General features: G+C 66.7%; 63 protein-coding genes and 4 tRNA genes (2 of these 67 cut by a window edge). 47 read left to right on the forward strand and 20 right to left on the reverse strand.

The window, feature by feature from the left end:
• A protein-coding gene (locus HARCEL1_RS03200; protein ID WP_108381161.1) for an SDR family oxidoreductase crosses the window boundary here: on the forward strand, positions 1 to 53 show its final stretch. 769 nt of this gene lie to the left of the window's left edge; only the last 53 of its 822 coding nucleotides appear in the window; the start codon falls outside the window, past its left edge; its stop codon occupies positions 51 to 53.
• A gap of 23 nt (positions 54 to 76) precedes the next feature.
• On the opposite strand, the gene HARCEL1_RS03205 is transcribed toward HARCEL1_RS03200, so the two are convergent.
• Positions 77 to 355 (reverse strand): thioredoxin family protein, encoded by a 279-nt coding sequence (locus tag HARCEL1_RS03205; RefSeq protein ID WP_108381162.1) that lies wholly within the window; start codon positions 353 to 355, stop codon positions 77 to 79.
• A 134-nt stretch (positions 356 to 489) separates the two neighbouring features.
• Here HARCEL1_RS03205 and HARCEL1_RS03210 point away from each other — a divergent pair.
• The 4 genes from HARCEL1_RS03210 to HARCEL1_RS03225 all read left to right on the forward strand — a co-directional run bounded on the left by HARCEL1_RS03210 (position 490) and on the right by HARCEL1_RS03225 (position 4,230).
• Positions 490 to 574: transfer RNA gene (locus tag HARCEL1_RS03210), tRNA-Ser, on the forward strand.
• 343 nt (positions 575 to 917) lie between these two features.
• Complete coding sequence (locus HARCEL1_RS03215) at positions 918 to 1,820, forward strand: DUF4129 domain-containing protein (RefSeq protein ID WP_159076998.1); 903 nt, start codon at positions 918 to 920, stop codon at positions 1,818 to 1,820.
• Positions 1,817 to 3,742, forward strand: coding sequence for a DUF58 domain-containing protein (locus HARCEL1_RS03220; protein ID WP_108381164.1), 1,926 nt, complete (start codon positions 1,817 to 1,819; stop codon positions 3,740 to 3,742). Before HARCEL1_RS03215 ends, HARCEL1_RS03220 begins: the two co-directional genes overlap by 4 nt.
• Positions 3,739 to 4,230 (forward strand): DUF7519 family protein, encoded by a 492-nt coding sequence (locus HARCEL1_RS03225; protein ID WP_159076999.1) that lies wholly within the window; start codon positions 3,739 to 3,741, stop codon positions 4,228 to 4,230. The genes HARCEL1_RS03220 and HARCEL1_RS03225 overlap by 4 nt, the downstream gene beginning before the upstream one ends.
• Positions 4,231 to 4,251: 21 nt before the next feature.
• Here the strand turns inward: HARCEL1_RS03225 and HARCEL1_RS03230 are convergent, their stop codons facing one another.
• Complete coding sequence (locus HARCEL1_RS03230) at positions 4,252 to 5,148, reverse strand: type IV secretory system conjugative DNA transfer family protein (RefSeq protein WP_233357392.1); 897 nt, start codon at positions 5,146 to 5,148, stop codon at positions 4,252 to 4,254.
• Here HARCEL1_RS03230 and HARCEL1_RS13615 point away from each other — a divergent pair.
• The 10 genes from HARCEL1_RS13615 (at position 5,141) to HARCEL1_RS03280 (ending at position 13,790) form a co-directional block, all read left to right on the forward strand.
• Entirely contained in the window at positions 5,141 to 5,581 is a 441-nt protein-coding gene (locus HARCEL1_RS13615) for a hypothetical protein (RefSeq protein WP_174182905.1), read from the forward strand. The two genes, HARCEL1_RS03230 and HARCEL1_RS13615, sit on opposite strands and share 8 nt — an antisense overlap.
• A 184-nt stretch (positions 5,582 to 5,765) precedes the next feature.
• On the forward strand, positions 5,766 to 6,362 hold the full coding sequence (locus HARCEL1_RS03240) for a hypothetical protein (RefSeq protein WP_159077000.1): 597 nt from the start codon (positions 5,766 to 5,768) through the stop codon (positions 6,360 to 6,362).
• Between the two features lie 61 nt (positions 6,363 to 6,423).
• The gene (locus tag HARCEL1_RS03245; protein WP_108381168.1) at positions 6,424 to 8,538 is read left to right on the forward strand and encodes a hypothetical protein; all 2,115 of its coding nucleotides are present in this window, start codon (positions 6,424 to 6,426) and stop codon (positions 8,536 to 8,538) included.
• Positions 8,539 to 8,739: 201 nt separating this feature from the next.
• Entirely contained in the window at positions 8,740 to 9,327 is a 588-nt protein-coding gene (locus HARCEL1_RS03250) for a hypothetical protein (RefSeq protein ID WP_108381169.1), read from the forward strand.
• 100 nt (positions 9,328 to 9,427) lie between these two features.
• Positions 9,428 to 9,808 (forward strand): hypothetical protein, encoded by a 381-nt coding sequence (locus HARCEL1_RS03255; RefSeq protein WP_159077001.1) that lies wholly within the window; start codon positions 9,428 to 9,430, stop codon positions 9,806 to 9,808.
• Positions 9,809 to 9,888: 80 nt separating this feature from the next.
• Positions 9,889 to 10,566: a hypothetical protein gene (locus HARCEL1_RS03260; protein ID WP_233357393.1), complete on the forward strand. Its 678-nt coding sequence runs from the start codon at positions 9,889 to 9,891 to the stop codon at positions 10,564 to 10,566.
• Positions 10,567 to 10,953: 387 nt separating this feature from the next.
• Positions 10,954 to 12,294, forward strand: coding sequence for an alkaline phosphatase family protein (locus tag HARCEL1_RS03265; protein ID WP_108381172.1), 1,341 nt, complete (start codon positions 10,954 to 10,956; stop codon positions 12,292 to 12,294).
• Between the two features lie 56 nt (positions 12,295 to 12,350).
• Positions 12,351 to 12,656, forward strand: coding sequence for a hypothetical protein (locus tag HARCEL1_RS03270; RefSeq protein ID WP_108381173.1), 306 nt, complete (start codon positions 12,351 to 12,353; stop codon positions 12,654 to 12,656).
• 51 nt (positions 12,657 to 12,707) lie between these two features.
• The gene (locus tag HARCEL1_RS03275) at positions 12,708 to 13,379 is read left to right on the forward strand and encodes a hypothetical protein (protein WP_108381174.1); all 672 of its coding nucleotides are present in this window, start codon (positions 12,708 to 12,710) and stop codon (positions 13,377 to 13,379) included.
• Between the two features lie 39 nt (positions 13,380 to 13,418).
• Positions 13,419 to 13,790 (forward strand): hypothetical protein, encoded by a 372-nt coding sequence (locus HARCEL1_RS03280; RefSeq protein ID WP_108381175.1) that lies wholly within the window; start codon positions 13,419 to 13,421, stop codon positions 13,788 to 13,790.
• A 152-nt stretch (positions 13,791 to 13,942) separates the two neighbouring features.
• Here HARCEL1_RS03280 and HARCEL1_RS03285 read toward each other — a convergent pair whose 3' ends face one another.
• Together HARCEL1_RS03285 and HARCEL1_RS03290 are read right to left on the reverse strand one after the other, a co-directional pair.
• The gene (locus tag HARCEL1_RS03285; RefSeq protein WP_108381176.1) at positions 13,943 to 14,287 is read right to left on the reverse strand and encodes a helix-turn-helix transcriptional regulator; all 345 of its coding nucleotides are present in this window, start codon (positions 14,285 to 14,287) and stop codon (positions 13,943 to 13,945) included.
• A 25-nt stretch (positions 14,288 to 14,312) separates the two neighbouring features.
• A complete protein-coding gene (locus tag HARCEL1_RS03290; protein ID WP_108381177.1) occupies positions 14,313 to 15,056 on the reverse strand; it encodes an NRDE family protein in 744 nt (247 codons plus the stop codon).
• 105 nt (positions 15,057 to 15,161) lie between these two features.
• Between HARCEL1_RS03290 and HARCEL1_RS03295 the strand changes: the two genes are divergently transcribed.
• The gene (locus HARCEL1_RS03295) at positions 15,162 to 16,556 is read left to right on the forward strand and encodes a sensor histidine kinase (protein ID WP_108381178.1); all 1,395 of its coding nucleotides are present in this window, start codon (positions 15,162 to 15,164) and stop codon (positions 16,554 to 16,556) included.
• On the opposite strand, the gene HARCEL1_RS03300 is transcribed toward HARCEL1_RS03295, so the two are convergent.
• Positions 16,553 to 16,915, reverse strand: coding sequence for a DUF5658 family protein (locus HARCEL1_RS03300; protein WP_108381179.1), 363 nt, complete (start codon positions 16,913 to 16,915; stop codon positions 16,553 to 16,555). The genes HARCEL1_RS03295 and HARCEL1_RS03300 overlap by 4 nt on opposite strands.
• 149 nt (positions 16,916 to 17,064) lie before the next feature.
• Between HARCEL1_RS03300 and HARCEL1_RS03305 the strand changes: the two genes are divergently transcribed.
• Genes HARCEL1_RS03305 through proB form a run of 3 tightly spaced genes read left to right on the forward strand, consistent with a single transcriptional unit; the run spans position 17,065 to position 18,897 of the window.
• A complete protein-coding gene (locus HARCEL1_RS03305; RefSeq protein ID WP_108381180.1) occupies positions 17,065 to 17,253 on the forward strand; it encodes a hypothetical protein in 189 nt (62 codons plus the stop codon).
• 47 nt (positions 17,254 to 17,300) lie between these two features.
• Entirely contained in the window at positions 17,301 to 18,071 is a 771-nt protein-coding gene (gene proC, locus HARCEL1_RS03310) for a pyrroline-5-carboxylate reductase (RefSeq protein ID WP_108381181.1), read from the forward strand.
• Positions 18,064 to 18,897, forward strand: a complete 834-nt coding sequence (proB, locus tag HARCEL1_RS03315) for a glutamate 5-kinase (protein ID WP_108381182.1) — start codon at positions 18,064 to 18,066, stop codon at positions 18,895 to 18,897. The genes proC and proB overlap by 8 nt, the downstream gene beginning before the upstream one ends.
• An 855-nt stretch (positions 18,898 to 19,752) precedes the next feature.
• On the opposite strand, the gene HARCEL1_RS13935 is transcribed toward proB, so the two are convergent.
• The 3 genes from HARCEL1_RS13935 to HARCEL1_RS03330 form a co-directional block, all read right to left on the reverse strand.
• Positions 19,753 to 19,995, reverse strand: coding sequence for a TGS domain-containing protein (locus HARCEL1_RS13935; RefSeq protein WP_394337425.1), 243 nt, complete (start codon positions 19,993 to 19,995; stop codon positions 19,753 to 19,755).
• Positions 19,913 to 20,644 (reverse strand): hypothetical protein, encoded by a 732-nt coding sequence (locus HARCEL1_RS13715; protein ID WP_233357394.1) that lies wholly within the window; start codon positions 20,642 to 20,644, stop codon positions 19,913 to 19,915. Before HARCEL1_RS13715 ends, HARCEL1_RS13935 begins: the two co-directional genes overlap by 83 nt.
• Positions 20,645 to 20,710: 66 nt before the next feature.
• Entirely contained in the window at positions 20,711 to 21,823 is a 1,113-nt protein-coding gene (locus HARCEL1_RS03330; RefSeq protein ID WP_108381185.1) for an OBG GTPase family GTP-binding protein, read from the reverse strand.
• Positions 21,824 to 22,245: 422 nt separating this feature from the next.
• On the opposite strand from HARCEL1_RS03330, the gene HARCEL1_RS03335 reads away from it, so the two are divergent.
• From HARCEL1_RS03335 to HARCEL1_RS03415, 17 genes are all read left to right on the forward strand, one after another.
• Positions 22,246 to 22,328, forward strand: a tRNA-Ser gene (locus HARCEL1_RS03335).
• A gap of 17 nt (positions 22,329 to 22,345) precedes the next feature.
• Positions 22,346 to 22,870, forward strand: coding sequence for a 30S ribosomal protein S13 (locus HARCEL1_RS03340; RefSeq protein ID WP_108381186.1), 525 nt, complete (start codon positions 22,346 to 22,348; stop codon positions 22,868 to 22,870).
• Positions 22,867 to 23,376 (forward strand): 30S ribosomal protein S4, encoded by a 510-nt coding sequence (locus HARCEL1_RS03345; protein ID WP_108381187.1) that lies wholly within the window; start codon positions 22,867 to 22,869, stop codon positions 23,374 to 23,376. The genes HARCEL1_RS03340 and HARCEL1_RS03345 overlap by 4 nt, the downstream gene beginning before the upstream one ends.
• Positions 23,377 to 23,378: 2 nt before the next feature.
• On the forward strand, positions 23,379 to 23,759 hold the full coding sequence (locus HARCEL1_RS03350; protein ID WP_108381188.1) for a 30S ribosomal protein S11: 381 nt from the start codon (positions 23,379 to 23,381) through the stop codon (positions 23,757 to 23,759).
• Position 23,760: 1 nt separating this feature from the next.
• Positions 23,761 to 24,504 (forward strand): DNA-directed RNA polymerase subunit D, encoded by a 744-nt coding sequence (locus HARCEL1_RS03355; RefSeq protein WP_108381189.1) that lies wholly within the window; start codon positions 23,761 to 23,763, stop codon positions 24,502 to 24,504.
• Positions 24,505 to 24,614: 110 nt separating this feature from the next.
• Positions 24,615 to 24,699: transfer RNA gene (locus tag HARCEL1_RS03360), tRNA-Leu, on the forward strand.
• A gap of 18 nt (positions 24,700 to 24,717) precedes the next feature.
• Positions 24,718 to 25,068 (forward strand): 50S ribosomal protein L18e, encoded by a 351-nt coding sequence (locus HARCEL1_RS03365; protein ID WP_108381190.1) that lies wholly within the window; start codon positions 24,718 to 24,720, stop codon positions 25,066 to 25,068.
• Positions 25,065 to 25,502 carry a 50S ribosomal protein L13 gene (locus HARCEL1_RS03370; protein ID WP_108381191.1) on the forward strand — a complete coding sequence of 146 codons (438 nt, stop codon included), beginning with the start codon at positions 25,065 to 25,067 and terminating at the stop codon, positions 25,500 to 25,502. The genes HARCEL1_RS03365 and HARCEL1_RS03370 overlap by 4 nt, the downstream gene beginning before the upstream one ends.
• Positions 25,496 to 25,894, forward strand: coding sequence for a 30S ribosomal protein S9 (locus HARCEL1_RS03375; RefSeq protein ID WP_108381192.1), 399 nt, complete (start codon positions 25,496 to 25,498; stop codon positions 25,892 to 25,894). The genes HARCEL1_RS03370 and HARCEL1_RS03375 overlap by 7 nt, the downstream gene beginning before the upstream one ends.
• 12 nt (positions 25,895 to 25,906) lie before the next feature.
• Positions 25,907 to 26,101, forward strand: coding sequence for a DNA-directed RNA polymerase subunit N (locus HARCEL1_RS03380; RefSeq protein WP_108381193.1), 195 nt, complete (start codon positions 25,907 to 25,909; stop codon positions 26,099 to 26,101).
• Positions 26,101 to 26,277 carry a DNA-directed RNA polymerase subunit K gene (locus HARCEL1_RS03385; RefSeq protein ID WP_108381194.1) on the forward strand — a complete coding sequence of 59 codons (177 nt, stop codon included), beginning with the start codon at positions 26,101 to 26,103 and terminating at the stop codon, positions 26,275 to 26,277. Before HARCEL1_RS03380 ends, HARCEL1_RS03385 begins: the two co-directional genes overlap by 1 nt.
• A 16-nt stretch (positions 26,278 to 26,293) precedes the next feature.
• Positions 26,294 to 27,499: a phosphopyruvate hydratase gene (eno, locus tag HARCEL1_RS03390; protein ID WP_108381195.1), complete on the forward strand. Its 1,206-nt coding sequence runs from the start codon at positions 26,294 to 26,296 to the stop codon at positions 27,497 to 27,499.
• Between the two features lies 1 nt (position 27,500).
• Positions 27,501 to 28,325 carry a 30S ribosomal protein S2 gene (rpsB, locus tag HARCEL1_RS03395; RefSeq protein WP_108381196.1) on the forward strand — a complete coding sequence of 275 codons (825 nt, stop codon included), beginning with the start codon at positions 27,501 to 27,503 and terminating at the stop codon, positions 28,323 to 28,325.
• Between the two features lie 68 nt (positions 28,326 to 28,393).
• On the forward strand, positions 28,394 to 29,020 hold the full coding sequence (locus HARCEL1_RS03400) for a hypothetical protein (protein WP_108381197.1): 627 nt from the start codon (positions 28,394 to 28,396) through the stop codon (positions 29,018 to 29,020).
• A gap of 84 nt (positions 29,021 to 29,104) precedes the next feature.
• Entirely contained in the window at positions 29,105 to 29,485 is a 381-nt protein-coding gene (locus HARCEL1_RS03405; protein ID WP_108381198.1) for a DUF4260 domain-containing protein, read from the forward strand.
• Between the two features lie 113 nt (positions 29,486 to 29,598).
• Complete coding sequence (locus HARCEL1_RS03410) at positions 29,599 to 29,883, forward strand: type II toxin-antitoxin system HicB family antitoxin (protein WP_108381199.1); 285 nt, start codon at positions 29,599 to 29,601, stop codon at positions 29,881 to 29,883.
• A 3-nt stretch (positions 29,884 to 29,886) separates the two neighbouring features.
• Positions 29,887 to 30,141, forward strand: coding sequence for a type II toxin-antitoxin system HicA family toxin (locus tag HARCEL1_RS03415; RefSeq protein WP_108381200.1), 255 nt, complete (start codon positions 29,887 to 29,889; stop codon positions 30,139 to 30,141).
• Positions 30,142 to 30,162: 21 nt separating this feature from the next.
• Here HARCEL1_RS03415 and HARCEL1_RS03420 read toward each other — a convergent pair whose 3' ends face one another.
• Positions 30,163 to 30,903, reverse strand: coding sequence for a hypothetical protein (locus HARCEL1_RS03420; protein ID WP_108381201.1), 741 nt, complete (start codon positions 30,901 to 30,903; stop codon positions 30,163 to 30,165).
• Positions 30,904 to 30,988: 85 nt separating this feature from the next.
• On the opposite strand from HARCEL1_RS03420, the gene HARCEL1_RS03425 reads away from it, so the two are divergent.
• A complete protein-coding gene (locus HARCEL1_RS03425) occupies positions 30,989 to 31,642 on the forward strand; it encodes a hypothetical protein (protein ID WP_108381202.1) in 654 nt (217 codons plus the stop codon).
• Here HARCEL1_RS03425 and HARCEL1_RS03430 read toward each other — a convergent pair.
• Positions 31,625 to 32,206, reverse strand: a complete 582-nt coding sequence (locus HARCEL1_RS03430) for an L-threonylcarbamoyladenylate synthase (RefSeq protein WP_108381203.1) — start codon at positions 32,204 to 32,206, stop codon at positions 31,625 to 31,627. The two genes, HARCEL1_RS03425 and HARCEL1_RS03430, sit on opposite strands and share 18 nt — an antisense overlap.
• A gap of 117 nt (positions 32,207 to 32,323) precedes the next feature.
• On the opposite strand from HARCEL1_RS03430, the gene HARCEL1_RS03435 reads away from it, so the two are divergent.
• Both HARCEL1_RS03435 and HARCEL1_RS03440 read left to right on the forward strand, forming a co-directional pair.
• Positions 32,324 to 33,628, forward strand: coding sequence for a hemolysin family protein (locus HARCEL1_RS03435; RefSeq protein WP_108381204.1), 1,305 nt, complete (start codon positions 32,324 to 32,326; stop codon positions 33,626 to 33,628).
• Positions 33,629 to 33,669: 41 nt separating this feature from the next.
• Positions 33,670 to 34,125, forward strand: a complete 456-nt coding sequence (locus HARCEL1_RS03440; RefSeq protein ID WP_159077002.1) for an SCP2 sterol-binding domain-containing protein — start codon at positions 33,670 to 33,672, stop codon at positions 34,123 to 34,125.
• On the opposite strand, the gene HARCEL1_RS03445 is transcribed toward HARCEL1_RS03440, so the two are convergent.
• From HARCEL1_RS03445 to rnz, 3 genes are all read right to left on the reverse strand, one after another.
• Entirely contained in the window at positions 34,091 to 36,055 is a 1,965-nt protein-coding gene (locus HARCEL1_RS03445; RefSeq protein ID WP_108384059.1) for a DUF460 domain-containing protein, read from the reverse strand. The two genes, HARCEL1_RS03440 and HARCEL1_RS03445, sit on opposite strands and share 35 nt — an antisense overlap.
• A 71-nt stretch (positions 36,056 to 36,126) precedes the next feature.
• The gene (locus HARCEL1_RS03450; RefSeq protein ID WP_108381206.1) at positions 36,127 to 37,299 is read right to left on the reverse strand and encodes a sensor histidine kinase; all 1,173 of its coding nucleotides are present in this window, start codon (positions 37,297 to 37,299) and stop codon (positions 36,127 to 36,129) included.
• A gap of 48 nt (positions 37,300 to 37,347) precedes the next feature.
• Positions 37,348 to 38,268: a ribonuclease Z gene (rnz, locus tag HARCEL1_RS03455; RefSeq protein ID WP_108381207.1), complete on the reverse strand. Its 921-nt coding sequence runs from the start codon at positions 38,266 to 38,268 to the stop codon at positions 37,348 to 37,350.
• Between the two features lie 117 nt (positions 38,269 to 38,385).
• On the opposite strand from rnz, the gene HARCEL1_RS03460 reads away from it, so the two are divergent.
• Together HARCEL1_RS03460 and HARCEL1_RS03465 are read left to right on the forward strand one after the other, a co-directional pair.
• On the forward strand, positions 38,386 to 39,759 hold the full coding sequence (locus tag HARCEL1_RS03460; RefSeq protein WP_108381208.1) for a phosphoglucomutase/phosphomannomutase family protein: 1,374 nt from the start codon (positions 38,386 to 38,388) through the stop codon (positions 39,757 to 39,759).
• 173 nt (positions 39,760 to 39,932) lie between these two features.
• A complete protein-coding gene (locus HARCEL1_RS03465; RefSeq protein WP_108381209.1) occupies positions 39,933 to 40,736 on the forward strand; it encodes a hypothetical protein in 804 nt (267 codons plus the stop codon).
• 3 nt (positions 40,737 to 40,739) lie between these two features.
• Here HARCEL1_RS03465 and HARCEL1_RS03470 read toward each other — a convergent pair whose 3' ends face one another.
• Entirely contained in the window at positions 40,740 to 41,294 is a 555-nt protein-coding gene (locus HARCEL1_RS03470) for a hypothetical protein (RefSeq protein ID WP_108381210.1), read from the reverse strand.
• A 139-nt stretch (positions 41,295 to 41,433) separates the two neighbouring features.
• On the opposite strand from HARCEL1_RS03470, the gene pth2 reads away from it, so the two are divergent.
• On the forward strand, positions 41,434 to 41,772 hold the full coding sequence (gene pth2 / locus HARCEL1_RS03475; protein ID WP_108381211.1) for a peptidyl-tRNA hydrolase Pth2: 339 nt from the start codon (positions 41,434 to 41,436) through the stop codon (positions 41,770 to 41,772).
• Here pth2 and HARCEL1_RS03480 read toward each other — a convergent pair.
• Entirely contained in the window at positions 41,766 to 42,449 is a 684-nt protein-coding gene (locus HARCEL1_RS03480; RefSeq protein ID WP_108381212.1) for a DUF2270 domain-containing protein, read from the reverse strand. The genes pth2 and HARCEL1_RS03480 overlap by 7 nt on opposite strands.
• 293 nt (positions 42,450 to 42,742) lie before the next feature.
• Between HARCEL1_RS03480 and HARCEL1_RS03485 the strand changes: the two genes are divergently transcribed.
• A complete protein-coding gene (locus HARCEL1_RS03485) occupies positions 42,743 to 43,840 on the forward strand; it encodes an MBL fold metallo-hydrolase (RefSeq protein ID WP_108381213.1) in 1,098 nt (365 codons plus the stop codon).
• On the opposite strand, the gene HARCEL1_RS03490 is transcribed toward HARCEL1_RS03485, so the two are convergent.
• Positions 43,837 to 44,757 (reverse strand): serine/threonine-protein kinase RIO2, encoded by a 921-nt coding sequence (locus HARCEL1_RS03490; RefSeq protein WP_108381214.1) that lies wholly within the window; start codon positions 44,755 to 44,757, stop codon positions 43,837 to 43,839. The two genes, HARCEL1_RS03485 and HARCEL1_RS03490, sit on opposite strands and share 4 nt — an antisense overlap.
• 90 nt (positions 44,758 to 44,847) lie before the next feature.
• Here HARCEL1_RS03490 and HARCEL1_RS03495 point away from each other — a divergent pair.
• Positions 44,848 to 44,922 (forward strand) — tRNA-Val (locus HARCEL1_RS03495).
• Positions 44,923 to 45,334: 412 nt separating this feature from the next.
• Here the strand turns inward: HARCEL1_RS03495 and HARCEL1_RS03500 are convergent.
• Together HARCEL1_RS03500 and HARCEL1_RS03505 are read right to left on the reverse strand one after the other, a co-directional pair.
• Positions 45,335 to 47,302: a serine hydrolase domain-containing protein gene (locus HARCEL1_RS03500; RefSeq protein WP_108381215.1), complete on the reverse strand. Its 1,968-nt coding sequence runs from the start codon at positions 47,300 to 47,302 to the stop codon at positions 45,335 to 45,337.
• A gap of 97 nt (positions 47,303 to 47,399) precedes the next feature.
• Entirely contained in the window at positions 47,400 to 48,050 is a 651-nt protein-coding gene (locus HARCEL1_RS03505; protein WP_174182917.1) for a DUF998 domain-containing protein, read from the reverse strand.
• 199 nt (positions 48,051 to 48,249) lie between these two features.
• On the opposite strand from HARCEL1_RS03505, the gene HARCEL1_RS03510 reads away from it, so the two are divergent.
• Positions 48,250 to 49,038 carry a YihY/virulence factor BrkB family protein gene (locus tag HARCEL1_RS03510; RefSeq protein ID WP_108381216.1) on the forward strand — a complete coding sequence of 263 codons (789 nt, stop codon included), beginning with the start codon at positions 48,250 to 48,252 and terminating at the stop codon, positions 49,036 to 49,038.
• 90 nt (positions 49,039 to 49,128) lie between these two features.
• A complete protein-coding gene (locus HARCEL1_RS03515) occupies positions 49,129 to 50,388 on the forward strand; it encodes an NAD(P)/FAD-dependent oxidoreductase (RefSeq protein WP_108381217.1) in 1,260 nt (419 codons plus the stop codon).
• A 19-nt stretch (positions 50,389 to 50,407) separates the two neighbouring features.
• Here the strand turns inward: HARCEL1_RS03515 and HARCEL1_RS03520 are convergent, their stop codons facing one another.
• Complete coding sequence (locus HARCEL1_RS03520; protein ID WP_108381218.1) at positions 50,408 to 52,237, reverse strand: SLC13 family permease; 1,830 nt, start codon at positions 52,235 to 52,237, stop codon at positions 50,408 to 50,410.
• Between the two features lie 133 nt (positions 52,238 to 52,370).
• On the opposite strand from HARCEL1_RS03520, the gene HARCEL1_RS03525 reads away from it, so the two are divergent.
• On the forward strand, positions 52,371 to 52,703 hold the full coding sequence (locus HARCEL1_RS03525) for an ArsR/SmtB family transcription factor (RefSeq protein WP_108381219.1): 333 nt from the start codon (positions 52,371 to 52,373) through the stop codon (positions 52,701 to 52,703).
• A 27-nt stretch (positions 52,704 to 52,730) separates the two neighbouring features.
• Here the strand turns inward: HARCEL1_RS03525 and HARCEL1_RS03530 are convergent, their stop codons facing one another.
• A protein-coding gene (locus HARCEL1_RS03530; RefSeq protein WP_108381220.1) for a hypothetical protein crosses the window boundary here: on the reverse strand, positions 52,731 to 52,889 show its 3' portion. Its footprint extends 48 nt past the window's final position; the window shows 159 of its 207 coding nt (coding positions 49-207); the start codon falls outside the window, past its right edge; its stop codon occupies positions 52,731 to 52,733.

Below are 52,889 nucleotides of genomic sequence, written 5' to 3' on the forward strand. Positions count from 1 at the left end.
ATCGGGCGTTCGATCTGGCGGTCGGCGGCCTCGATCGGATTCCGGGGACCTGAGCCACGGGGCCCGAACCGGCAGGTCAGGCCGTCGCGTTCTCGATGGCGTCCTCGATGGCGGACGCGAGGTCCTCGGCCTGCGTGACGCCGATGAACCGATCGACGATTTCCTCGTCAGTCTCGACGATCAGCGTCGGGAGCGACCGCACCTGATACTCGTTGGCACGGTCCTGTGCTTCGTCGACGTCGATCCGTTCGACCGCGAGGTCCGCGTATTCGGATTCGAGGTCCTCGACGATCGGTTCTTGGGTCTTACACGGCCCACACCAGTCGGCGTAGAAATCCAGGAGTCGAACCGTCATGTGCCGCCACGGTTCGCCCACTGTCTCAATAAGGGTTTCCACTCCGGCGGTGGCCCCGCCACCGCTCGATTCGACTCGTGTCCGGTCTCCCGAATCGAAACGGATAAACGGGCCGTCGGGTAATCTCGGACCAAGCCGAGGTAGCCTAGCCTGGCCAAGGCGCCTGCTTCGAGAGCAGGTCTCCTCACGGACTCGGGAGTTCAAATCTCCCCCTCGGCGTTTTGTCGAGATTTGAGCCCAGGAAGACACAGCCCGCGCAGCGAACGGAGTGAGCAGGACTGTCTTCCTCCGGTTCAAATCTCCCCCTCGGCGTTTCGTCGAGATTCGAACGAGGGAATCGAGCCCCGCGAGATTCGCGTGGTTCAAATCTCCTCCTCGGCGTTTTGTCGAGATTCGAACGAGGGAATCGAGCCCCGCGAGATTCGCGTGGTTCAAATCTCCCCCTCGGCGTGTCCCCGGGAGTTCGATGAGACCAGCAGGCAGAGCCATTCGGTCGGCAGAAATCGATCGCCGTCCAGGGGCATCGGAACGATGAAATGTGGGCTCTCCGAAGCGTATGTCGATGGAGATCGACCGCCGGACGGCGATCGTTCTCGTGGTGACCGTCGTCGGCATCGTCGGCCTCGTCCTGGCCGCGGGGACGCTGACCGATCCGGCGACGAGCGAAGGAACCAGCGGCGTAGGTGGGCTCGACGGTGAGCGCATCGGCTTCCCCTCGGAATCGGGCGAAAGTTCGAACACGGGCCGTTCGCTCGGTGACCCGCCCGCTGCGATCGTGCTCGCGATCGCGGTGCTCGCGACCCTGGTGCTAGTGTACGCCACGCTCGACGACCCGGACAATTCCATGCGCGCCGCAGTCCTGGTGACCGTCGGCATTATCAGTGCCATTCTCGTCGCCGCCGCGACATTTCGCGGGTGGGTGGGCCAGCGGCCCGCACCGAACCAGTCGCTCAACCTCTCGATGCTGCGCGGCTCTCTCCCGGGGGCTCCCGGACCGCCGAGCGGAACCGAGACGACGACGAGCCTGCCGGTCGAACTGTGGGCGATCGTTGGCGGCGTCGGTGTCGTCGCGGTGCTCGTGATCGTCGTCCTGAGCAGCGACGACTCGCCCGACGACCCCCAGACGGAACGGACACGACAGAGTGACGCCGACACTGCCGTCGCAGCGGTTCGCGAAGCGGCCGGTCGGGCGCATGACCGACTCGCGAGTGGGGCTGCGCTGGACAACGCCGTCTATCGGGCCTGGGCGGAGATGGTCGACGCCCTCGACGTGGGTGACCCCGAGACCACGACGCCACAGGAGTTCGCGACCCACGCCATCGAGGCCGGGATGGATCGGTCGGCCGTCGAGGATCTGACGCTGTTGTTCGACGAGGTCCGGTACGGCGACCGACCGGTGACCGACGAGCGCGAACGGCGGGCCCGGGAGACGCTGACCGCGATCGCTGTGGAGGACGACCGATGAGCACCCTGCGATCGGACCGGGCTGGCGATCGGTTGGGCGCGGCGACGATCGGAATCGCCGCCGCGATCGGTGTCGGAGCGATCGTCGCCGCTGTGGTCGTCGTCCGCTGGCCCGAGGCAGTGCCGAACACCCCGGAGACGTACATCTTCGTTTGGGTGGTCGGGATCGCCGCGATCGTCTGGGGAGCCAATCGGCTGCGATCGACGACGCGTGTGGACCGATCCGCGGCAGCCCTCCCGGAGGTCGAGGCGCGATCGATCGGAACGGTTCCCGGCGAGCCGGTCGACAGCGTCTTGGAAACGACGTCGCGCGACCCGTTCCGGCGGCATCGACAGCACTCGGCGGTCCGCAAACGGCTCCGTGACGCTGCCGAGAACGTCCTCGCGACGCGTCCCGACGTGGTCGACGACCCCGAGGCAGCGCTCGACCGTGGGGCCTGGACCGACGACGACCTCGCCGCCTCGGTGTTCACCGGCGAGGAGATCCCCGACCGACTCGTCGACCGGATCGACCTCCGGAGCGGCGAGATCGCCGTCCCGTTTGCCGAGCGGGTGGCCCGTGCGGTCGACGCCCTCGGTCGGCTGGCGGGCGTCACGCCGTCCGCCGGGGCAGACCCACCGGACGTGGACGACGAGGACCTGCCGGCGGCGGTCGTCAAATCGACGAACCGCTGGCGTGGCGTCGGCGCGTTCGCGCTGATCGCGCTCGGGGTCGGCGCCATCCTTTCGCGTCCGGGACTGATTCTCGCCGCGGCGGCGATGGCAGGAGTCGCGGGCTACGCCACGCTCTGGGGCGATCCGTCTGTCACCCTCGACGTCGAGCGGACCATCGAGCCCGAACGGCCCGCGCCCGGCGAGTCCGCGACCGTCACGCTGCGGGTGACCAACGTCGGTGAGTCCTGGCTGCCGGACCTCCGCATCGTCGACGGCGTTCGGACTGCGCTGGCCGTCACCGACGGACACGCCCGGCGATCGACGGCGCTCCGGCCCGGCGCGACGACGACACTCACCTACACCGTCGAGGGGCCACGCGGGCAGGTTCAGTTCGACGATCCAGTCGTCGTCGCCCGCTCGGCCAGCGGGGCGCGCGAGCGTGTCACCCGTCCGGCCGTCGAGGGACAGGCAACGATCACCTACGCGTTCGATCGAGATCCCGAGACGCCCGTCTCGCTGCGCGCACACGCCAGTCGGCAGGTCGGTCGACTCCTGACCGACGACGCAGGCCCCGGGGTCGAATTCCACTCGGTCCGGGAGTACCAGCCGGGCGATCCACTCCGGCGGATCGACTGGCGGCGGCTGGCTCGGGACGGCGACCTCGCGACCGTCCAACAGCACGCCGAACGGGCCGCGACGGCGGTCGTCCTGATCGACGCGCGCCAACCGGCGTACGTCACGGCCGACCCGTCGGGCCCTTCGGCGGTCGACCAGAGCGTCATCGCGGCGGCGGAGCTGATCGACAGCGTCCTCGGGGCCGACCACCGGGTCGGCCTGGCGGCACTCTCGCCCCGGGCGTGTTGGGTCGAGCCCGCCGGCGGATCGAGTCATCGAGCCCGGACGCTCGACACGCTGGCGAGCAGCGCGGCGTTCGGCCCGACGGCTCCCGAGGCCCCGTTCCTCCTGGACGCCGGAATCGCGGCGCTCGTCGAGCGCCTGCCCGCCGACGCTCAGGTGATCGCGTTCAGCCCACTCGCTGACGACGCGAGCGTCGAAATCTTTCGCTCGATCGAGGCGAGTGGCCATCCTGTGACCGTCGTCAGCCCGACCCCGACCGTCGGTGGGTCGCCGGGCCGTCAGCTCGCAGCGATCGAGCGTCACCAGCGGCTCGCGATCTGTCGACGGGCCGGACTGCGAACCGTCGACTGGGATGGTGACGAACCGCTGCGGATCGCGCTCGAACGGGCCCGTCGGCGGTGGTCGCGATGAGTCTCGACGAGCGCCCGCCACTCGCCGCCGTCGCGCTCGTCACCGCCATCGGAACGGTCGCGACAGTCGCGATGGTCCCATCGGGCACGCCGCTGCTGGCGGGCGCACTCGGAACGACGCTCGCAGCGGCCGGCGTCGCGCTGGGATCGCGCCGTCTCCTGGCGAGCGGGGCCGTCGCCGTCGGGGCTGGCACCCTCGCGGCTGGACTGTACGGCCTGGGTGGGATCGGGACCGCGACCGCAGGACTCGGGTGTCTGCTGGTGTGGGACGTGGGCGAGCAGGCGATTTCGGTGACGGCCCACGTCGGACGTGGTGGGCGACCGATGGCTGCGATCGGCGTTCACGCCGCCGCCTCGACGGTCGCCGCAGGGGGCGTCCTCGCCGTCGTCACGGGCCTCGCCAGCCGGACGACGGGGGGCCAGCCGATCGTCGCCCTGGTGCTCGCACTGGTCGGTGGACTGTTCGTCGTGGGATCGCTTCGCCTCTAGGTCAGGCCGACGCCACACCGGTCATCTGGCCGCCATCGGCTCTCCGCTCCGGTCGAGGTCGAGAATCCGACGGACGGCCTCGCGCTCGCCGTCGGGGATCTGACTCCACTCGACGGTGTCGGTGTCGTACAGGAAGGCCCAGACGTTGCAGTCGCCGTCGACGACGTGGTGTTCGAAGTCGTTCGAGAGCACGCGCATGCGCATCTTGCCCGCGTCGGAGACGTAGAGCAGCCCCTCGCTGTGGTCGGCGGAGTTGCCCGCCTGGGCCTGCAGGACGAAATCGCGCTCGCGTTCGGTCAGGCCCAGCGCCTCGACGGCGTCGTCACCGATGTCCTGGTGGCGCATCAGGACGCGAATGTCACACTGGTCGTAGATCTCCTTGGCCCGCGGATCGCCCATGAACTCGTCGACGGTCTGGCTGATGAGTGTCAGGCCACTGCCGTAGTGACGGCTGTGCCGGGCGAACAGGTTGAGCATCTCCAGGGCCTGGTCGTGGCCGAGCATGTAGTGCGCCTCGTCGATCATCACGACCATGTTCTCGGTCGAGCTTTTCGCGCGCTGGAACAGCCAGTCCAGCACGATGTGCATGATCAACCCCTCGTTCGACCCGTCCGCCACCGCCGAGAGGTCGAACTGCACGACGCGGTCGTCGAGTCCGACCGTCGTCTCGCCGTTGAGATTCGACCGCTGACCACCCTCCGTGAAGTCTTCGAGGCCGAGCAGGACGCTCCTGGCGTAATCAGCGATGCGTTCGGCGTGTTCGGTCTGGTCGAGCGTTTCGGTGTCGATCGTCGTGATCTCTGCCGCGACCGTCTCCGGCACGTCCAGAAATTCTGCGGGCGGTCGCCCACTGGCCATCTTGTCGAGCACGTCGAGGACGTTCCCGATCGTCGGACTCGGACGGTGATGTGTGCTCACGTCTTTCGTGATCCCCTGTTCGAGATACGCGAACCGGATCGCCCGTCTCGAAAGCAAGATTGACGGGCTAGCCGAGGGTGGCGGCAGTGGAACCTCCTACCTCGAAGCCGCCGCCAGCGATGGCGTCAAAAGCGCCATCGGTGGCGCTGCCATGGGGAGTATCCTCGGTCCCGGCGGCACACTCGCCGGGGCCGCCGGCGGGGCTATCTTCGGCGCTGCGAAAGGCGTCGCTGGCGAGTGGGGCGGAAACGTCGCCTCGCGACTCGGCGATGGCGACTCACTCGTCGGCGCTGCCAGAGGGGCGACCGGCGACCTCACGTCCGAAGTCAGCTCCGACTGGACCGACTTCGAGATGAGTGAGGGGCTCACCGGGAAGTTGAGTGAGTATGTCGGGATGGGTGGGGCGGATGACCACAGTAGCAATGATTACTAATCAAATTATGAAAACTGAAATACTTGGAACGAGAGACATTGACATAGGTGTTGAGGTCATTGACCAACAGGAAGTAAGGCATGTCGTTCAAGTGAGGTGGGATGGCGGGATCGAGAAACATACCGTAGATAAAAATACCTACCCCCACGCCGTCGAGGACCGCACCCTGGACGAGCAGAAGGTCATGACCCAAACCAGCCACCGCGCGAAACTCGCCGCCCAGCGCGAGTTCCCCGACGCCGACATTCTCGATCCCGAGTGGGTCCCCGAACAACTCGAACGTGCGATCGAGGCGATTCAGGCCATGCCCGTCGATCGCTTTGCCGCCGAGTTCGGCACCTACTACCGGTACGTCACCGCCACCTACGAGGACACTGACGTGCCGGAGGGCAGCGCCGAGGGCATCTACCAGCCCTTCCTCGTCACCGACGACAACGAGATCGAATACGTCCCCACGCCCGTCGTCCAGTACGAGGACCTCGCCACCGGCGAGTCCCAGATGACACACCGCGAGTCCCGCTTCGAGGAGTTGGTGGACGAACCGCGCTTCACCAAATTCACCGCCACGCTCCCACCGCTTGAGATCGACGACGGAGCCTATGAGTTCCCCGAGGGATTCCAGATCTTCCTCATCGAGCACTTCGGCGCGAAGATTCGCGATGTCTATCGCCACGTTGGCGAGGACCCACCCGAACCCTACGACGAGGCCGACGGCATCGGCAAGTTCCTCACCGCGGCTGACGACGAGTACTACCGCGACTTCATCGAGATGATTCAGTAGCGACGAGGCTGGCTGTGAGTTCTCCAGAGGAATTTTTGTCGCGGGGAGAGTTTCCTGAACCGTGAGCGTCGCCGTCAGCAGTCCCGCGCTCGCCCCATCCCTGAGCCGGGCGTCTTTCCCGTCCATTGATGACCCCTACCGACTGGGCCAGCGCGCGCTCGCCGCCCTGATCCTCCTCGTCGCCGTCAACCCCTCGCTCACCGGCGGCGGGACCGAATACGGCCTCATGGCCTACGTGCTCATGGCCCACAACGCCGCCATCGACTACATTCTCAATCCCGCCGACCTCTTCGATTTCACACTCGTCGATATCAGTGCCATCACCGGTCTCCTCGCCGCTGGGGGTGCCGCTGGCGGGGCCGCCATCGGCCTGGCCGCACTCTCCGGGGGCACGCTCGCCATCGCCATCATCGGCCTGTTCGTCCTCATCGGCGCCCTCGTCGGTCTCGGCCTCCTCTTCATGTACTTCCTTTTGATCTCCCGCCAGATCGTCGTCTACCTCACCATCGCCATTTTGCCGCTCTTGCTCACCTTCTGGGTGTTCGACGTCGGTCCCATGAAGTACGGCAAGAAGCTCTCCGATAAGCTCTTCAAGGCCACCGGGATGCTCATCCCGCTCGGCCTCATCATTGCCGCACTCTTCCGTCTCGGCGTCGAACTCATCAAGGTCAACAACATCGACTTTGGCGTCGCCAACGAGACGTCCGCCAGCGCCGCGGGCGGGGCCGCCCCCGTCGCCACCGACGCCGCCTTCAACTCCAGTTCCGCCTCGATGGTCACCACCATCCAGCAGATCACCTTCCCCTTCGGCGGGATGCTCGCCATCGCCATGATCGTCACCATGCTCATGCTCGGCGCGCTCTCCACGGCCGGCATGGGCGCTGCGGCGAATATGGCCGCCGGGCTGGCCAAGAAGGGCGCTCGTGGGGGCAAGCGGGTCGGCTCGAAGGCCACGAATCGCCTCGGTGGCTCCGATAGCGCGCTCATGGGCACGATGGGCGGGTTCGTCCCCGGCATTGGTGAGGGCGACGACGACAGCCAGTCGTTCTCCAGCAACACCGGCATGGACGACTCCATCGCAGACGCGCCAGAGCCGGTTGCCGCCGCTGGCGACACCGCCGGCCAGGAGTACGCCGACGTTCCCGACGACGGACAGACTAGCCAGATCGACTCGACCGGAACGTCCGACTCGACCGGCACGGCCGACGACGCGGCCGTCGTCGCTGGGACTGAGGCGACCCAGACTGGCGACAGCACCGACGAGCGTGCCAGCACTGGTGGGAGCCCAGGGAGTCCGCCACCTGACGACGGCGAGACTGGCGCGAGTGAGGGCACGAGCGACGACGGGCCTTCGACGCGCGACCTCGAACAGCGCATCGCAAAACTCGAATCCAAAATCGAGTCGCTGGCCGACGAGAGCACCGCCGCGGCGACCGCACCGGCTGGGCCCGACGAGACGAGCGAGGCCGACGCAGAGAGTGATGACGGTGAGCCCGACCCGCTGGATGTCGATCCCGAAGAGGCCGACGCCGACGGCCTCGTCCAGTCGGACGAGTACTATCTCGATGCCGCCGATGGCGATCGCAAGAAAGCACGCGATCTGAAACGCAAGGATCTCGTCGTCCAGCGCCTGGCCGACGACGGCGATATTCCGATCTCGAAGGAAGTCGCCGAAGAGAGCATCAAAGACAAGTTTGGTGACTGGTACAACGACGGCATCGAGAAGATAGAAGACGGGACCGTCGGCGATGCACTCTCCGATTCGCGAGTCCTCTCGACGCTCAGCGTCCCGGCGAGCGAAGTCGCCGGCCCAGTGGCTCGCGTGGGTGGCGAGGCCGTCGGGCAAGTCCTGGGCATTCCTGGAGTCGGTGATGCCGCCGAGGCCGCGGGTCGTGTCGCGCCGTTCGGCGCAGCCGCGTTGAAGCAAGGTGGCTGGGGCATGGCGGTAGCGGTCGGGCGACGGGGAGCCGCGAAGGCCCACGACACCGTCGCGTCCGGGTTCGGGACGGCCGTCGAAGTGGGCGGCAACCGGGTCAGGGGTGTCAAACAGCGCCTCAGTCGCGGTGGGTCCGATCCCGATGGGTCGGATGGGCCAGATGAGTCTGAGGCCAATACCTCAGAGAATCGATTCGAAGGAACCGAAGATGATGAAGACGACTCAACGGGCAGTGAGTAATTAGTGTTAATTATGGATGGCAGTGTAAATCTCAAAATCCTTGGGAAGGACGACAAGGCAATTGGCGTTGAAGTAATAGACGAACATGACATACGACATATTGTCAATGTGGAATGGAGCGGTGACATAGAAAAGCACAACCACGAAGAAGGGAGTTATCCGACAAAGCCCGCAGACCGATCCGAAGAAGAACAAGCCCTGATGGGGCAAGTTGAGGCGCTCGCGAAATACTACGCCCACCTGGAGTTCCCGGAGGAGGACATCCTCGATCCGATGTGGGACCCCCAGCACGTCGCTCGTGGCCTCGACGCACTGCTCGACTACCCGCTCGAGACGTTCAACGAGCAGTTCCGCGAGTACTACGAGGCGATTCGGGACCCACTGTCGCGGATCGACGCCCCTGCTGACGAGATCCTCGTGGATACGATCCGCGTCCGCAAGACGTTCACGCTGACCGAGGACGACCAGATCGGTGAGGTCGAACCGACGACGATCAACTACATCCACGACGACCGCGGCGAGATCGCGGAAGGGCCCGGGATTCGCGAGTTCGAGGACCGCATCCTGTTGAGTCTCCCCCAGATGGACTTTGCCGACGACTTCGCGTTCGAGTCGGAGTTCAACGAGGTCATCGTCGCGCATCTGATGGCCCAGATCCGGGATATCTACTGGAACATGGGGCTCGAACCACCCGAGGAGTACATGGTCGAAGGGGTCGGGAAGATGACGATCCACGGCGACGGCATCGACAAATCGCCCAGTGCGAGTGCCGACGAGGTCCTCGAGTAGTCGCGATCGACGCGGATTTTCGATTGGCGTGAGTCAGGCCATCGGCGGCAGACTCGCCGGAGCATCCGCAGTGTGGTCCGGGCCGAAGATTGGCGAGGCGGTGCTGAACTCGGAGGTCGCGACCGAAGTCGCCACCTCAGAGGCCGCCCAGACGGCTGTCGAACACGCCCCAGAGGCGATGGATGCGGCGGCGAACGATCCGGTGACAGCGGTGGCGAGCACGGGGGCCTTGCTGTCGTTCGCGGCAGTCTCGTCGTTCGCGGCCAATCGGACGATCGGTAACGTGCCGAACGCGGCGCGGAACTCCTACAACCGAGTGGCCGATATGAAGACGCGGGCGACCGAGACGATCACCGATACGCTCGGCCGCGGGAGTGACGAGAAACAGCGCACGGACGACTCGGATGTGGCGGATGACTCCGGTGATGGCCTCATCTTCACTGACAACGACGATGATGACGGTGACGATTCCAAACCATGAATGCAGAATTCAAGGGAGAAAAAAAGGGACGAATTGGTATTTTAGTAACCGATAAGAAAGGGTACGAGCACCAAATAGAATTGTCAAAGTCAGGGGAAGTAGAGTACCACGGAACCGACGACTATCCCCACCACCCCGAAGACCGAACGCAGGAAGAACACGCGCTGATGGGCCAGGTCGAGGCCGTCGCCAAGTTCTACGCCCACAACCAGTTCCCGGAGGCAGACATCCTCCATCCGATGTGGGACCCCGACCACGTCGACCGTGGCCTGGACGCCATCCTCAACTACCCGATGGACGAGTTTCTCCCCGCGTTCAGGGAGTATTACGAGGCGTTGCGAGAGCCATTCTCGGTGATCGACGTCGACCGCGAGAACATCGACGAGTCGACGATCCTCGTTCACAAGACGTTCACGATCACCGACGACAACCGCGTCGACGAGATCGAACCGCTCTGGATCAGCTATCGGGAGCCTGACGGCACCGAGAAGACGATCGGTGACCGGCCGACCGACTTCGAGGATCGCATCCACCTGTTCATGCCGCCGCTTGCGTTCGACGAACAATTCGATTACGAGGCCGAGTTTACCGACGTTATCGTCACCAATCTGATGGCCCAGATTCGAGATATCTATCTCAACATGGGGCTGAAACCGCCAGAGGCCTACGACGTTGTGGGGAACGGCAAGCTGAAAATCCATGGTGACGGCATCGACACCCGACCGAGCGCGAGTGTCGACGACGTTGTCGATCGGTGAGCGGACAATCGGGCAGTCTCCGATGCCGGCCTCGACAGTTCCATGGCCGACGTGTCGGACAATCTTTCATCGGTGACGACTCTTGTCAGGGGAATTCAGAGGGACAGACCGGCCCGACTGCCGTCGCCGGTGCCGTCTGCATGCGCCCTGGTTATCCCCGGCTGCACGGCCATGTGTTATAATTATGAGTAATTATATCCCGCTCTGGCTCTTATCTGGGGTCGATGACCCCCGACCGCCCGCCGTTCGGCATCGACCACCTCACCGTCGTCCCCGACAACGCCGACGAGTCCCGGTCCGACCGCCGGGAGCGCGGATCGACTGACGCCGATTAGTGACTGACGTCACGAAAAGAACTTTGATGTGGGCTTCTCCGGTAGACCCCGTATGGGACTCATCGATCGGTTGCGGTCGAGCGACGGACCACGGGTCGCCTTCTTCGGCATCGACGGGGTGCCCTACAGTCTGATCGAGGACAACCCGGACGTCTTCGAGAACCTCACGGCGATCGCAGAGGAGGGATCGGGCGGCGCTATCGACAGCATCGTGCCGCCCGAGTCGAGTGCGTGCTGGCCGGCCCTCACGACGGGCCTGAACCCCGGCGAGACGGGGGTCTACGGCTTTCAGGACCGCGAAGTCGATTCGTACGACACCTACGTGCCGATGGGGCGGGACGTCCAGGCCACCCGGCTGTGGGATCGCGTCGAGGACGCTGATCGTTCCGCGACGGTGATGAACGTGCCCGTGACCTTCCCGCCACAGCGTGACGTCCAGCGGATGGTCTCGGGCTTTCTCTCGCCGGGCATCGAGGAGGCGGCCTATCCGGACGAGTTGCGCGATACCCTCCTGGGGATGGACTACGAGATCGACGTCAACGCCAAACTCGGTCACCAGGCCGACAAGACCGAGTTCATCAAGGACGCCCACGCGACGCTCGACGGGCGCTACGAGGCCTTCGAACACTACATCGAGGCCGACGACTGGGATCTGTTCTTCGGCGTGTTCATGACGACCGATCGGGTGAACCACTTCCTGTTCGAGGACTACGAACACGACGGCGAGTACCGCGAGGAGTTCCTCGACTTCTATCGGCAAGTCGACGAGTACATCGGATCGCTCGTGGATCTCCTGCCCGACGACGTCACGACGGTCGTCGCGAGCGACCACGGGTTCACCACGCTGCACCACGAAGTGCATCTCAACGAGTGGCTCCGCCGGGAGGGGTGGCTGTCCTATCAGGACGACCACGAGGCACTCACCGACATCGCGGACGACACGACGGCGTACTCGCTGATTCCCGGGCGGTTCTATCTCAATCTCGACGGCCGTGAACCGCGTGGGTCCGTTCCCGACGAGGAGTACGACGACGTGCGAGACGACCTGAAAGACGCCCTCGCTGACCTCGAAGGCCCCGACGGCACACCGGTCGCTGACGAGATCTACACCAAAGAGGAGGTTTACCGCGGCGACCACAGCGACATCGCACCGGACCTCGTCGTCGTTCCCAACCACGGGTTCGATCTCAAGGCTGGGTTCAAAGGCGCCGATCAGGTGTTCGATACCGGGCCACGCAACGGGATGCACAGCTTCGACAACGCGACCCTCGTGACCGATGACCCCGACGCTCGGATCGCTGAGACCGATCTGTACGACATCGCGCCGACGCTGCTCTCGATGATGGACATCGAGTACGAGCGCGCGTCGATGGACGGATCGAGTCTGGTCTAGGCTGCCCTGCCAACGAGCCGCAAGGCCGATATGCGATGAGGGCGTAGCCTCTGGCGATGGCCGAAGTCGTCTTGGAGCTAGAGGCCGATCTTCTCGACGAACTCCAGTCAGCGGCTCTGGATCGAGGGTTCGATGGTCGGGGCGCGTACATTCGCTGGGTGCTCGAACACCACGCCGCGCTCGACCCGCCCGCTGGCGACCCGGCGGCGGATCTCGGACAGTCCTCGGAGCCGAGTCTCGACCCCGAGGCCGACGAATCGAACGTCGTGGTTCCCGAGGACACGACCGGTGCGGACGACGACGACGTCGCTCGCGCACTCGAAGAGATCGAAGACGAACTCGACGAGGACGACGAGGAGTGACCGTCGTCGACACGCGCGCGAATTAAGTGCCCATAGTGGCTAGGCTCGCCAATGACCGACGACGATGACTACGAGGACTACCGAAATTCGCTCGACGAGATCATCGACGGCGGCGGCTGTATGGAGGCTCTGGAGGCGACCGGCGAGATGCGATCCGAGCCGACTCGCAAGGACCTCCTGGGTGGGCCGACCGACGGTGTCGCGACCACGGACCCCGCCGACGACGCGCTCGCGGAGGTCGACGCCGACGAGGCGACCCGAACGTTGCGCGCTCGCTATGACTCCCTCGACGCGCTCCGCGAGACGCTCCGGGCGACCGTCTCGAACGACGTGCTCGACGCGCTGAAGGTCGGGGGACGGGTCGCTGATCTCGCCCTCGACCCGCCGGTCTGCCTGAAGACGTTCAACGCCGAGGCGCCGGTCGGAGCGATGACGCTCGTCCCTCACGTGACCGACGAGGGCGCGATCGATCGGCTGATGACGCGCGTCAGCGACGACGTCGTCGTCCACGCGGTGCCCGAGACCGGCTACAGCTACGCGGTCGTCGGTGGGCTCGACGGCCAGGTGATCGACGCCGACGGCGTCCGAGAGCTGAGCGGCGAGCCCCTCGACGAACGGGTCACCGGCGTCGACTGCGACGAGGAGGTCGCGCTCACCACGCGATACGTCCAGCGCGAGACTGCCGACGGTGTCGTCGTCGAGACGACCTGCGAAGCTGTCTAGGTCGGCACGTTTTAGGGCCCGGCCCTGTTCGGCCGAGACATGGCCGAGGACAACGCAGACGACCCCGCAGAGAGCGAAACCGAGACCGACGACGACGAGCAGTCCTTTCGCGAGCGCGTCGAGGAGATTCGCCAGGAGCGCGCCGAAGAGGGCGACGGCGAGGGCCCGCCCGGCATGGCCGACGCCCCCGGCGGCATGGGCGGTGGGCCCGGCATGGGTGGCGGCGGTGGCAACCCGTTCGCGCAGATGATGAGCGGGATGATGGGTGGCGGTCCTGGCGGCCCCGGCGGCCGACCCGGCGAAGAGAACGAGGGCTCCGAGGGCGTCGAACGCGAACTTCGCAAACTCCGTGACGAGGTCCACGACCTGCGCCGGTCTGTCGACCGGATCGCTGACGCACTCGACGACTGACCCGGGTCGCTGGTGGGCCGGTTCCACGAACATTTTTTCGGGGCCGACGACGCGGCCAGCGACGCGACTCGTGGTCACTCGACGCACGCGTCACGACGGTCAGTGAGCGTCGTGACTGCTCGCCGGCGGGGGAAGCCGTCGGTCGGGCCGGGCTACTCCTCGTAGGCCAGATTCATCAGCCACTGCGTGAACCGGTCGGTCCGCTCGTCGATGTTCTCCTCACCGACGAACGGCGAGAGCATGTCGCCGGCCATCAACAGCGAGAAGTCCAGATCGGCGGCCGTCGGCGCCAACAGGTACGTGTTGTGGCCGTCGTACACCGTCTCCTCGCGGTCGATGAGGTCCCGGTCGACGAGTGTCTGGGCGATCCGACTGCCGGTCCGCGAACTCACGTCCAGTTCCTTCCAGAACTCGCTTTGGTGGATACCGCCGCTCTCGCGGACGAGTTCGAGCCCACGGCGTTCGTCCTCCGAGAGGTCCTCGGGCGTCGCGCTCATGGCTGGCGGTGGGACACCGGCGCGGTTAAAGGTGACCCTCGGGCGCCGCGATGTCGCGAAATTGCGTCCGGCAGGGTGGGCCGTCGGCGTACCGAAACGTGGCGTCGGACCCCAGTGCGATCAGCGACGAGGACCGCGTTCCGAACCCGTCGCCGTGGACACACGCCCCGACGTGGTGGTCTGCGAGCCACTCGCTCGCCCGATCCAGCCACTCGCTGGCGCGCTCGGTGGGCCGGGCGGTCAACGCGTCCCGAAGCGTCTCTGCGACGCGCATCTGTCGTCGACTCGCCGCCGGCCGATCTCGTGAGGCGGCATAGGTGCCGTCCGCGCCGACGTTGACGACGACGTGGACGCCGCGCGCGAGCGACCGGACCCGGAGACGGCCGGTCCACTCGATCAGGACGGCTCGCTGCCGGTCGGCCATCAGCATGCTGAACGGGGCGAACGCGCGGCGATCGAGGTCGCGCTCGACGGTCCGCAGCGCCGCGGCGAGCGTCGGTTGGGCGAGGGCATCCGCGACGAGGCGGCCACGCGAGCGGTCGCCCGCAGGCCCATCGGTCCACCGGTTCGCGAGAGCGACGACCAGCCCCGCCGCGGAGGACCCGATCCAGGTGCCGCCCGCCTCGCGGTCGCGCGGGGCCACGACGACGGGATCGGACCCGCGCGCTCGCGGCGGCTCTGCGGGGCGGTCGAGCGCCTCGTCGCGGTTCGCGGCGACCGCGACCGCCGCGTCCGCCAGCACCCGGTGGGCGCAGACGATCGTACACACGTCCGGACGTGCGCGCGCCGGTGAGAAAAAACTCGCCCCGGTGATCGATCCCGCCGAGGATTCGTTGTCCCCAACGAATATTTTACTGCGTCTCCTGGTGGAACTGTGTCACGTGGTCGACGCCGGGCCGAACGGGTCCTCGAACACTCGCCAACGGCTCAGATCCGTCTGAACGACGGACAGATCGAGTACGCCAACCGGGCCGCTCGTGAGTTGTTCGAGCGGTCGGATCTGGTCGGTGAGCCACTGGGTGTCGCCGTCGACCCGCCCGACCGCGAACGCGTCCGGACCGCGCTCGACGACTGTGTCGATCGGGCGTCACTCTCTTTTCGAACGCCCGACGGCCGTCGGATCGACAGCGAATGGCGACGCACCGACAGGGGCGCACTCGTCGGGAGTCTCCGCGACGTGACCGACCGACACGAGCGACGGGCGGACCTGGAACGGGACAGTGCGATCCTCGATAGCCTGTTGGCGGGCCTGCCGATGTCGATCTACGTCAAAGATCGCCGGAGCCGACACGTCCGCGTCAGCGACGACATGCTCTGTACGAACCCCGAGTCGACGATCACCGGCCCGGCGGGCAAGGCCCACCACCACACTGCCGACATCGTCGGGAAGTCCGATTTCGATCTGTACGACCCCGCGTTCGCTGCCGCGGCGGTCGCTGAAGACCGCGTGGTGATGGCGACCGAGGAGTCGATGATCGACGAACTCGCGGAGTCGACGACGAACCTCGGTGAGACCATCATCACGCGCACGAGCAAGGTCCCCCGATACGACGCCGAGGGCAACGTCGTCGGCATCGTCGGCGTCACCCGGGACGTCACCGAGCGCGAACAGACCCGGCGTGACCTCGAACGGCAGAACGACCGCCTCGAAGCGTTCACCGAGGTGCTCGCTCACGACCTTCGGAACCCCCTCGAAGTCGCCCGGGGGAACGTCGATTTACTCGCTGAGTCGGTCGATCACGCTGCCGTCGGGGCCATCGGCCGGTCGCTCGACCGGATGTCCGAATTGATCGGTGAGATCCACTCGTTCGTCCTGGAGGGCCGGACCGTCGACGACCCCAACGCGGTGGCTCTCGCATCCGTCGCACACCGGGCCTGGGACTCCGTCGCGACCGACGGCGCGACACTCGACGTGCGGACGACCCGAACGATTCGGGCCGACCCCGACCGTCTCGTTCGACTGCTGGAGAACCTCTACCGGAACGCGATCGAACACGGGACGACCGACGGGTCGGTCACCGTCGCCGTCGCGGACCTGCCCGACGGGTTCGTGGTCGTCGACGACGGTCCGGGCATTCCGGCCGGCGAGCGCGACCGGGTGTTCGAGCGTGGCGTGAGTACCCGATCCGGGAACACCGGGTTCGGACTCGCCATCGTCGAGACCATCGCGTCCGCTCACGGCTGGTCGGTCGGTCTCACGGCCGATCCGCCGGTCGAACTCGGGGGTGCGGCGGTCACGATCACCGGCGTCGTCCGCGTGGAAGACTAGAACAGATGGACCATCGCGACGGCGACGTTGCTCAGGACGATCACGCCACCGAAGGCGTTGATGCCCAGAAACCACCCGCGCCAGGCCGGGACCGTCTCGACGACCGGACGCATCGCGAGCAAGACGAGGCCGACGATCAGGACGACGGCCGCTTTCGTCGCGATCATCAACATCGGGTCGTGGATCAACAGCGCCCGGATGAGCGGGTTCGCTTCGAGTGCGAAGGTGCCCGACGCCGCCGACGCGACGAGTGTCGAGACGACGTCACCGAAGCCCCAGATTATCACTATCGATACGACGAGTTCGCCGTAGTCGGGCCACTTCCACTCGATCGGGACTCGGTTGTTTGTTAAGCTCATCCTTCCTACCCTCTCTGTTCTCTCGCATCCCTCATTAAGTCGCTGTTCCTGTTATTGATACTAATTTTCCACGGTGGGGGGCCTGAATCCTCCGAGCGGATCGGTGGCGAACCGCGGCGTTTTTGACACCGACCGACCTACGTGACCACATGACATGTGCTCGGTGCGGGGGCCCACTGGAGACGTTCGAACTCGGGGGACGACGGGCGGTCGTCTGTGCGGACTGTGGGTACGTGGACACGGCCGTCGGGCACGAACCGGCGCGCAACGGCGACGAGGAGTCCTGGGATCGGGCCATCGAACGGTTCATCGAGAAGTTCGGAGACACTGTCGAGTGACGAATCGAAACCACAGTCGGTAAACCGAACTGACGCGTACGACCGCTATGAATTCGGTCAGTGTCATCGGCTGTGGAAACATGGGGAGTGCCCTGATCCGCGGCCTCGCGGACACCGAGTACACAGTGACGGCGTGTGACGTCGACGAGGCAGCACTGGAGGCCGTCGCCGGAGCTGCCGATCGAACGACCGCGGACATCGACGAGGCGGCGGCAGCCCCGCTGGTCGTGCTCGCGGTCAAACCCGACGTGATCACGACCGTCCTCGACGCGCTCGACCTCTCGGCCGACCAGACGCTGTGTTCGGTCGCCGCCGGCGTCGAGACCGACGTGCTCGCCGCGCGGACCGATGCGACGGTCTGTCGGTTGATGCCGAACCTCGCGGCGGAGTACGGTGAGATGGCCGCCGCGATGACGCCGCCGGGCGTCGACGACGCGCGCGCGGTGTTCGCGTCACTCGGCACGGTCGTCGAACTCGACGAGGAGTTGATGCATCTCGCGACGGCGATCAACGGCAGCGGGCCCGCGTTCGTCTTCTATCTCATCGACGCGATGCAGACGGCGGGCGTCGAGGGCGGGATGGACCCCGACGACGCGCGGGCGCTGGCCACCCAGACGTTCCGTGGCGCGGCCGAGACGATCCAGCGGTCCGATCGCCGCATCGAGGCGTCGATCGACGCGGTCTGCTCGCCCAACGGCACGACCATCGAGGGAATGCACGTGCTCTGGGACGGGGACTGTGCCGACCAACTCCAGTCCGCGATCACCGCCGCCGAGCACCGCTCGAAAGAACTCGCCGCGGAGGTCGACCATGAGTGAGTTCGACGCGAGCGTCGACCCCGAGGTCGTCGAACGGACACGCGAGCGGGCGGCGAGCGCCGATCGCGTCGTCGTCAAGGCGGGCACCAACTCCCTGACCGACGCCGATTCGAATCTCGACGACGACAAACTCGACAAACTGGTCGACGACATCGCGGACCTTCGAAATCGCGGCCGCGAGGTCCTGTTGGTCTCCTCGGGTGCGATCGGCGCAGGCCACGGGCGCGTCGAGGCCCCGACCGACACCGTCGAGGCCGCCCAGGCGCTGTCGACGGTCGGCCAGAGCCACCTGATGCGCCGCTACACCGAGAGTTTCGAGCGGTACGATATGACCGTCGCGCAGGTGTTGGTCACGCAGGCGGACATCGACGATCCAGAGCGGTTCACGAACTTCCGGAACACGATCGAGACGCTGTTCGAGTGGGGTGTCGTCCCGATCGTCAACGAGAACGACGCGATCGCGATCGAAGAGATTCAGATCGGTGACAACGACATGCTCTCGTCGGCGGTCGCGATGGGTGTCGACGCGGATCTGCTGGTGACGCTCACCGACGTCGACGGCGTCTATACGGGCCATCCCGATCGCGATCCCACCGCCCGGAAAATCGCAGCGGTCGGTGAAAATTACGCCGAGGTCCAGGATCTCGTCCAGGACAGCGCGACCGACGGGTTCGGGGGGATCATCACCAAAGTCGAGGGCGCGCGTCGCGTGAACGAACACGGGATCCCCGCGGTCGTCGCTGGCTCTGCGGAGCCCGACGTGCTGGATCGGATCGCCGACGGGGAGTCGGTCGGGACGATCTTCGTGCCCGTGAACGGGGAGTAGGTCTCGTTCTCGGGGGTTCGGTTTGAACAATGTTTCCCGTCCATTTGCCAGTGTACAGATAAACATGAGAGTAATATTTCGGTATAGACCATCTGTAGAGGTCATTTGAAGCCAATAGATCCGTTTTGGGAATCTCACGAGAATTGTGTAGCTGGGTCTGGATAGATCTATAGTTTCGGACGATCACAGAACTGAACGCGACGATTATGCGCCATCCGCCACTCTCAATACTCTCATCGAGTCTTACACTTGTCGGCATATTATCAAAATATTTAGGTTGTTGACAACATCTGTTGATGAGTATGTCCGGAACTACTGAATCTCGTGGTGAACGATGGTCGCTACGGATAGGGGCATTAGCTTTAATTATACAGTTGATGTTTTTTCAGAATAGTTTTGGCTTGATCCCCGAATTTGGACTCCCGAGTCCTCTCGCTGATTTCCTCGCAATCGGGCTATTGTCAATTGCAGTCGTTTGCTGCAGTTATTGGTTGTATCGACGCCTTCGGCGGATTTGAGCTTTTTCGAAAGGCATTCTGGGAGGCGTATATTGCATTAAAGTAATATATTTTTGAATATAATGGCTGATTGGGTGACCAAATACGGTCCGTCGACTGAAACTCGGACGGACGTGCAGGAAGTTCGCTTGATCGAGGTGGGGGCGCTGCTAGAGTTGCTCGAAACTCGCCTCAGAGAGCCAGCGTTCACGCTCGGACCGAGTGGGGCCGAGGAACCTGGTGTCCAGGACTTCTTCGCGGAAAGTGGAACCCTTTCGACGGCGGATGTTCAGGAACGACTTAGCCGATAAGCGCCCGCATCGGCTGCTGACTGAGTGATTGCACTGAGTCGGTTCCCTCACCGATCGGTGACGATTCGAAGCACGTCCTCGTCGCGGAGTTCGTGGTCGGGGCCGACCTGCTGGTCCTCGTGCTGGGCGCTCTCGCCCCGGACGCGGCCGAACTGGAACCCGTCCTCGAAGCGGCCGCTGAGTTTCGCACACGCGTCGCTCGTGCGGTCACAACGCCGCGAACACGATGCCGACGACGATCGACCCGAGTGCGAGGCCGAGATAGATTCCGGCTCGCGCGATTGGGCCACGGAGGAGCGACGGTCGACGGTCGAGAAACGTTTCCGGGGTCGCGTCGACGACGAACGCGTCCGGGCCGCCGACGACGAGGTCTCCGTCTCGCCGTTCGACGGTCCCGTGGACACAGCCGGTCGTGCCTGCCGGCACGTACCGCTGTTCGTATCTGACGACGCCTGAGCCCTCCGGTTCCGGGAGCCACTCCTCGGCCACGAACGCGCGTACGTCTGCCGGGAGGTCCTCGGGGGTGTCGTCGAACAGCAGGGAACTCCGATACCGGTCGGTGTGATCGCTCGTCGTGAGGACGTCGATCGCCTCCGGATCGACCGCGACCGACGTCGATTCGCCCTCGACGGTAAAGGGGGTCACGAGGGTCTCGTTCGAGTACGGGACCGCGTTGTCGCTCGGGCCGAGATAGACGTCCAGGAAGACGGCGACGCAGTCGCCGATCCCGATCGGGATGTCCAGCGGGTCTGGGGCGTCGAGCGTCCCGACGACGGTCGCTTCCTCGCCGGGCGAGACCGCCGACGGCGGCACCGGGGTCGTTGCCTCGATCCGGCGGCGGCGCCGATACTCGCGGTGCCCACGGCGCAGCTCTCGCCCTGCGAGATAGACCGCGGCGAGGCCGGTGGCGACGGCCACGATTCCGAGATACAGAAACATCTCACCACGTATTGTTCTGAGCGCCGACATAATGCTGACGGTTGCTCGTCAGCCTGACGCCCGGGCTCACCGATCGGTGACGATCCGGAGGACGTCTTCGTCGCGGAGTTCGTGGTCGGGCCCGACCTGCTGGTCCTCATGCTGGGCGCTCTCGCCGCGGACGCGCCCGAACTGGAACCCGTCTTCGAACCGCCCGCCGAGTTTCTCGCAGGCGTCTTCGACGGTGTCGCCCGCGCGGAGAATCAGCGGTTCGTCGTAGTCGACCCCGCGACCGGGCTTGTCCATGTAGATCCGGATCAGGCCGAGTTCCTCCCAGATCCGATCGGTCAGCCCGTCGAGACCGCGTTCGTCGGTCGCCGAGATGAAAATCGCCTCCTCGGGATCGACACCCACCTCGCGCAGATCCGCCTCGACGCCTTCGATCAGCCCCGGTTCGAGGAGGTCGGCTTTGTTGACCGAGACCAGCGAGGGGAGGTACTCACGGTTGTCCATCAGGCCGTCGATGAGTTCGTCGACGGTAATCTGCTCACCGATCGTGAGGACCGCGTTGACGTAGCCGTGCTCGCGGACGACGCTCTTGATCGTCTCCTCGTCGAGCTCCAGATCGACGGTCGCGTTCACCTCGATGCCGCCCTGCTGTTTGACTCGAATCGACACCCGCGGGGGCTCGGTGTCCAGCCGAACCTTGTTCGCATACAGTTCGTCGCGCAGGCGCTCGTACTGTTCGATCTCGAACGCCGAGAGCACGAACAAGACGAGATCCGCGGTCCGGACGACCGAGAGCACCTGGGTCCCGCCGCCGCGGCCGTCGGCCGCGCCCTCGATCAGGCCCGGCACGTCGAGCAACTGGATGTTCGCGCCGCGATACTGGAGCATGCCGGGGTTGACCGACAGCGTCGTGAACTCATACGAGCCGACCTCGCTGTCGGCGTTCGTGAGGGCGTTGATCAGCGTGGACTTCCCGACGCTGGGAAAGCCCACGAGCGCGACCGTCGCGTCGCCGGTCTTCTCGACGGCGTATCCGGGACCGCCGCCGGACCCCGACTGCTGGACTTCGAGCTTCTCTTTCTTTTCCGCGAGTTTGGCCTTGAGCCGGCCGATGTGCGCCTCGGTGGACTTGTTGTAGGGCGTGCTGGCGATCTCCTCTTCGAGTTCCCGGATCTCCTCCTCGAGCCCCATCGTCAGGCTCTCCGTCGGTCCCGATCAAAAACGTGTTCTTCGGGGCCGGTCCGGGTGTGGGCTCACGTGGACTCCCGAAATACCGATCGGACACGAAAAGAGGCGGCTCTACTCGTCGAGTTCGTCGAACAGCTCACGATCCTCTTCGATAATCCGACGAACTCGGGCTCGGAGGTCTCGTGAATCGTCGTCCGGCGATTCTTTCAACGTCGTAAATATCCCTATGCGGGCTGGGATAGAAAACGTTTGAACATCGAGCTACCGAGCCATCGGAGGTCTGCCCCTTTTCAGGACCCCGTCAGCCCGTGACGCCGTGCCCGTCGTTCGGTGGCCTTAAGTGAGGGGACGCGAACAGACAGTCACGCATCGTGCAGGGAGACCGGCTCCCGAGTCCCACAGCGGGCGTCAGTACCAGACAGCGCGTCGTGGTAGCCAAGCGGCCCAAGGCGCATGGTTGCTAACCATGTGGCGTGAAGCCTCCGGGGTTCGAATCCCCGCCACGACGGTTCACCACACCCACACATGAGTGCAGACAACCCAGACGCGGACGAGAGCGAGGACGAGGATCTTCGCTACTTCGTCCGGATCGAACAGACAGACCTCGACGGGACGAAATCCGTCGAGCGTGCCCTTTCGGACATGGACGGCATCGGCCGTCGGGCCGCTCGACTCATCGCCGACGAGGTCGGCATCGACCGACGCGAGACGCTCGGCCGGCTCGAAGACGACACGATCGAGTCGATCGTCGATCACGTCGAGAACTTCGCTGACCACGTCCCCGAGTGGATGGCCAACCACCAGAACGACTTCTTCTCCGGTGAGACGACTCACGAGATCGGCAACGACCTCGAACTCACCCGACGACAGGACGTCAACCGGATGAAGATGATCGACTCCTACAAGGGCGTTCGCCACAAGCGCGGCCAGAAGGTTCGTGGCCAGCGCACCAAATCGACGGGCCGGTCCGAAGGGACGATCGGCGTCAACGTCGAGGCCATCAAGGAAGAACAGGCCGAGATGGAAGCCGCAGAGGAGGATGACGAATGAGCCTCGGATCCAACACCGCCTTCTACGAGACGCCGAACCACCCGTTCCAGGGTGAACGCATCGCAGACGAGAGCCGTCTCGTCGGTGAGTACGGGCTGAAGAACAAACAGGAGCTCTGGCGCGCCCAGTCCGAACTGCGTGGCTACCGCCGCGAGGCCCGAAAGCTTCTCGGCCGGTCGGCCGACGAACGCGAGGCCGAGGAGTTCCTCAGCCGGTTGAAGCGGCTGGGCATCCTCGACGAGCAGGACAGTCTCGACGACGTCCTCTCGCTCGAAGTGACGGACGTGCTCGAACGCCGCCTCCAGACGGTCGCCTACCGGAAGGGCCTGGCGAACACGATCGATCAGGCCCGACAGTTCGTCACCCACGGTCACGTGACGATCGAGGGCCAACGCCAGACGCGTCCCTCCCGGAAGGTCGCCGTCGCGGAGCAGACTCTCGTTTCGTTCGACGAGCACAGTCCGCTCGCGGACGAACTCCACCCCGAACGTGCGGAGGAAGCCTGATCATGTCCGACTCACGATGGGCGGTCGCTCACGTACACGCATCGTTCAACAACACCATCATGACTGTGACTGACCTCACGGGCTCGGAGACGCTGGCGAAGTCCTCCGGTGGGACCGTCGTCAAGCAGAACCGCGACGAGGCCTCGCCGTATGCCGCGATGCAGATGGCCGAGGAAGTCGCCGAGAACGTCCTCGCGCAGGGCATCGACGGCGTCCACGTCCGTGTCCGCGGCCCCGGTGGGAACGAGCAGACGAACCCGGGTCCGGGCGCGCAGGCCACGATCCGGGCACTCGCCCGTGCGGGCCTGGAGATCGGTCGAATCGAAGACGTGACCCCGATCCCGCACGACGGGACGCGCAGTCCGAAATCGAGCGGGTTCTAGCATGGCCGAGTACGACGTCACGTTCATCGAGCACGACCACGATCGCGCCCGGTTTCTCGTCCGGGGCATCACGCCCGCGTTCGCGAACGGCATCCGCCGCGCGATGGTCGCGGACGTGCCCACGTTCAGCGTGGACACGATCCGCGTCATCGAGAACACCAGCGTGATGTTCGACGAGCAGATCGGCCTCCGTCTGGGGCTGGTCCCGCTGACGACCCCCGAGTCGGGCTACGTCGAGGGTGACACCGTCACGCTCTCTCTGGACGTCTCCGGGCCGGCGACGGCCTACTCGGGCGATCTGGTCTCGACGGACGAGGCGATCGTGCCGGCCAACGACGAGATTCCGGTCATCGACCTCAAAGAAGACCAGCGGATCGAACTCGAAGCCGAGGCGGTGCTCGACTCCGGGCGGACCCACGCCAAACACCAGGGTGGCGTCGCGGTCGGCTATCGACACCTCCAGCGTGTCGTCGTCGAGGGCGACCGGGAGGCCTACGCCGACGACGAACGCCAGATCGTGCGCGGCGTCGTCGAGGACGACGGCGAGTTGATCCCGACCGAGGAGTTCGATCACGACCTGACCGAACTGTACCCGGACAAAGCAGTCCACGTCGAGGACATCGAGAACGCGTTCGTGTTCCACGTCGAGACCGACGAGTCGTTCTCGGCGGAACGCCTGGTGCTCGACGCCGTCGAATCTCTGGGGAATCGCGCGGACCAATTGAACGACGCAGTCCAACTGTAAGATGACTCACCACACCCCCGAGACGACCGGCGCTGCCCGAGACGGTGCGAGCGTCGCGTCCGTCCCGACCGAAAGGGGTATGTGGGTCGATCGGAAACCAATCGATGCGCGCAGGGATAGCCAAGTCAGGCCAACGGCGCAGCGTTCAGGGCGCTGTCCCGTAGGGGTCCGCAGGTTCAAATCCTGCTCCCTGCACTTTTCAGGAGGGACGTTATGAGTAATACTAATTCGAGACTCCACAGTCTCATCGCCGACCTGAAGGCGGCCGCCCGGCGGTCCGGCGGGGACGTCTGGGGCACGGTCGCAGACCGACTCGAGAAACCCCGGCGCACACACGCCGAAGTCAACCTGGGGCGGATCGACCGCTACGCCCAGGACGACGAGACCGTCGTGGTGCCGGGCAAGGTCCTCGGGGCTGGCGCACTCCAGACGGAGGTTCGCGTCGCCGCAGTGGACTTCTCCGGGACGGCTGAGACGAAGATCGAACAGTCCGGCGAGACGCTCTCGCTCGAAGAAGCCCTCATCCGCAACCCCGAGGGCTCGAACGTCCGGGTGATCCGATGAACGCCAACACCTTCGAGGCCGACGCGGTGATCGACGCCAAGGACTGCATCCTCGGGCGGGTCGCCAGCACGGTCGCCGAACGCGCGCTCGACGGCGAACGGATCGCCGTCGTCAACGCCGAAGACGCCGTCATCACGGGTGACGACGAGGACATCGTCGAGACCTTCCGGACCCGTGTCGAGATCGGCTCCGATCGGGGGCCGCGCTCGGTCAAGCGACCGGACGCGCTGTTCAAGCGATCGATCCGGGGAATGTTGCCCCACAAGAAGCCTCGCGGTCGGACCGCTCTGGAGAACGTCCGGGTGTACGTGGGCAACCCCTACGACGACTCCGGGACGGTTCTGGAGGACACCTCGCTGGATCGGCTCTCGAACATCCGGTTCGTCCAGCTGGGCGAGGTCAGCGAACGCATTGGAGGCTCCGTGACATGGTAACGAACACCTCAGGCAAGAAGAAGACCGCCGTCGCCCGCGCGACCGTCTCCGAGGGTGACGGCCGCGTCCGTATCGGTTCCCGCCCGGTCGAACTGGTCGACCCGGAGCTGGCGAAACTCAAGATGCTCGAGCCGTTCCGCATCGCCGCCGACGACCTGCGCGAAGCCGTCGACGTCGAGGTGACCGTCGAGGGCGGTGGCGTGATGGGCCAGGCCGACGCGGCCCGGACCGCCATCGCGCGCGGCCTCGTCGAACACACCAACGACGCGGAACTCCGGGACGCCTTCATGTCGTTCGACCGCACCCTGCTGGTCAACGACGTGCGCCAGCCCGAGGCCAAGAAGTGGGGCGGTCCCGGCGCCCGCGCTCGATACCAAAAATCTTACCGCTAAGGTGATCGGAACATGATGGTACCGGTCCGATGTTTCACCTGTGGCACCGTCGTCGCCGACGAGTGGGAGGAGTTCAAAGACCGCGCCCGCGAGGGCGACGAGGATCCCGAAGCCGTCCTGGACGAGCTCGGGGTGGACCGACACTGCTGTCGGCGCATGCTCGTCTCGCATAAGGACCTCGTCGATATCGTGGCCCCCTACCAATAATGCCCCCCCAAACGACCAGCAGATACGAGAAAGCCCGTATGCTCGGCGCGCGGGCGCTGCAGGTGGCATACGGGGCACCGGTACTGATCGACACCGACCAGACCCAGCCGATCCTCATCGCCGCCGAGGAGTACGACGCTGGCGTCCTCCCGTTTACGATCAACAGAGAGCAATAGCGAATACACTCAATCCATGACACTTATCACCGACGTACGACTGCGACGCATCCTCGACTCGCGCGGAAACCCGACCGTCGAAGCGGAAGTCACCACCGAGAACGGTGGCTTCGGCCGCGGTGCGGCCCCGAGCGGTGCCTCCACGGGCGAGCACGAAGCGATCGAACTGCCGGCGAGCGAGGCCATCGCGACGGCCCGCGACCACGTCGTCCCCCGCCTGGAGGGCGAGGTGTACGCCGCCGACCAGCGCGCGGTCGACGGTGTGCTCCACGCCGCCGACGGCACGGAGAACTTCTCGGAGATCGGTGCGAACTCCGCGGTCGCGATCAGCATGGCCGCCGCGAAGGCCGCGGCCGACGAACTCGGCCTCCCGCTGTACCAGCACCTCGGTGGCGCGTTCCGTGGTGACCAGTTCCCCACGCCGCTGGGCAACGTGGTCGGCGGTGGCGAACACGCCGAGGAAGCGACCAACATCCAGGAGTTCCTCTCGGCTCCGGTCGGCGCACCGAGCGTCACGGACGCGATCTTCGCGAACGCGGAGGTTCACGACCGGATCAGTTCGATCCTCGAAGAGCGAGGCATTCCCTGTAACAAAGGCGACGAGGGCGCGTGGGCCCCGCCGATCGGCGACGACGAGGCCTTCGAGGTCCTCGAAGAGGCCACCAACGAGGTCGGCGAGGAGTTCGGCTTCGAAATTTCGTTCGGCCTCGACATGGCCGCCGCGGAGATGTACGACGCCGACGCCGACGAGTACGTCTACGAGGGCGAGTCGAATCGATCGACCGACGAGCAGATCGACTACGTCGTCGAGATGGTCGAGGAGTACGACCTCGCCTACGTCGAGGACCCCCTCGACGAGAACGACTTCGAGGCGTTCGCGGAACTGACCGACCGGGTCGGCGACCAGACGCTGATCTGTGGCGACGATCTCTACGTGACGAACGTCGAGCGCCTGCAGGAGGGCATCGACCTGGGGTCGTCGAACTCGATTCTGATCAAGCCCAACCAGATCGGCACGCTCTCGGACGCGGTCGACGCGATCGAACTCGGTGCCGAGAACGGCATCGAGTCGGTCGTCTCGCACCGCTCCGGTGAGACCGAAGACACGACGATCGCACACCTGGCCGTCGGCGCCGCCGCGCCGTACATCAAGACCGGAACGGTCGCCGGCGAGCGCACGGCCAAGCTGAACGAACTCATCCGCATCGAGGAGTCCGCCTGATATGAGCGACGACGAGGAGCAAGCCCAGACCGAGGAATCGTCCGACGACGCGCCAGTCGTCGAAGAATCGCCCGACGAGACCGTCGGGGACGAAATCGTCGAGGAGGCCGCCGAGGCCCAGGCCGCCGCCGAAGCGGCCGACGAGGATGACGTCGAGCCTGCGGGAGACGAGACCGAGGGCGCCGATACGGCGCCTTCGGACGCCCCCGCGCAGCCCGCCGAGGACGTCATGCCCGAGGGCGAGGCTGCGGACCTGCTGATCCCCGTCGAGGACTACCTCGGCGCGGGGGTCCACATCGGGACCCAGCAGAAAACCGACGACATGGAGCGGTTCATCCACCGCGTCCGGACCGACGGCCTCTACGTCCTCGACGTCAGCCGCACGGACGAGCGCATCCGCACGGCCGCGAGTTTTCTCGCGAACTACGACCCCGAGCAGATCCTCGTGGCCTCCTCGCGGCAGTACGGCCGCTACCCGGCCGAGAAGTTCGCGGACGCCGTCGGGGCCCGCGCCCGGACCGGCCGATTCATCCCGGGGACGCTGACCAACCCCGACTACGAGGGCTACATCGAGCCGGACGTCGTGGTCGTCACCGACCCGATCGGTGACGCTCAGGCCGTCAAGGAAGCCATCACGGTCGGCATCCCGGTCATCGCGATGTGTGACTCCAACAACACCATCGGGAACGTCGATCTCGTGGTGCCGACGAACAACAAGGGCCGCAAGGCGCTGTCGGTCGTCTACTGGCTGCTCGCCAACGAGACGCTCGACCGCCGCGGCGCCGAACCGGCGTACGCGCTGGCCGACTTCGAGAGCGACCTGTAGACTTCGGGCGGCTTGCTTCTCGTCGCTCGGTTCGTGAGTCTGAAACGCCTGTCTCTCCTGGCGGTACTGTGACCGACATCGAGCCAATAGCGTGGACAGAGGGTGGCTACGCCGACCCGGAACGTGACCTCGACGCCGCGAGCGTCGCTGAGATGGCCCATCAGAGTGCCCACCTCCTCCATCAGCACGGCCTCCGCGCGGGCGGGCGCCTCGCCGTGGTCGACGGTGTGGGCCCGTCGCTGCCTGCCGTGCTCGGGACGCTCGCGGCCTGGAGCCTGGGCGCACGCGTGTGCGTCGAGCCTGGCGACGCCGACGTCGCCTTCGCGCCGACCGGCCACGCCCTCGACGCCGACCCGGCCCGTCGGGTCGTCCGGTACGGCGGTGATCCGCCACCCGACGCGATCGGCTTCGAGCGCCACCTCTGGGGGGAGAACACCGTTCCGCCACCGGAATCTGTCGGCCCGGAGACGCCGGCGGTCGACGGGGTCGATCACGCGACGGTCGCCGCGGCGGCCCGCGCGGTCGCCGCGGAGTCCGACGCCGAGCACGTGACGATCGAGGGATCGATCGACGGGCCCGCCGCGCTCGTCGCCGCGTGCGCGGTGCCGGTCGTCGCGGGCCGCTGGGTGGGGCCAGAGGGGACTCCGATCGACCGCGAGCGCGTGGAGCGCGCGCTCGACGAGGCGTCGGGGTGAACTGACCCCGGGTTCGATCGGTCGTCTCGACGCACCGTTCCGCCCGCCGCCAGCTTCAGGGCCGCTCGGGTCTGTCACTCGGATATGCAGCCACGAACGTTCCTTCGTCTCGACGGGGCCGCCGTCTTCGCGCTGGCGGTCGGCGGGTACCTCTGGCTCGACGGCCCGATCTGGATGCTCCTCGTCCTGGCGCTGGCGCCCGATCTGTCGATGGTCGTCTACCTCGCGGGCCCGCGGGTCGGGAGTCTGGGCTACAACGTCGTCCACAGCTATACGGTCCCGCTCGCGATCGGCGCGGCGGGCGTCTGGCTGGACGCGCGACTCGCCCTCTTGATCGCGCTGATCTGGATCGGGCATATCGGCGCGGATCGGCTGGTCGGCTACGGCCTGAAATACGAGTCTGGATTCACAGAGACGCATCTCTCGACGCAGCCGGTTCCGACCGAGGTACTCGACGAGACGTAGTGCTCTCCCGACCGTGGTTCACTCCGGACGGACGCCACGAGCGTCGCGGCCAGACCGACCGATCGGTCGTTGCTCACCGCACGTTTAACTGGCCGCCGTGCCTTTCTGGAATCATGAGCATCGACGCGGACGATTCCCGGGAGGAAACCGGTGTCCTCCCCGTCGACATTTCGCTCACCCTCGGTGAGGGTGGTGAGTTGTGGGTCGCACGCGACGAGGACACGGGTGTCACCTCCCAGGGCCCGACCCGCGAGGCCGCCCTCGACAACCTCGACGAGGCGGTGGCTGGCTATCGTGGGGCTGGTGAACCGCCGAGCGATGCGGACCTCCGCGAGGCGGGCATCGATCCGGAGCGCAACGAGTCCGGGTCGATCGACGAGTCGGATATCTTCGAGTGAGCGATGACTCGCGGACCGTTTTCCGGGGTCGAGGTCGTCACTGAGATGGTGAACAGCGGGATTTTCGAGTGGGATCGGACGACCGGTGATCACGCGATCCTTCGATGGGAACCACCCGCAGATCACGACAGTGACGCTCGAACCGTTCCCGTCCCACTGCACGACGAACTCGATCGCGGCACGCTCAGGAGCATTGCCGATCAGGCGGGGGCGCGGGAGTTCGATGCGTTCTGTGAGTGGATCGACCGAAATCGCTGAGAACTGTCCCGCTCGCCCGTCTCACTCCGGCCGAACGTACGCCGCGAGCGTCGCGACGATGCCGAGCAGCCAGCCGACCGGGACCGACAGCATGACCCAGAGCGCGACGATGGTCGCGCCCTCCAGGTCGAACGTTCGGACGAACCAGTCTCTGACGCCCAGCGGCGCGAGAACGTGCGCTCGTCCCCACGCGGCGATCGAGGAACTCAGTGGCTCGATCACCTCGTAGACGGGCGCGTAGAAGAGTGCGGCGACGACCGGCGGGAGGACGAATGCGGTCACCGCCAGCGGGTACGCGATCACGACCGTCGAGACCCGGCCCCCGTAGGTGCCCGTGAGGTAGGCTCCGCCCGCGGCGACGACGGCGACGACGCTCGCCACCGCGACCGCGAGGAATCCGCCCGCGACGACGCCGAGTTCGTATCTGACGAGCAGGCTCAACCCGCCCCAGGCGATCGCCGCCAGCACGAGTACGCCGACCAATCCGATCCGGGTGGCCAGCGAGTCGAGTTTGACCGCCTGAAACCGGATCACGTAGCCCGCGAGGACGAACGGATAGAGCACGGCGATGACGACGGCCCCGATCGCCGCCCAGAGCCGATAGGTGGCCATGCCGGCGGTCGTCGAGGGCTTCCACTTGCCGAGCACCGACTGACTGGCGTTCAACTGTCTGGGATAGCGGATCTCCATCCAGGTCTCGTGCAGCCGCTTGAGATCGACCACCAGCCCGCCGACGAGGCCTGTCCCGCTCCCGTTGCTCATAGCTACAGTTCGGGCGCCCCCCGCTTATCGTTCACGACTCTCCACGATCGGAAGGATTTCTGGCTCTCGGCGTGTCGATCCCGGTGTGCCATCGTTTCGGGACCTCGAACGGGCCGCGTACTGTCCGCGCCAGCAGTACTACCACGAGCGTCGCGACGCCGAGCCGACGGTGCCAGAGCGCGTCACGGCCCGCCGCGCGATCGCCTTCGAGTACGAGCGCCTCCTTGCCGACCGGGTGGCCCGCCGCGAGGCTCCGCTCGCGGTCGACCCCGCGGTCTGGCGCGAGCGCATGGACCGCGCTCGCGAGCGATGCGATCGCTTTGCCGACCTGGTCGATCCCCCGGCGACGGAGGTGTACATCGAGGGCAGCGATGCCGGCGGCATCGTCCACAAACTCCTCACCGACCCGCCCGAACCGGTGCTCGTCAGCGCGGGCACCCCACCGGAGACCGGGGTGTACGACCCGCAATCCGTCCGGGCGACCGCCGCCGCACAGGCGCTGGCCGACCGTGAGGGACCCGTCGAGCACGCGACCGTCGAGTATCCCGCCGTCGGGCGGATCCGCCGGATCGCGATCGGAGCGCGACGACGCGGGCGGTATCGCGAGGTCTGCCGGACGGTCGCCGCGATGGAGGATCCGCCCCCACGGATCGACAGTACGTCGAAATGCGAGGCCTGTGAGTTCCAGGAGACGTGCGGGACGCCGACGCGGTCGGTCCGGTCACTCCTCGGCCTGTAGCCACTCCCGAACCGCGTCGGCAGCGGCCCCCGGGCGGTGGATTTCCCGCTGTTCGACGTCGACGACCGTCGAGGGCGCGCCCGATCCCCGCCCGCCGTCGAGGACGACCGCCGCGTCCTCGATGTCGGGGTCGATCTCGGCGGCCGTCGTCGGCGCGCGGTCGCCACTGGGGTTCGCACTCGTCGCCGTGAGCGGGCCCGTCTGGGCGAGCAGGTCCCGAGCGATCGGGTGATCGGGAATCCGGACCCCGACCCGATCGCGGCCACCGGTCAACGCGTCCGGGACGACCGATCGCTTCTGGACGACGAGTGTCACCGGGCCGGGCAGGAACGCCGTTGCGAACGCCGTCTCGCGTCCTCCGAGGTGGACGTACTCCGCCGCACTATCGAGGTCCGGCACGGCCATCGAGATCGGTCGATCCCGATCGCGCCCCTTCGCCTCGAAGACGCTGCTCACGGCCCGTTCGTCGAGGGCGTCGGCGCCGAGGCCGTAGACGGTCTCGGTGGGGTAGACGACCAACTCGCCGCGTTCGATCGCGGAGACGGCGGCGTCGAGACTGGGCATACGCGTTCGGAGGACTGGCGCTCCAAAATGGCTCCCGGATTCGTCTGGGGCCGCTGGACGGCAGCGAACGACGCGAGGGCAACCCTTAATTTTGGGGCGCGGAAACGTTTTCGTCCGATGCATGCGCTGGTCGTTTTACAGACTGGGCTCGAAACGTTCGTCCCCGAATGGGTGATCTTCGGCGGCGGCGTCACCGTGATCGGCGTTTTGCTCGTCCTCTCGGCGTTTTTCTCCTCCTCGGAGATCGCGATGTTTTCGATCCCGTCTCACCGCGTGAACGGCCTGATCGAGGAGGGTATTCCCGGCGCGAAACGCCTCTCGAAACTCAAAGAGGACCCCCACAAACTGCTCGTGACGATCCTCGTGGGCAACAACGTCGTCAACATCGCGATGTCGTCGATCGCGACGGGCCTGCTCGCCCGGTATCTGGGCAGCGGCATCGGCGTCGCGGCCGCGACGGCGTCGATCACGACGCTCGTCTTGATCTTCGGGGAGATCGCTCCCAAGTCGTACGCGGTCGAGAACACCGAGTCCTGGGCGGTCACGATCTCGCGCCCGCTCCAGGTCTCCGAACTCGTGCTCAAACCCGCGGTGATCTTCTTCGATCGGATCACGACCGTCATCTCATGGCTCACCGGCTCGGAGACGGCGATCGAGACCTCCTACGTCACGCGCGAGGAGATTCAGAGTCTGATCGAGACCGGCGAGCGCGAGGGTGTCTTCGACGAGGACGAACGCCAGATGCTCCAGCGTACTCTCAGGTTCAACGACACGATCGCGAAGGAGGTCATGACGCCACGCCTGGACGTGACGGCGATCTCCGCGGACGATTCGGTCGAAGAGGCGATCGAGACCTGCGTCCAGTCGAGTCACACGCGCTTGCCCGTCTTCGAGGGCAGTCTCGACAACGTCATCGGCGTCGTCAGCATCCGTGATCTCGTCCGTGATCGCGATTACGGCGAACACGACGCGGCGCTGTCGGACATCATCGAACCGACGCTGCACGTCCCCGAATCGAAAAACGTCGACGAACTCCTCACCGAGATGCGCGACCAGCGGGTGCACATGGTCGTCGTCATCGACGAGTTCGGCACGACCGAGGGCATCGTCACGATCGAGGACCTCACCGAAGAGATCGTGGGGGAGATCCTCGAAGGGGAAGAAGAAGAGCCGATCGACGTGATCGACGACGACACCGTCGTCGTCAAAGGCGAGGTCAACATCGAGGAGGTCAACGAGGCCCTGGGCGTCGAGATTCCCGAGGGCGAGGAGTTCGAGACCATCGCCGGGTTCGTGTTCAACCGGGCGGGCCGTCTCGTCGAAGAGGGCGAGGTCATCACCTTCGGTGATCTCGAAATCCACATCGACGAAGTCGAGAACACTCGCATCATGAAAGCTCGTCTGTCACGACGAGAGACGTAAGATCGACACGCCCATACGCGTCGGGCCGCTTGGTTCTGATAATGTCGTGCCGGTGGCCGGAGGATCTGGATTCTTGGGTGGGAACGTTCCGTGATCGTCTCGACGACAACGCGACGTTCAGCGAGCATTCGGCAGGATGGGGCGTCTCGTTCGACGGCGACATCCTCCTGACGATCGAGTCCGACGAGCACCTCCCGGAGGGTCCGATGCACCTCGTGCTCGAACTCGAAGACGGCGACTGTCTGGGCGCGCGTCGCGTCGAGGACCCCGACAGCGTGGCCTTTGGCGTCTCGATCGCCGGGACCTACGCCGACTGGGAGCGCCTCTTGACCGGCGAGGAAGACGTCGCTCGCATCATGACCCAGGGCCCGTTCGACGTCGACGGACCGAAGCTGAAACTGCTCTCCTATCGGTCGGCACTCGCAGAACTCGTCGAGACGGCCCGCCGGACCGACGTCACGTTCACCCGTCTGAACCGGACGCCCGGTGCTCGCTGATCAATCGCTCGACCATCGCTGCGTTCTGTTCGCGCCGCCGCTCGTCGGCGTACGATTCCCACTCGTCGATCGCCGCCTCGACGTCGGATTCGCGTGCGACGGCGAGTTCGTCGACCTCCTGGACGGTCACCGCCTCGGCGGGTGCGACCGGCACTCCCTCTTCGAACAGCACCCGATCGGACTGATCGGAGAGCCCACCGGTCCGGAGCACGAGTCGCGGCCCGATGTCCGCGAGCAATCGGGCCGTCGAGGTCCCCGCCCCGGTGGCGTCACGAAAGAGGACGACGTCGCCTTCGACGACGCCGAATCGCTCGTCGGCGTCGCGGATCGCCGCCTCGGTGAACTTCTCGACGACCTTGACGGGCGTCAACTCCGCGCTCGCCTTGCGGTCGACGTCGGCGAAGTCGTCGTGATCGAGTTTCCAGAGCGCCTTGAGCCGTTCGAGTTTGCCCTCCAGGGATTCGACGCGCTCGCGTTCGTCGTCGAGTTCGCGCTCCAGGCGGTCGATCTCGCGTTCGAGGCGACTCACTTCGCGGCGCTCGCGCAGGTCCGACCGCTCTGCGGAGCGCGCGTCGCGCAGTTTCTGCTCGTACTCCTCGATCGTCGCGTCACGGTCCGCCAGTTCGCGTTCCAGGTCCGCGACGTACGCTTCGAGTTCTGCGACGCGCTCTGCGAGTTCGTCGGCCCGACGGCGAGTCTCGTACTCGGCGCCCCTCGTGCCCGTTTCCCCGTCGTTCGGATCGCTGTCGAGGTCCGCGAGGACGACCTCGACGCTGGTCTCCTCGGTCAGGACGCGCCGAATGACCGTCCCGCGATCGACGTCGGCGGGCACTTTCGCGGCGATCCGGTCGAACTGGTCGCGGTGGTCGTCGATCGCAAACAGCGCCGCGGCGAGCGCGTCGCGTTCGTGGTCGTTCTCGACGGGGTGCTCGCGGGTCCGGTGGGCTTTCTCATCGACGGGCAGATCACTCGTCGGCGTCCAGCCCGCGGCCTCGACGCTCCGGCGGATCTTCTCGACGGTCTCGGGCATCGGCGTCACGTCCGCGGCGACGAGCACCGGCCGCCCGCGCTCGACGATCCACTCGACGACGCCACCGCGATCGATCGACCGCGTCGAGGTGACCTCCAGGAGGTGCCCGTCCAGATCGACGAGTGCGATCGCGGTCGTCGTCCCGGGGTCGATCCCGACGACGACGTGATCGCGGCGCTGGGTGAGTGGCTCGAAACTGATGCCGTCGCCGCGCTCGCGCTCGATCGTGACCCGGACGTCGCCCGATCGCCCGGTCGTCACGGGGATCTCGGCGGGCGTCGCCGCGACGGTGAAGACGGCGTTCGCGAACCCGCCGTACTTCTCGGTCACCTCGCGGTCGTATTCGAGGCCGGCCTCGTCGAGTGTCTCACCGACCTCGCGGGCGCGGCGCTTGACCGAGCCGTGGATTCGACGGGTGTAGCGATCCTCGCTCGACCCGCCCTTGCCGGGCGAGCGGCCTCGCGAGACCTTGACGCGCGTGCGATCGGTGAACGCGGAGACGACAGTGCCGACCCCCGCCGCGGCGAGGTGTGCGCTCGCGGTCGCCTCGGCCATGGGATCCCGGTCGTAGGGGACGTCGTGGCGATTCGCGACGCGCGAGAGCGGTTCGGGGTCGGGCCCGCCGGTCACCTGGACCAGCCGGGTCCCGGCAGGCAGCCCTCTCAAGAGGTCGATCAAGGCGTCGCGATCTTCGGCGAGTTCGTAGACGTTGTCCGTCGCGACGATCGCCGGTTCGGCCGCCTCGATCCGCCCGAACAGCTGTCGACGGCTGACCGTCGCGCGCACGAGGTCGTCGTCGAGTTCGGCCAGGGCGTACTGGGGGGCGTCCCCGCGGACGTCACCCGACTGGACGTCCACGCCGAAGACCGTCTCGTCGAGTGCGCGGGTCCGGTCGCTCACTGGGTCGACCAACGCGATGCGCGTGATTGAACCCCACGATCGACGAGGCCTGGACCGCGACCCCACGTAGACTACGTCCCGTTCGTGGGCGACCGCTCCGCGACGGATGCTTCGTCGCCACGGTTGATCGCATCGGCCACCGGGAGTTCGACGACGAAGACGCTCCCGCGGGGGTCGTTGCGCTCGACCCAGACGTCGCCGTCGTAGTGGGCGACCAGCGTCGCGACCAGATACAGCCCGACGCCCTCCCCACTCTCTTCCGGGGCGAACTCGCGGTCGAGCAGGCCCTCCATCCGGCCCGGTTCGACACCGGGGCCGTCGTCGGCAATCCGGACGCGAACCCGATCGTCCGTGACCGATCCGCTGATCTCGACGGTCGGGTCGCCGTCGTTGTGTTTGATCGCGTTCGTGATGAGGTTGTGATATATCGTCGAGAGTAACTCGTCGGCCCAGACGTCGACGTCCGGGTACGGCCCCAGTCGAATCTCGGCGTGGGGGAAGACGTCGCGCGAATTCTCGACCTGGGTCGAGAGGACGCGCCCCAGATCGATCGCCCGTCGGTCGCGGTCGGCGTCGCCGGCGAACACGTCGACGAACTTCCGCATGCGATCGGTCAACTCGATGGCGTCGTCGGTCGTCCGCTGGAGGCGTGCGACCGCGCTCTCGGCCTCGGGGTCGACCCGCCCGTCGAGGTGGTCGGCCACGCCAGCGATCACCTGGAGGTGGTTCGCGACGTCGTGACGGACGATCCGGTTGAGCAAGACCAGTTGTTCGTGTTCGGACGCCAGTCGCGCCCGCTCGGTCGCCAGATCGGCGGCCCGACGCTGGCTCCGGACGGCGTACAGCCCGACGAACAGGCCGCCGAGGGCGCCGCCGGTCATGTTGCCGAGGACGATCGGGTGACCCAGTCCCGCGACGGGGCCGACACCCAGGCGCACGACCGCCGCGAGCGCGACGGCGAGCGCGACCACCAGTCCGCCGAGATACCAGGCCCCGAGCGTGACCGTCTCGCGCGCGTCGAACGCGCCGGTGACGACGGTGATCGCGCCGACGACCTGGAGGGCGGCCAGTGCGAGTGGGACGAGCCCACCGAGGACGAGTGCGAGCGCCCCGTCGAGCGCGCCCAGACGGATCGCGATCGCGAGGCCGAGTTCGAGGGCGACGAGCGCGATGACCGCGCCGAACGCTCCCCGGACCGCGATCGGGGGGACCGCGCGGACCCGTTCGCTCACGCCCTCAAGCATCGTAAAATAAAACACGTTCCACTCGTGAAAATTTTTCGATTCGTCGCGTCAGCCCGATTCCGGGAACGGGACGTCGATCTGGAGGCCGTCGCGAGCGAGGACGACCTCGCCGTCGAACACCGCGGCGGCCTCCTCGCGGAGGCGGTCGGCGTTGCCGGCGTACCGGGCGGAGACGTGGGTCAGCGCCAGTCGGGTCGCGCCGGCGCGCTGGGCGAGTTCGCCCGCGTCCCGCGCGGTCGCGTGCCCGGTCGCGCGGGCGCGCTCGCGGCGGTCCTCCGCGAACGTCGCGTCGTGAACGAGGAGGTCGGCCTCGGTGGCGGCCTCACGCACGGCCGTCGTCGCCATCGTGTCGCCGGTGTAGACCACCCGTCGACCCGGGCGAGGTGGACCGACGACCTCCTCGGGCTGGATCGTCCGTCCGTCGTGCTCGATCGGTTCGCCCCGGTGCAGGCGGCCGTACTTCGGCCCGGGTGGAATCCCCAGTTCGTCTTCGGCCTTCTCGCGGTCGAATCGACCTTTCCGATCCGCCTCGATCAGGACGTACCCCACGGAGGTCGTCCGGTGGGTGGTCTCGACGGCCGTGATGCGGTACTCCTCGGCGTCGAGGGCGACATCGCCGCCGCCGACCTCGTGAATCCGCACCGAAAGCGAGGGCTCACCGACCGCGTCGATCAACCGCCGGATGCGCCCGCGCGTGCCACGCGGGACGTGGATCGCGACGGGATCGGAGCGATCGTTGAAATCCCAGGTCTGGAGCAAGCCGGGCAATCCGAGGACGTGATCGCCGTGGAGGTGGGTGATGAAGACGTGATCGACGTCGAAGCCCGTCCCGTAGCGCATCATCTGGCGTTGGGTGCCTTCCCCGGCGTCAAAGAGGAGCCGGTCACCCTCGCGTTCGAGCATGACGGCGGAGGGGTTGCGCTCGGTGGTCGGGACGGCCCCGCTGGTGCCGAGGAAGGTCACGTGCATAGGCGGGGGTCACCCGGCCAGCGCCAAACCCCCATCGATCGACGGTCGGGCGACGCGACCGTCCCAGCGCAGTCCGGAAAGCGGGGGTTTATGCCGCCGACCTGGCTGAATTCGGATATGGAGACCCCGATCTCGTTCGGTACCGACGGCTGGCGGGACACACTCGATACGTTCACCGAAGACCGCGTGCGAATGGTCGGTCAGGCCGTGGCGGACTACCTCTCGGACGCCGGTCTGGCGGGCCGGCCCGTCGCGGTCGGCTACGACGCCCGGCCGTCCTCGCCGGAGTTCGCGGACGCGCTCGCGGAGGTCCTCGCGGGCAACGCTCACGACGTCTACGTCCCCGAGCGGGACCTCCCGACGCCGCTGGTCGCGTATGCGATCGTCGAGAAGCACCTCGCGGGCGCGCTCATGCTCACCGCCTCGCACAACCCCCCGGAGTACAACGGCGTGAAGTTCATCCCCCAGAGCGGGGCGCCCGCGCTCCCCGAGGTGACCGATCAGATCGAGGCGAATTTGCGGGAGCCAGACCTGCTTCCGCGACCGCATCGCGGGACGATCCGGACGCTCGATCCCTTCGAGAGCTACGCCAGCCACGCCCGTGAGTTGGTGGGTGATACCGACGTCACCGTCGTCTACGACGCGATGCACGGCAGCGGCCGCGGCTACACCGATCGCCTGCTCGAACGCGCGGGCGCGACCGTCCACCGCTTGCGGTGTGAACAGGACGACGAGTTCGGTGGGACCCACCCCGAGCCCTCGCCGGACCGCCTGGAGGGCCTGGTTGAGGCCGTCGCGGCCCACGACGCTGATCTGGGGGTCGCCAACGACGGCGACGCCGACCGCGTTGCGGTCGTCACGCCCGAGCGCGGCGTCCTTGACGAGAACCTCCTCTTTGCGGCGCTGTACGACTACCTGCTCGAAACCGATACGGGGCCGGCGATCCGGTCGGTCTCGACGACCTCACTGATCGATCGGATCGCGGAGGCCCACGACACCGAGGTGATCGAGACGCCGGTCGGGTTCAAGTGGATCGCGCAGGCGATGGCCGACGAGGACGCGCTGATGGGCGGCGAGGAGAGCGGCGGGTTCTCGATCCGCGGGCACGTCCGTGAGAAAGACGGCGTGCTCATGGGCCTGCTCGCCGCCGTCGCGACCGACGCGCGCCCGCTGGACGACCGCGTCGACGAGTTGCTCGCGACGCACGGCGACATCGTCCAGGACAAGGTCAGTCTGGACTGTCCGGACGATCGGAAGGCCGCCGTCCTCGACCAACTTGCCGAGGCACTGCCCGACGCGGTCGCCGGTGCGGCGGTCGAACGGGTCAACGACGTCGACGGGTTCAAGATCGTGCTCGCGGACGGTGGGTGGCTCCTCGTCCGGCCCAGCGGGACCGAACCCAAACTGCGGATCTACGCCGAGGCCGACAGCGAGTCGCGGGTCGCGGACCTGCTCGACGCCGGGACCGATCTGGTCGAACCCCTGCTGTAGGTCTCGACTCAGACGAGAACGAGCGCCGCGACGATCAGGACGCCGCCGATCGATCCACCCAGTGTCGCGAGGACGATTTTCGTGGCCGTGCTCATAGAGGGCGTTGGCGGGGGGCCGTCTTGAATGTGGGCAACACCGCAACCATAGGGTGGGGCCCGATCGAACGACTGCTCATGCACGCAGTGCCCGATCTCCCCGCGCCGCACGACGCACCCGCACTGTTCGAGTCGGGGCACCTCTGGCTCTCGGAATGGCTGCCCGGACCACTGCTCCGCGCGCGCCTCGACGCGTCGGGACAGATCCGCGTCGACGGCGCACGCGGACGGATCGACGACCGCGACCCGCCGGTCGACCTGCGCTGGCCGATTCGCGCGCTCCGGACCGACCTCGATCGTGCGGCGCTGCGCGAAGCGACCGCGGATCCGTCGGCCGTGACGCTCGTGCTCGTCGCGCCACGCAACGAGGGACTGGACTACGATTGGACCGCACTGCCTCCGATCGTCGGCGTCGCGATCCACGACGCCGCGCGCGACCGGTGGCTCGCGCCCGACGCGGCGGAACGGGCCTTCGAGGGCATCGGCCTGGCGACGCTCCCGACCATTGCCCGCGAGCGTCGCGCCCGCGACTTCGACCCGGAATCGATCGCCATCCCCGACTCGTCGGTTCGGGACGGGCCCGCCGCGGGCGTGTTGATCCGGAACAAACGCGGCGATCACGCGCTCGTGACTGACGTGGGCTCTGGGGAGTCAGACCCGCTGCCCGACGACCCCGACGTTGCGGCCGAACACCTGGTCACCGACGCGCGCCTCGATCGTGCGATCGAACTGGCCTCGGACCGGTCGGCCGTCGCGGATCGCCTGTTCGAACTGCTCGTTCGCGAGGAGTGGGCGGCGATCGACGCGGTGGTCGACCCGTCCGACCTGCGGGGGGCGCTCGGAGGGCGGGTCGCGACGGCGCTCGCCGACCGGGGCGAATGACGATCAATAGAAGGGCATGTTCGCGGGATCGGTCGGCTTCGCGACGACCTCCCGGACCCGGGCCTCGAAGAGGTCGGCGCTCGTCGCGGCCTCGACGACGAGCACGGTGTCGCATCCCTCGCCGGTCCCACCGACGCCGACGACTGGCTGGCCCACGCCGATCGCCCCGGCGTCGGCGGCGATCGTGACGACCTCCAGGGCGACTTTCGTGCCCTGGCCGAACAGTCGGAGCGTGTCGGCGGCGACCGTCGACGGACTCGCCCCGCCCCGGCCGTCGATCGCACGATTTACGGTGTGAAACGGCATCGTGCCCGTGAGGACCGTTCCGCCCGCCGCTTCGATCGCGGCGCGCGCGTCGGCGTCGAACTCCTGGGTGTTCGGGTCGTCGAACCCAGCGGCGTGGCCGACGACCGTCACCTGGCGGTCGATCTGCTCGGCGGCGGCTTCTCCGGTCGCGCCGGTCGTCGAGGCGACGACCACCGGGTAGTCGTCCTCGGCGGCACGGTCGGCGGCGATTGCCAGGACTTCGTCGGTCGATCGATCGTCGGTCGCGTGCATGTCTGACGCTTCGACGCGGGATCCGAAGGCGTGACGATCCGTGCCGTCGATCGATGGGGCGAGCGGTCCCGCGAGACGGTGTGCCAACCACGTGGACCGGGATGGTCACGCTCAAGGCCGGGCCCGGCCTTGCGTGGACATGAAACAGGCGATCGTCGCCCGGACGGATCTCGGAATGGGCGAGGGGAAACTCGCCGCGCAGGTCGCCCACGCGTCGCTGATGGCCTACGAAGACGCCAGCGACGATGCGATCGACGCGTGGAAACGCGGCGGCCAGACCAAAGTCGTCCTCGGCGTCGCCGGCGCGGACGCACTCTCCGATCTGGCCGATCAGGCGCGTCGCGCCCGTCTGCCCCACGGGTTGGTGACCGACGCCGGGCGGACGCAACTCGATCCCGGGACCCAGTCCGCGGTCGCGATCGGGCCCGCGCCCGTGGCGGACGTCGACGCGATCACCGGCGATCTCTCGCTTTATTGATCGGGCTCGCGGAGGTCTTCGTGGAGGAGTTCGCCCCCGACTCGCCAGTCGCGTGGGCGAAAGGCGACGGCGAGGGTGCCGAGCCCCACCGCGACGACGCCACCGACCACGAGCCACCCGGGCAGTCGACCGATCGCCGCCGCCTCCATCGTCCCGAGGTCGCTGAACGCGGTGATCCGGGCGACCCACGCCGCCGCGAGCAGGCCGAGCAGGGGGAGATAGATCCGCCGGAGGCGGTGGGCGATGGCCTCCTCCATGGAGATACAGATCGCGGGATCGCTGTAGTCCGCCGCGAGTCGCTCTCGCCACGACGCTTCGGGGACCTCTCGGTCGGGATCGAGGCCGAGCGTCCAGAGGTTGCGCTGGAGGCGTCGCACACGCGAGCGCCAGATCTCGTAGCCCCGATACCGCCGTGCCTCGATCCCCAGGAAGACTCCGACCGCCGCCATTCCGATGAGGATGATGTAGTGGGGGTGGTCCGGACTCGAAAACGCCCACGTGAGCACCGCCGCGACGACGATGACCGCCCAGTTCGTCGTCCGATCGAGTCGCTCGCGCCAGACCGTCATCCGGTGGATCTCGCCACGATAGAGGTGGGCCATCGCTGATCCGGGGCCCATCCCCTCTTCGAGCAGGTCCGTCCCCGTCGCCGCCTTCTCGGACCGATCGTCGCTCATCGTCGCCCGTCGCCGTGGATCGCCGTCCAGCGCGCGCGGTGCTCGGCGTCGGCAGTCGTGTTCATACTGTACTATTCCATCTGGTTTCTTCATACACCTTTGGGTCGCGGGTGATCCCACCCGACCGACAGAAATCGATTGGAGCCACTGATACGTTCCTTTCCACCCAGTATACTCCCCATCACCGATTCGTATGGCCGGGACCGGTGTGTGGGGACGCTCCTGTCTTGTGTGGTTGTGTCTCCATTGTGGGTTTCAGAACGCCTATCCGGAGGGGCGGCCAACGGCCGACCATGACCGATTCCACACCGAGATCGGCCGCGACGATGGACGCCGCGACGCTGTACGACCGTGCCGTCGCTCGCGACCCCGTGACGCTGCTCGACGTGCGGGCCGACGCCGACCCCGAGCAGTGGAACCTTCCGGAGTGGGTCGACGTGCGCGCCACACCTGCCGACGAACTCCCGGGAGACGGGTCGATTCCGGGTGGGCCGCCGTCTGGCCCGCTGGTCGTCGCGTGCGCACTCGGGAAGACCAGCCAGTCGATCGCCGCCAGACTGGACGCGCTCTCGCTCGACGGTGGCTATCAGGGGTGGGCCGAGTATGTCGACGTCGCACGCGTCGAGACCGACGCCGCGACGATCCGCCAGTTCCGCCGGCCGGCGACGGGGTGTCTCTCCTATGCGGTCGAATCAGAAGGCGAGACCGTCCTCGTCGATCCGCTCGACAGTCTCGTCGACTCGTATCTCGACACCACCTCTCGGATCGTCGCCGCCGTCGACACGCACGTCCACGCCGATCACGTCTCGGGCGTCCGGTCGATTGCCGACGCGACCGGCGCGACCGCGATGGTCCCCGAGCGCGCGCTCGACCGTGGGATCGAAGACCGCGAACGATTCACCCCGGTCGCAGACGGCGACCGCATTCCGGTCGGGGCGACCGCGATCGAGGCGATCCACGTCCCCGGCCACACCACGGGCACGACGGCGTTCCGGGTCGGTGACGTGATCCTCACCGGCGATAGCCTGTTTCTGGACGGTGTCGCACGCCCGGACCTCGAATCGCCCGACGACGCCGAGCGAGCGGCCCAGGACCTCGTCGACAGTCTCACCGAGCGACTGTTCGCCCTCGACGACGTCCGGATCGCACCGGGCCACGCCGTCCCCGCGACGCTGTATCGCGAGGGCCCGGCCGTCGATGGGATCGACGCGGTGCGCGACCGACTCGGATCGTTTTCCGATCGTGACGCCGCAGTCGAGCGGATCGTCGGATCGACGCCGCCGACGCCCGCGAACCACGAGTCGATCGTCGCGATCAATCTCGGCGTGTCTGTCGACGCGGACCACGCCACGATCGAACTCGGGCCGAACAACTGCGCGTCGGGGTTCTAGTCGCGTGCGTTCGTGAGCGCGTCCGCGACTGCGGTGCGGCCCTCGCGCACGGCGTCGGCAATTCGCGCGGGATCGTCGGTCGCGACCGCCGCGTTCGGATACTTCCGGGCGACGTAGCTCAGGAGATTCTCGACGTCGCGTTCGAGCAGTTCCGCGCTGTTGTCGTGATCGGTCGCGACGGCCTGTGGCCAGTCGAAGATCACGACGCCCGATTCGGTGACGAACACGTTGTACTCGCTCAGATCGGCGTGGATGAATCCGTCTGCGACGGCGTCGGCGTACACTTCGAACACCGCGCGGACGACCGCGGGCACGTCCGAGGGATCGAGTGCGGCCTGGCGGAGTTCCACACCGTCGATCCGCTCCATCACGATCGCGTGACGATTCTGATCGATCGGGCGTGGCACCGCGACGTCGGGGTACAACGCTTCGAGCGTCTCGAACTCGCGCTCGGCGGCCTGCCGGGCGGTGTACAGCCAGGAGACGTGATCGCGATCGGCGGTGTACTCGCGCTCGCGATCGACCGCGCGGAACTCGGTGTAGCCCTCGCGGTGGTACTTGAGTGCCATCGGGCGGTACGACTGGACTTCGTAGACGTCGCTTTCCTTACCGACGCCCAGCGGTGCGCCGACGCCGTCGATCGTCCCGCGCTCGGCAAAGGTGTGCAAGGCGAGTGCGTCGTACCCCTCGAAGGTCAGCGTGTACCCCTCGTACTGGATCGTCTTCCGTTCGATCAACTCCCGGTCGGCACATCGATCGATACGATACTGCAGATCGTCGTGGTTCAGCCCCGAGTACTTCGGGAGGTCGCTCCGCTGGACCCACTCCGAGAAGCGCATCCCCTGCTCGACCCCCGAGAGGAGGTGGATGTCTTCGGGTTCGAGGTCGGCGATGACCCCGGCGACGTTCTCGACCATACGAGCGGTTCGCCACCGCGAGGAAAAACGCCGTCGGTGGGCCACCCGAAAGCGAAATCTTAAGGTCGGCGCTCGGAAACCATCGCATGCGGGTTGGTGGTCTAGTCCGGTTATGACGGCTCCTTCACACGGAGCAGGCCCCAGGTTCAACTCCTGGCCAACCCAATACGACCTTTCTCTACCACCTTTTTCTGTCGTTCGAGAGAGCTCCGCTCTCTCGTGATGACGAAAGAGCGCTCTGCGCTCTTTCGAACCACGTCGGGTCGCCTTCGGCGACCGCGTGGCGGCGGAAGCCGCCACGTCATTCGGTTGCGGGCCATATGGCCCGCAACCTGCTCCTTGAAAAATCTGGACCAAAAAGACCTCGACCTCGCTCCGCTCGGTCGAGTGATACGGCGGCCGGAGGCCGCCGTATGCGTGTTGGGCCCACAGCGTTCCCGGCGCGATTTCGAGACGGCGGAACCACCTCACCACCGCCGCCTGTGATCGTCAGCAGCGACTGCCGATCGGGCGGTATTACGAATCCAGAATGCTGCATTTATCATGTCGCGTGGGCCGCGCCCTGATGGTTAAATACCTACAACGGTATTATTCCGAGCACGGACAGTGGCCAGACGAACAGCACCGCGAATGCCGTCGCCAGCGTGTAGTGAACCCGGGCCAGACGGCCCCAGTACTCCTCACGCCAGGCGATGAGCGTCGCGGCGACGGCCCCGATCGTTCCGGCGAGCGCAATCCACCGGAGGATGAGTCCAGCCCGAAGCGCCAGCGACGGCGAGGCGGCCTCGGCGTTGAAGTTGATCCAGGCGAGCACGAAGATGGCCAGGACGACCAGCCAGAGCAGACTGACACCGCCGAGCAGCCACCGGGCTGCGCGCTCGCTGTCGGTCGGCGTGTCGTGGCCACCGCGTCGGCGTCGGATGGCCCCGCCGATCCCGGCCGCGACCACCGAGAGGAAGGCCATCACGCTCGCGGCGAGCAGCGCCTGGATCACTGTCAGCGACTCTGCGGCGGGGACGCGTTCGTAGGTCGCCGGCCCGAACGCGTGCCGGTACATGTGAGTCGCCCGTCCGTCCTCGTCGAACTCGAAGACGAGCATGTCGTTCCCGTCGGGGGCCAGGTAGACGCCTGGCTCGCGCTCGACCCACGTGCGCGTCCCCTCGCCCATCCGGGTCGTCGTGAGCTCACCCGCATCAGTCGCGCCGACAGTATACGTCCGGGTCGTCACGCCGAGGATCCGCTCCCAGGAGGACCCGGCGATCGTCAGGGATCGGTAGTCGCCGGCGAGTGCCTGGGCGCGTTCGGCCGCGCCGGCGGGTGCGGTCGGGGCCGATCCCGGCGCGTCAGCTCGTGGGTAGTACCGCTCTGCGAACGCATCGAGGAGGGCAGTCCGGGCCTGGTTCCCACCGGGGCTGTTGTAGACGACGAACAGCCCCGTGTCGTGGGCGGGAACGAGCGCGAGCAGGCTACTAAATCGGGGGGTCGTCCCCCAGTGGCCGACGGTGCGCTCGTCGGTGCGATCCATCTCGATGAATCCGTAGCCCATTCCGTTGAGGTTCGGGACGGCTGCGGATTTCGTCACGTGCCGGCGCTGCATATCTCGGATGCTTTCGGCGGTGAGGAGTGCCGACTCGTCCTCGTCGAGGTGTGCGAGCATGAACTGACCCATGTCGGTCGCGGTCGTCCGCATCGACCCGCCCTCCGGCGGAAGCGTCCAGACGGGTGGCTCGTGGGCCTGGAACGAGCCGTCCCGAGCAGTGTACCCGATCGCCCGACGCTGTTCGAGGTCGGTCGGCAGCGGCTGGGCGTAGGTGGTGTCGTCCATGCCGAGCGGGCCGAAGATTCGCTCGTCAGCGTAGTCGGTGAATGCCATCCCGGACTGCTCGGCGACGACGTGGCCCGCCAGGGCGGTCCCGTAGTTGGAGTATGCGACGTACTGGCCCGGGGGCCTGACGCGTGCGGGCTGGTGATCGGTGAGGATCGCTTCCACCGATCGAATCTCACCCGGATCGTCGGTGACCATTCCCGCGACGCTGTCCTCGAAGCCCGCCGTGTGTGTTCCGAGGTGTTGGAGTGTGACGGGCTCGGAGAACGTGTCTGGGACCGAAACGGTGGATTCGGTCAGGTACGCGTTGACGTCACGATCGAGGTCGAGGTGGCCGTCCTCGACGCCCTGCATTACGGCCGTCCAGGTCACCAGTTTTCCCGTCGACCCGACACTGAAGACGGTCTCGTCGGCAACGACCGACCGCCCGGTGTCGAGATCGGCCATGCCGTACCCCCGTGCCAGCACGATCTCGCCGTCGGCCACGACGACGACGGCAGCGCCGGGGATCTGATACTCGTCGAGCTGGTCGGGCATCGTCTCGTCGAGCCAGGCCGTGAGCTCAGCTGACTCGATCTGATCGACTGTCGTGACGCGATCATTGTCAGAGACGACGCGATCCGGTGGTCCGGTGGATGGCGCTGCCATCACGATCGGGGCGGACAGCACGGCGGTGACGAGAACGAGCACGGCGGCGGTGTGAATGACGTGAAACTGCATGTGGGCTGGGGTCGGTCTGTGGGTGATCGAGCAGGCGATCGATATCGATGCGAGGCGTGCAGGGTGAACGGGGGCCGTCCGGCGATCGCTCGTCGGGTCAGGCGGGGCGACGGTCGTCAACGTGGTTGGCACCGACGAGTGCGCCGCCGACGGCGATCAACCAGATCATCACGGGATAGATAATCATCCGCTCGGTCCCGCCGTGGCCGATCGGCCCGAACGCGGCGGTGGTTCCGGCGTCACCGACGACCATCAGGCCGATGAAGACGAGGCCGACCACGCCGGCGACCACCGAGAGCGCACGCATCGCGCCCCCCAGTACGGACGCGCTGCCGATCGCTTCCACGTTGAAAAACACGAACGCGAGCACTGCGGCGAGGCTGTGGAGGCCGCCGGTGTCGAGGGGGAACAGGCCGGCGCCGATGGCACCGACACTCGCGATGGCGAAGATGGCGAGTAGCCATCCCCTCCCGTGGAGACGGTAGAAGGCGTATCCGCCGAGCAGGTTGATGACACCGGCGACGATCAGCGAGAGGTTGAACAGGAGCGCAGTCTCCGGGAACACGCCGAGGTCGCTGATGGCCCCGCCCTGAAAGTCGTAGCCGGAGACCATCGCCGCCGCGAGCATGATCGCAGTCATGAACTGGGCCGCGAGCGCGATGAATGCGATACCGGCCAGTGTCCGGGGATCGACGGCGATGCCGCGAATGTTGAAAACCGAGGTCGCAGATCGTTGGGTGTGTGCCATGTGAAATCCTCAAAATTATTACGGATGTAAACTATATAAATATATACGACGCGTATCGTCCGCTGAGACACGAGGTCCTGGTGGTTCTATAGTGTGGTGTATTCTCATGCCTTCCCGATCAGGTCATCGGCCGTCGGTGTGGTTCCGACCGGATCGACCCCACCGCCGCCTTCAGGACCCTCCCCGTCGAAGCGCCGGTATGTCCACGCTCCGGGCCATCTATACCCTCGCTCTCGACCGGGATCTGGGCTTCGTCGCGGCGGCGATCGCCTACTATGCGTTCGTCTCGACGCTCCCGCTCGCGCTGTTGGCCATCGCTATTGGTTCGGTCGTCGGCGGCCCGGCGCTGGCCGACCGCGTCACCGGTGTGCTGGCGACACAGCTTTCGGCGTCCGGCCAGGACTTCGTCACGCGGACGCTGACGGACGCGAGCGGGCGCGGGGCGGCCTCGCTGGTCGGTCTCGCGGTGTTGGCCTGGAGTGGCTCGAAACTGTTTCGCGCGCTCGACCGGGCGTTCGATCAGATCGACAGCGTCGAAACGACGCCCTCCTTTATCGGACAACTGACCGATGCCGTCGTCGCCAGCCTGGCCGTCTCCCTCGCGGCCGTCCTCGTCGTCGCCAGCGGCGTCGCGCTCTCGATCGTGCCGCCGGGCGGGCCGCTTCTCGACCTCCTCGCGACGATCGCACTCGTCGCACTGCTGACGATCGCCTTTCTCCCGCTGTACTACCTGCTTCCGCCGGTGGACGTCACGGTCGGTGAGGCCCTCCCGGGTGCGGGCGTCGCCGCGATCGGGTGGGTCGCCCTCCAGATCGGATTTCGGATCTACGCGGCGTCTGCGACCCGATTTGCGGCGTACGGCCTGCTCGGGTCGGTGTTGCTCTTCGTGACCTGGCTGTACGTCGCGAGCGAGATCGTCCTGCTCGGCGGGGTGGTCAACGTCGTCGTCCGGACCGAACGCCCGGGCTGGTGGCCGTTCGTGTCCTGACCGGCCGCCCACGGAGGCGGTCGCACTCGATCACGTCTCGGTCGAACACCTGGCCCTGGCAGTTATGCGGACGGCACCAGTACGGTCGGTATGCACGTCGCAGTCGTCGGCGGGGGCCTGGCCGGACTCGTGGCCGCTCGCCATCTGGCGGAGGACGGCCACTCGGTGACCGTCTACGAGGATCGCGATTCGGTGGGCGGGCGCGTTCGCTCGCGAACGGTCGACGGGTACACACTCGATCGGGGGTTTCAGGTCTGTTTTCCGGGCTATCCGGCGATCGAGCGCGAACTCGACGCCGGCGCGATCGACTGGCGCGCATTCCCCGCCGGCGCGACGCTCGCTCGACCGGGTCACCGATCGGTGCTGGCCGACCCGCTGAGCGACCCTGGCGCGGCGATCCCGACGCTCGTGAATCGCGACGTCACGATCGGCGACAAACTCCGCCTGCTCAAACTCCGTCTCGCCTGTCGCGGTCTCGGCCCCGAGGAGTGGTTCGTGGGCCCGGACCGGTCGATCGACGCGATCCTCCGGAATCGCGGGTTCTCCGCGTCGTTTCGCGATCAGTTCGCCCGGCCCTTCTTCGGTGGGATCACGCTGGATCGGTCGCTGTCGACCGACGCGGGCGTGCTCCGGGCGGTCATGGCGACACTCGGTGGGTCCCGCGCGGCGGTGCCCGCCGACGGCATGGGCGCGATTGCCGATCACCTCGCCGCGCGGGTGCGCCGCACCGGCGGGTCGATCGCGACGGGTCGGACCGTCGATTCCTACGATATCGACGACGGCGTTCGACTGTCGGTCGGCGGCGAGACGGTGTACGCCGATGCGGCGGTGATCGCGACCGATCCGCCGACCGCCCGCGCGTTGACCGGCGTCGAGGCCATCCCGACCGCGGGACGGGGCTGTCGCACCCACTACTTCGCCGCCGATCGCGACGTCGATATCGGTCAGCGACTCGTCTGTAACGCCGCCGGTGGGATGCCGAACACGGTCGCCCCGCTCTCGGCGGTCGCCCCAGAGTACGCCCCCGAGGGGTCGACGCTGGTGAGTGCGACCGTCGTGGGTGACGATGTCAATGGGTCCGCACAGACGGAGGCCCTGGCGATCGAAGAAACGCTCGCGGACTGGTTTCCCGAGGAACCGATCGATGCCTTCGACCACCTCGCGACCGACGACATTCCGTTCGCCCAGTTCGCCCAGCCCCCGGGCTTTCGAGCCGACCTTCCGGCCGTCGACGCGCCCGAGGGCCCGGTCGTCCTCGCGGGCGAGGCGACGCGGTGGTCGTCGATCCAGGGAGCCCTGGAGAGCGGTCGGGTCGCCGCACGGGCGATCGCGGACGTGGCCGAGGACTGATGCACTGCCGCGGCCGCGATCAAAAGCCCCACCCGATCGCGATGCCGACGGTCGTCACGACCGCGAGGAGGACCTGGAGGGGGGCACCGACCCGGAGGAAATCAGTGAACCGATAGCCCCCGGGCCCGTAGACCATCAGATTCGTCTGATACCCCACGGGTGTCATAAACGAGGTCGCCGAGGCGAACATCACGACCAACAGGAGTGCGAAGGGGTCCGCGCCCAGCGGGCCCGCGGCCTCGACGGCGACGGGGATCATCAACACGACCGTCGCGACCGGCGTGATGACGTTCGCGAACAGGCCCGTCACCACCGAGAGGAGCAGTGCCACGGCGAGCAGCGGGAGGACGGACCCGGCGGCGTCGAGGCCGGCCGCGAGCACCGCCGCACCACCGGTGGTCTCCATGGCGAGTCCGAGCGGGATCACGCCCGCGAGCAAGAAGACGATGTTCCAGGAGACCGCGTCGTAGGCGTCCGACGGCGAGAGACACCCGGTGACGATCATCGCGAACACCCCGCCGAGCGCCGCGATCACGATCGGCAACAGATCCAGGGCCGCCGCACCGATCACGCCGGCCATGATCGCGACCGCGATCGGCGTCGTGGGCGACAGAGCGGTCGTCTCGGGCGTGGCCTCGAATACGCCGTCGGTCTCACCGGCGTCGGTCACGATCAGATCGCCCGACTCGGAGAAGTACTCGATCGCCGATTCGGGCAGTCGGACCAGGAGGAGATCACCCGGTTCGAGCGTCTCCTCGTCGAGGTCCTCCCGAAGGAGGGTTCCGCCGCGGCGCACCGCGAGCACCGTCGTCCGGTGGAACGCTTCGAGACGCGCGTCAGCCAGTCGTTCACCGACGAACGCCGAATCCTCGGGGACGACGGCGGTCCCGAGGACGTTCTCGGTCGCACTCGCGTCGAAGGTGTCGTCGGTGACGGCCGTCCGGTCGAACACACGGAGGCCATGGGTGTCTCGAAAGCTGGCGACGTCGGACCGGGGGCCGTTCACGACGAGCAGGTCACCGACCTCGATCCGTCGATCGGTCTCCGGGACCGCGAACGCCTCACCGTTCCGTCGCAACTGCAACACGTCGACCACACCATCGATCGCAGACACTCGCTCACCGACGGCCGGCGAGTCCGGCGGGACGCGCACCTGTGCGAGGTGGTCGTCGAGGGCGAACGTTTCGAGGAGGTCCACGTCCACGGGAATGCGTGCGGGCGTGAGTCGTCGTCCGATCGTGAGCAGATAGCCCACTCCGACGACGAGGACGACGACGCCGAGCGCACTGAACTCGAACATCGCGATGCCGTCCCGACCGGGGATCAACTGCCGGGCGAAGTCGCTGGCGAGGATGTTCGTCGACGTGCCGACGAGCGTGAGCGTCCCGCCAAGGATCGCGGCATAGGAGAGTGGCATGAGCAGTTTCGACGGCGAGACGTCGCTCTGTTCGGCCAGATCGGTGATCATCGGGATGAACACCGCGACGACGGGCGTGTTGTTGACGACGCCCGCGATCGGACCTGTCGATCCGACCGTCGCGAGCAGGGCCCGCCCTTCGTCACCGTCGGCAAAGCGTGCGAGCGCGACGCCCAATCGCTGGACCAGCCCCGTCCGTTGAATCCCCGCGCTGAGCATGTACATCGCGACGATGGTGATCGTCGCCGGACTCGAAAACCCCGAGATGGCGTCACGCGCCGAGAGCCCCAGCGTGGGCCCGAGCGCCGCGAGCGCGACGATGACACCGATCGCGGTCACGTCGTTGGGGATCACTTCCGTGACGAACAAGACGAGTGCGACGCCGATGAGCGCGAACACGACGGCGGCTTCGAACGGAACGCCGGCGATCATTCGATTCGCCCAACGGGAGTGGCGGTGAAGTGGGTGGCGATACCGTCCGATGTGGTGGCCCCGCGACGACGCTCTGCCCGATCCGCCGTTCTGCGAGCGACAGGTTTGAGTCTGGGCCAGCGTTGTATACTTCATGCCCGATGCGAGTGCGTGCCGGATCGATGCGGAGACACTGGCTGATCTCCGGGCGATCGTCGAGACGGGCGATCACACGACCGCGCTCGATATTTTCGAGGCGCTGGCCGACGAGCGCCGTGTGCTCGTCATGCGCCTGCTGGCCGAATCCGAACTGTGTGTCTGTGATCTCGTCGCCGTCTTCGACATCGAGTACTCGAAGCTCTCCTATCATCTGAAGGTGCTCAAGGAGGCCGGCCTGGTGACGGCCGATCGCGACGGCAATTTCGTGACCTACAGTCCGACGCCGTGTGGCGAGGACGTCATCGCGGTCATCGACTCGTTCGTCTGAGTCGTCTACTGGGGCCCAGTCGCGCGATCAGCGCTCGCGCAGGCCCTCGACAAAGAGCAGCGCGATCCACACGGCGGGGAGCGCGAACACGATCAGCCCACCCGTGGCGACGATCGGCCGGGCTGATCCAAGCCCGCCCAGCAGCACCCCGAATCCCAGGAACGCGAACACACTCAGCCCGACGCC

The organism is Halococcoides cellulosivorans (assembly GCF_003058365.1).
GTDB classification, from domain to species: Archaea; Halobacteriota; Halobacteria; order Halobacteriales; family Haloarculaceae; genus Halococcoides; species Halococcoides cellulosivorans.

What these genes read in the sequence shown, in the direction of transcription:
- HARCEL1_RS03505 (WP_174182917.1), bottom strand. Translation starts at nt 48,050, where the DNA reads ATGGCACACACCCAACGATCTGCGACCTCGGTTTTCAACATTCGCGGC.
- HARCEL1_RS03265 (WP_108381172.1), top strand. Translation starts at nt 10,954, where the DNA reads ATGGGACTCATCGATCGGTTGCGGTCGAGCGACGGACCACGGGTCGCC.
- pth2 (WP_108381211.1), top strand. Translation starts at nt 41,434, where the DNA reads ATGAAACAGGCGATCGTCGCCCGGACGGATCTCGGAATGGGCGAGGGG.
- HARCEL1_RS03205 (WP_108381162.1), bottom strand. Translation starts at nt 355, where the DNA reads ATGACGGTTCGACTCCTGGATTTCTACGCCGACTGGTGTGGGCCGTGT.
- HARCEL1_RS03435 (WP_108381204.1), top strand. Translation starts at nt 32,324, where the DNA reads ATGCATGCGCTGGTCGTTTTACAGACTGGGCTCGAAACGTTCGTCCCC.
- HARCEL1_RS03275 (WP_108381174.1), top strand. Translation starts at nt 12,708, where the DNA reads ATGACCGACGACGATGACTACGAGGACTACCGAAATTCGCTCGACGAG.
- HARCEL1_RS03300 (WP_108381179.1), bottom strand. Translation starts at nt 16,915, where the DNA reads ATGAGCTTAACAAACAACCGAGTCCCGATCGAGTGGAAGTGGCCCGAC.
- HARCEL1_RS03240 (WP_159077000.1), top strand. Translation starts at nt 5,766, where the DNA reads ATGACCCAAACCAGCCACCGCGCGAAACTCGCCGCCCAGCGCGAGTTC.
- HARCEL1_RS03215 (WP_159076998.1), top strand. Translation starts at nt 918, where the DNA reads ATGGAGATCGACCGCCGGACGGCGATCGTTCTCGTGGTGACCGTCGTC.
- HARCEL1_RS03410 (WP_108381199.1), top strand. Translation starts at nt 29,599, where the DNA reads ATGAGCATCGACGCGGACGATTCCCGGGAGGAAACCGGTGTCCTCCCC.
- proB (WP_108381182.1), top strand. Translation starts at nt 18,064, where the DNA reads ATGAGTGAGTTCGACGCGAGCGTCGACCCCGAGGTCGTCGAACGGACA.
- HARCEL1_RS03345 (WP_108381187.1), top strand. Translation starts at nt 22,867, where the DNA reads ATGAGCCTCGGATCCAACACCGCCTTCTACGAGACGCCGAACCACCCG.
- HARCEL1_RS03420 (WP_108381201.1), bottom strand. Translation starts at nt 30,903, where the DNA reads ATGAGCAACGGGAGCGGGACAGGCCTCGTCGGCGGGCTGGTGGTCGAT.
- HARCEL1_RS03480 (WP_108381212.1), bottom strand. Translation starts at nt 42,449, where the DNA reads ATGAGCGACGATCGGTCCGAGAAGGCGGCGACGGGGACGGACCTGCTC.
- HARCEL1_RS03270 (WP_108381173.1), top strand. Translation starts at nt 12,351, where the DNA reads ATGGCCGAAGTCGTCTTGGAGCTAGAGGCCGATCTTCTCGACGAACTC.
- HARCEL1_RS03430 (WP_108381203.1), bottom strand. Translation starts at nt 32,206, where the DNA reads ATGCCCAGTCTCGACGCCGCCGTCTCCGCGATCGAACGCGGCGAGTTG.
- HARCEL1_RS03500 (WP_108381215.1), bottom strand. Translation starts at nt 47,302, where the DNA reads ATGCAGTTTCACGTCATTCACACCGCCGCCGTGCTCGTTCTCGTCACC.
- HARCEL1_RS03515 (WP_108381217.1), top strand. Translation starts at nt 49,129, where the DNA reads ATGCACGTCGCAGTCGTCGGCGGGGGCCTGGCCGGACTCGTGGCCGCT.
- rnz (WP_108381207.1), bottom strand. Translation starts at nt 38,268, where the DNA reads ATGCACGTGACCTTCCTCGGCACCAGCGGGGCCGTCCCGACCACCGAG.
- proC (WP_108381181.1), top strand. Translation starts at nt 17,301, where the DNA reads ATGAATTCGGTCAGTGTCATCGGCTGTGGAAACATGGGGAGTGCCCTG.
- HARCEL1_RS03485 (WP_108381213.1), top strand. Translation starts at nt 42,743, where the DNA reads ATGACCGATTCCACACCGAGATCGGCCGCGACGATGGACGCCGCGACG.
- eno (WP_108381195.1), top strand. Translation starts at nt 26,294, where the DNA reads ATGACACTTATCACCGACGTACGACTGCGACGCATCCTCGACTCGCGC.
- HARCEL1_RS03305 (WP_108381180.1), top strand. Translation starts at nt 17,065, where the DNA reads ATGACATGTGCTCGGTGCGGGGGCCCACTGGAGACGTTCGAACTCGGG.
- HARCEL1_RS03285 (WP_108381176.1), bottom strand. Translation starts at nt 14,287, where the DNA reads ATGAGCGCGACGCCCGAGGACCTCTCGGAGGACGAACGCCGTGGGCTC.
- HARCEL1_RS03220 (WP_108381164.1), top strand. Translation starts at nt 1,817, where the DNA reads ATGAGCACCCTGCGATCGGACCGGGCTGGCGATCGGTTGGGCGCGGCG.
- HARCEL1_RS03460 (WP_108381208.1), top strand. Translation starts at nt 38,386, where the DNA reads ATGGAGACCCCGATCTCGTTCGGTACCGACGGCTGGCGGGACACACTC.
- HARCEL1_RS03465 (WP_108381209.1), top strand. Translation starts at nt 39,933, where the DNA reads ATGCACGCAGTGCCCGATCTCCCCGCGCCGCACGACGCACCCGCACTG.
- HARCEL1_RS03415 (WP_108381200.1), top strand. Translation starts at nt 29,887, where the DNA reads ATGACTCGCGGACCGTTTTCCGGGGTCGAGGTCGTCACTGAGATGGTG.
- HARCEL1_RS03525 (WP_108381219.1), top strand. Translation starts at nt 52,371, where the DNA reads ATGCCCGATGCGAGTGCGTGCCGGATCGATGCGGAGACACTGGCTGAT.
- HARCEL1_RS03330 (WP_108381185.1), bottom strand. Translation starts at nt 21,823, where the DNA reads ATGGGGCTCGAGGAGGAGATCCGGGAACTCGAAGAGGAGATCGCCAGC.
- HARCEL1_RS03510 (WP_108381216.1), top strand. Translation starts at nt 48,250, where the DNA reads ATGTCCACGCTCCGGGCCATCTATACCCTCGCTCTCGACCGGGATCTG.
- HARCEL1_RS03380 (WP_108381193.1), top strand. Translation starts at nt 25,907, where the DNA reads ATGATGGTACCGGTCCGATGTTTCACCTGTGGCACCGTCGTCGCCGAC.
- HARCEL1_RS03520 (WP_108381218.1), bottom strand. Translation starts at nt 52,237, where the DNA reads ATGATCGCCGGCGTTCCGTTCGAAGCCGCCGTCGTGTTCGCGCTCATC.
- HARCEL1_RS03365 (WP_108381190.1), top strand. Translation starts at nt 24,718, where the DNA reads ATGAGTAATACTAATTCGAGACTCCACAGTCTCATCGCCGACCTGAAG.
- HARCEL1_RS03375 (WP_108381192.1), top strand. Translation starts at nt 25,496, where the DNA reads ATGGTAACGAACACCTCAGGCAAGAAGAAGACCGCCGTCGCCCGCGCG.
- HARCEL1_RS03450 (WP_108381206.1), bottom strand. Translation starts at nt 37,299, where the DNA reads ATGCTTGAGGGCGTGAGCGAACGGGTCCGCGCGGTCCCCCCGATCGCG.
- HARCEL1_RS03340 (WP_108381186.1), top strand. Translation starts at nt 22,346, where the DNA reads ATGAGTGCAGACAACCCAGACGCGGACGAGAGCGAGGACGAGGATCTT.
- HARCEL1_RS03355 (WP_108381189.1), top strand. Translation starts at nt 23,761, where the DNA reads ATGGCCGAGTACGACGTCACGTTCATCGAGCACGACCACGATCGCGCC.
- HARCEL1_RS03405 (WP_108381198.1), top strand. Translation starts at nt 29,105, where the DNA reads ATGCAGCCACGAACGTTCCTTCGTCTCGACGGGGCCGCCGTCTTCGCG.
- HARCEL1_RS03470 (WP_108381210.1), bottom strand. Translation starts at nt 41,294, where the DNA reads ATGCACGCGACCGACGATCGATCGACCGACGAAGTCCTGGCAATCGCC.
- HARCEL1_RS03250 (WP_108381169.1), top strand. Translation starts at nt 8,740, where the DNA reads ATGGGGCAAGTTGAGGCGCTCGCGAAATACTACGCCCACCTGGAGTTC.
- rpsB (WP_108381196.1), top strand. Translation starts at nt 27,501, where the DNA reads ATGAGCGACGACGAGGAGCAAGCCCAGACCGAGGAATCGTCCGACGAC.
- HARCEL1_RS03350 (WP_108381188.1), top strand. Translation starts at nt 23,379, where the DNA reads ATGTCCGACTCACGATGGGCGGTCGCTCACGTACACGCATCGTTCAAC.
- HARCEL1_RS03280 (WP_108381175.1), top strand. Translation starts at nt 13,419, where the DNA reads ATGGCCGAGGACAACGCAGACGACCCCGCAGAGAGCGAAACCGAGACC.
- HARCEL1_RS03225 (WP_159076999.1), top strand. Translation starts at nt 3,739, where the DNA reads ATGAGTCTCGACGAGCGCCCGCCACTCGCCGCCGTCGCGCTCGTCACC.
- HARCEL1_RS13715 (WP_233357394.1), bottom strand. Translation starts at nt 20,644, where the DNA reads ATGTTTCTGTATCTCGGAATCGTGGCCGTCGCCACCGGCCTCGCCGCG.
- HARCEL1_RS03490 (WP_108381214.1), bottom strand. Translation starts at nt 44,757, where the DNA reads ATGGTCGAGAACGTCGCCGGGGTCATCGCCGACCTCGAACCCGAAGAC.
- HARCEL1_RS03440 (WP_159077002.1), top strand. Translation starts at nt 33,670, where the DNA reads ATGTCGTGCCGGTGGCCGGAGGATCTGGATTCTTGGGTGGGAACGTTC.
- HARCEL1_RS03370 (WP_108381191.1), top strand. Translation starts at nt 25,065, where the DNA reads ATGAACGCCAACACCTTCGAGGCCGACGCGGTGATCGACGCCAAGGAC.
- HARCEL1_RS03385 (WP_108381194.1), top strand. Translation starts at nt 26,101, where the DNA reads ATGCCCCCCCAAACGACCAGCAGATACGAGAAAGCCCGTATGCTCGGC.